Annotated in this window: 55 protein-coding genes and 6 pseudogenes (1 of these 61 running past the window's edge); 39 read left to right on the plus strand and 22 right to left on the minus strand. The window is 46.2% G+C overall.

The window, feature by feature from the left end; translation table 11 throughout:
• Positions 1–119: 119 nt before the first annotated feature.
• Positions 120–452 carry a four-helix bundle copper-binding protein gene (locus KNP60_RS10870; protein WP_084158420.1) on the minus strand — a complete coding sequence of 111 codons (333 nt, stop codon included), beginning with the start codon at positions 450–452 and terminating at the stop codon, positions 120–122.
• 272 nt (positions 453–724) lie between these two features.
• Between KNP60_RS10870 and copZ the strand changes: the two genes are divergently transcribed.
• From copZ to KNP60_RS10885, 3 genes are all read left to right on the plus strand, one after another.
• A complete protein-coding gene (gene copZ, locus KNP60_RS10875) occupies positions 725–928 on the plus strand; it encodes a copper chaperone CopZ (RefSeq protein ID WP_029336157.1) in 204 nt (67 codons plus the stop codon).
• Positions 929–1,065: 137 nt separating this feature from the next.
• Positions 1,066–3,204, plus strand: a complete 2,139-nt coding sequence (locus tag KNP60_RS10880) for a heavy metal translocating P-type ATPase (protein ID WP_029595516.1) — start codon at positions 1,066–1,068, stop codon at positions 3,202–3,204.
• Between the two features lie 348 nt (positions 3,205–3,552).
• On the plus strand, positions 3,553–4,512 hold the full coding sequence (locus KNP60_RS10885) for an IS30 family transposase (protein ID WP_114167461.1): 960 nt from the start codon (positions 3,553–3,555) through the stop codon (positions 4,510–4,512).
• A 96-nt stretch (positions 4,513–4,608) separates the two neighbouring features.
• Here KNP60_RS10885 and KNP60_RS10890 read toward each other — a convergent pair whose 3' ends face one another.
• Positions 4,609–4,950 (minus strand): YolD-like family protein, encoded by a 342-nt coding sequence (locus KNP60_RS10890; protein ID WP_029595514.1) that lies wholly within the window; start codon positions 4,948–4,950, stop codon positions 4,609–4,611.
• A 371-nt stretch (positions 4,951–5,321) separates the two neighbouring features.
• Between KNP60_RS10890 and KNP60_RS10895 the strand changes: the two genes are divergently transcribed.
• Entirely contained in the window at positions 5,322–5,777 is a 456-nt protein-coding gene (locus KNP60_RS10895) for a JAB domain-containing protein (protein WP_035385670.1), read from the plus strand.
• Positions 5,778–6,271: 494 nt separating this feature from the next.
• On the opposite strand, the gene istB is transcribed toward KNP60_RS10895, so the two are convergent.
• The gene (istB, locus tag KNP60_RS10900; protein ID WP_029595512.1) at positions 6,272–6,988 is read right to left on the minus strand and encodes an IS21-like element helper ATPase IstB; all 717 of its coding nucleotides are present in this window, start codon (positions 6,986–6,988) and stop codon (positions 6,272–6,274) included.
• Positions 6,985–8,421: an IS21 family transposase gene (gene istA / locus KNP60_RS10905; RefSeq protein WP_029595511.1), complete on the minus strand. Its 1,437-nt coding sequence runs from the start codon at positions 8,419–8,421 to the stop codon at positions 6,985–6,987. Before istA ends, istB begins: the two co-directional genes overlap by 4 nt.
• 461 nt (positions 8,422–8,882) lie before the next feature.
• Here istA and KNP60_RS10910 point away from each other — a divergent pair, with 461 nt between their 5' ends.
• A complete protein-coding gene (locus KNP60_RS10910) occupies positions 8,883–9,266 on the plus strand; it encodes a hypothetical protein (protein ID WP_214797464.1) in 384 nt (127 codons plus the stop codon).
• Between the two features lie 195 nt (positions 9,267–9,461).
• Positions 9,462–9,590, plus strand: a pseudogene (locus KNP60_RS10915) (ATP-binding protein); the annotation flags it as partial.
• 378 nt (positions 9,591–9,968) lie between these two features.
• Here the strand turns inward: KNP60_RS10915 and KNP60_RS10920 are convergent.
• From KNP60_RS10920 to KNP60_RS10930, 3 genes are all read right to left on the minus strand, one after another.
• The gene (locus KNP60_RS10920; protein ID WP_029336184.1) at positions 9,969–10,361 is read right to left on the minus strand and encodes a FixH family protein; all 393 of its coding nucleotides are present in this window, start codon (positions 10,359–10,361) and stop codon (positions 9,969–9,971) included.
• 770 nt (positions 10,362–11,131) lie between these two features.
• Positions 11,132–12,469, minus strand: a complete 1,338-nt coding sequence (locus tag KNP60_RS10925; protein WP_029336183.1) for a murein hydrolase activator EnvC family protein — start codon at positions 12,467–12,469, stop codon at positions 11,132–11,134.
• Between the two features lie 307 nt (positions 12,470–12,776).
• A complete protein-coding gene (locus KNP60_RS10930) occupies positions 12,777–14,318 on the minus strand; it encodes an N-acetylmuramoyl-L-alanine amidase (protein ID WP_081828362.1) in 1,542 nt (513 codons plus the stop codon).
• A gap of 384 nt (positions 14,319–14,702) precedes the next feature.
• On the opposite strand from KNP60_RS10930, the gene KNP60_RS10935 reads away from it, so the two are divergent.
• The 7 genes and pseudogenes from KNP60_RS10935 (at position 14,703) to KNP60_RS10965 (ending at position 20,736) form a co-directional block, all read left to right on the plus strand.
• Positions 14,703–15,377 carry a thioredoxin domain-containing protein gene (locus KNP60_RS10935; RefSeq protein WP_029595508.1) on the plus strand — a complete coding sequence of 225 codons (675 nt, stop codon included), beginning with the start codon at positions 14,703–14,705 and terminating at the stop codon, positions 15,375–15,377.
• Positions 15,374–15,793, plus strand: coding sequence for a disulfide oxidoreductase (locus KNP60_RS10940; protein WP_029336179.1), 420 nt, complete (start codon positions 15,374–15,376; stop codon positions 15,791–15,793). The genes KNP60_RS10935 and KNP60_RS10940 overlap by 4 nt, the downstream gene beginning before the upstream one ends.
• 420 nt (positions 15,794–16,213) lie before the next feature.
• Complete coding sequence (locus tag KNP60_RS10945) at positions 16,214–16,552, plus strand: ArsR/SmtB family transcription factor (RefSeq protein WP_029336177.1); 339 nt, start codon at positions 16,214–16,216, stop codon at positions 16,550–16,552.
• 23 nt (positions 16,553–16,575) lie between these two features.
• Positions 16,576–17,517: a cation diffusion facilitator family transporter gene (locus tag KNP60_RS10950; RefSeq protein ID WP_029336176.1), complete on the plus strand. Its 942-nt coding sequence runs from the start codon at positions 16,576–16,578 to the stop codon at positions 17,515–17,517.
• Positions 17,518–17,641: 124 nt separating this feature from the next.
• The gene (locus KNP60_RS10955) at positions 17,642–18,457 is read left to right on the plus strand and encodes a ZIP family metal transporter (RefSeq protein WP_029336175.1); all 816 of its coding nucleotides are present in this window, start codon (positions 17,642–17,644) and stop codon (positions 18,455–18,457) included.
• Positions 18,458–18,778: 321 nt separating this feature from the next.
• Positions 18,779–19,672, plus strand: a pseudogene (locus tag KNP60_RS10960) (arsenic resistance protein).
• A 212-nt stretch (positions 19,673–19,884) separates the two neighbouring features.
• Positions 19,885–20,736, plus strand: a complete 852-nt coding sequence (locus tag KNP60_RS10965) for a cation diffusion facilitator family transporter (RefSeq protein WP_029336174.1) — start codon at positions 19,885–19,887, stop codon at positions 20,734–20,736.
• A gap of 497 nt (positions 20,737–21,233) precedes the next feature.
• Here the strand turns inward: KNP60_RS10965 and KNP60_RS10970 are convergent.
• A pseudogene (locus KNP60_RS10970) lies at positions 21,234–22,358 on the minus strand (heavy metal translocating P-type ATPase); the annotation flags it as partial.
• On the opposite strand from KNP60_RS10970, the pseudogene KNP60_RS10975 reads away from it, so the two are divergent.
• From KNP60_RS10975 to KNP60_RS10985, 3 genes and pseudogenes are all read left to right on the plus strand, one after another.
• Positions 22,350–23,145, plus strand: a pseudogene (locus tag KNP60_RS10975) (IS3 family transposase); the annotation flags it as partial. The pseudogenes KNP60_RS10970 and KNP60_RS10975 overlap by 9 nt on opposite strands.
• Before the next feature lie 59 nt (positions 23,146–23,204).
• Positions 23,205–23,591: pseudogene (locus KNP60_RS10980) on the plus strand (DUF6036 family nucleotidyltransferase); the annotation flags it as partial.
• Between the two features lie 32 nt (positions 23,592–23,623).
• Positions 23,624–23,974: a hypothetical protein gene (locus KNP60_RS10985; protein WP_029336171.1), complete on the plus strand. Its 351-nt coding sequence runs from the start codon at positions 23,624–23,626 to the stop codon at positions 23,972–23,974.
• A gap of 188 nt (positions 23,975–24,162) precedes the next feature.
• On the opposite strand, the gene KNP60_RS10990 is transcribed toward KNP60_RS10985, so the two are convergent.
• The gene (locus KNP60_RS10990) at positions 24,163–24,909 is read right to left on the minus strand and encodes a hypothetical protein (protein WP_029595505.1); all 747 of its coding nucleotides are present in this window, start codon (positions 24,907–24,909) and stop codon (positions 24,163–24,165) included.
• A 516-nt stretch (positions 24,910–25,425) separates the two neighbouring features.
• Here KNP60_RS10990 and KNP60_RS15640 point away from each other — a divergent pair.
• The 8 genes from KNP60_RS15640 to KNP60_RS11030 all read left to right on the plus strand — a co-directional run bounded on the left by KNP60_RS15640 (position 25,426) and on the right by KNP60_RS11030 (position 31,781).
• A complete protein-coding gene (locus tag KNP60_RS15640) occupies positions 25,426–25,566 on the plus strand; it encodes a thioredoxin domain-containing protein (RefSeq protein ID WP_353048653.1) in 141 nt (46 codons plus the stop codon).
• Positions 25,567–25,679: 113 nt separating this feature from the next.
• Positions 25,680–26,138 (plus strand): CopY/TcrY family copper transport repressor, encoded by a 459-nt coding sequence (locus KNP60_RS11000; protein ID WP_034781861.1) that lies wholly within the window; start codon positions 25,680–25,682, stop codon positions 26,136–26,138.
• A gap of 45 nt (positions 26,139–26,183) precedes the next feature.
• Positions 26,184–26,399, plus strand: a complete 216-nt coding sequence (locus tag KNP60_RS11005; RefSeq protein ID WP_029336168.1) for a heavy-metal-associated domain-containing protein — start codon at positions 26,184–26,186, stop codon at positions 26,397–26,399.
• An 18-nt stretch (positions 26,400–26,417) separates the two neighbouring features.
• Complete coding sequence (locus tag KNP60_RS11010; RefSeq protein WP_214716442.1) at positions 26,418–28,877, plus strand: heavy metal translocating P-type ATPase; 2,460 nt, start codon at positions 26,418–26,420, stop codon at positions 28,875–28,877.
• Between the two features lie 14 nt (positions 28,878–28,891).
• Entirely contained in the window at positions 28,892–29,167 is a 276-nt protein-coding gene (locus KNP60_RS11015; protein WP_034781864.1) for a glutaredoxin family protein, read from the plus strand.
• A gap of 142 nt (positions 29,168–29,309) precedes the next feature.
• On the plus strand, positions 29,310–29,552 hold the full coding sequence (locus tag KNP60_RS11020; protein WP_051627724.1) for a heavy-metal-associated domain-containing protein: 243 nt from the start codon (positions 29,310–29,312) through the stop codon (positions 29,550–29,552).
• 50 nt (positions 29,553–29,602) lie between these two features.
• The gene (locus KNP60_RS11025; RefSeq protein WP_235420268.1) at positions 29,603–30,280 is read left to right on the plus strand and encodes a hypothetical protein; all 678 of its coding nucleotides are present in this window, start codon (positions 29,603–29,605) and stop codon (positions 30,278–30,280) included.
• 79 nt (positions 30,281–30,359) lie between these two features.
• The gene (locus KNP60_RS11030) at positions 30,360–31,781 is read left to right on the plus strand and encodes an MATE family efflux transporter (protein WP_034781866.1); all 1,422 of its coding nucleotides are present in this window, start codon (positions 30,360–30,362) and stop codon (positions 31,779–31,781) included.
• A gap of 227 nt (positions 31,782–32,008) precedes the next feature.
• Here the strand turns inward: KNP60_RS11030 and KNP60_RS11035 are convergent.
• Both KNP60_RS11035 and KNP60_RS11040 read right to left on the minus strand, forming a co-directional pair.
• Positions 32,009–32,863, minus strand: a pseudogene (locus KNP60_RS11035) (PRD domain-containing protein).
• Between the two features lie 19 nt (positions 32,864–32,882).
• Positions 32,883–33,923 carry a glycoside hydrolase family 1 protein gene (locus KNP60_RS11040; RefSeq protein ID WP_214797466.1) on the minus strand — a complete coding sequence of 347 codons (1,041 nt, stop codon included), beginning with the start codon at positions 33,921–33,923 and terminating at the stop codon, positions 32,883–32,885.
• Between KNP60_RS11040 and KNP60_RS11045 the strand changes: the two genes are divergently transcribed.
• A complete protein-coding gene (locus KNP60_RS11045; RefSeq protein ID WP_029596456.1) occupies positions 33,897–34,508 on the plus strand; it encodes an IS3 family transposase in 612 nt (203 codons plus the stop codon). The genes KNP60_RS11040 and KNP60_RS11045 overlap by 27 nt on opposite strands.
• 63 nt (positions 34,509–34,571) lie before the next feature.
• On the opposite strand, the gene KNP60_RS11050 is transcribed toward KNP60_RS11045, so the two are convergent.
• The 5 genes from KNP60_RS11050 to KNP60_RS11070 all read right to left on the minus strand — a co-directional run bounded on the left by KNP60_RS11050 (position 34,572) and on the right by KNP60_RS11070 (position 40,062).
• Positions 34,572–35,291 (minus strand): peptidoglycan DD-metalloendopeptidase family protein, encoded by a 720-nt coding sequence (locus KNP60_RS11050; protein WP_029336161.1) that lies wholly within the window; start codon positions 35,289–35,291, stop codon positions 34,572–34,574.
• A gap of 196 nt (positions 35,292–35,487) precedes the next feature.
• Complete coding sequence (locus KNP60_RS11055; protein ID WP_214797467.1) at positions 35,488–36,462, minus strand: IS30 family transposase; 975 nt, start codon at positions 36,460–36,462, stop codon at positions 35,488–35,490.
• 117 nt (positions 36,463–36,579) lie between these two features.
• Positions 36,580–38,994, minus strand: coding sequence for a heavy metal translocating P-type ATPase (locus KNP60_RS11060; protein ID WP_214797468.1), 2,415 nt, complete (start codon positions 38,992–38,994; stop codon positions 36,580–36,582).
• Complete coding sequence (locus KNP60_RS11065) at positions 38,987–39,352, minus strand: ArsR/SmtB family transcription factor (protein ID WP_029595499.1); 366 nt, start codon at positions 39,350–39,352, stop codon at positions 38,987–38,989. Before KNP60_RS11065 ends, KNP60_RS11060 begins: the two co-directional genes overlap by 8 nt.
• 95 nt (positions 39,353–39,447) lie before the next feature.
• Positions 39,448–40,062 carry a CadD family cadmium resistance transporter gene (locus KNP60_RS11070; RefSeq protein WP_029595498.1) on the minus strand — a complete coding sequence of 205 codons (615 nt, stop codon included), beginning with the start codon at positions 40,060–40,062 and terminating at the stop codon, positions 39,448–39,450.
• Between the two features lie 777 nt (positions 40,063–40,839).
• Between KNP60_RS11070 and KNP60_RS11075 the strand changes: the two genes are divergently transcribed.
• The 12 genes from KNP60_RS11075 to KNP60_RS11125 all read left to right on the plus strand — a co-directional run bounded on the left by KNP60_RS11075 (position 40,840) and on the right by KNP60_RS11125 (position 48,635).
• On the plus strand, positions 40,840–41,610 hold the full coding sequence (locus KNP60_RS11075) for an ISL3 family transposase (protein ID WP_084592806.1): 771 nt from the start codon (positions 40,840–40,842) through the stop codon (positions 41,608–41,610).
• Between the two features lie 158 nt (positions 41,611–41,768).
• Positions 41,769–42,203 (plus strand): hypothetical protein, encoded by a 435-nt coding sequence (locus KNP60_RS11080; RefSeq protein WP_051627722.1) that lies wholly within the window; start codon positions 41,769–41,771, stop codon positions 42,201–42,203.
• Positions 42,204–42,295: 92 nt separating this feature from the next.
• The gene (locus KNP60_RS11085; protein WP_131472747.1) at positions 42,296–42,979 is read left to right on the plus strand and encodes a hypothetical protein; all 684 of its coding nucleotides are present in this window, start codon (positions 42,296–42,298) and stop codon (positions 42,977–42,979) included.
• A 71-nt stretch (positions 42,980–43,050) separates the two neighbouring features.
• Positions 43,051–43,827 (plus strand): hypothetical protein, encoded by a 777-nt coding sequence (locus tag KNP60_RS11090; RefSeq protein WP_131472745.1) that lies wholly within the window; start codon positions 43,051–43,053, stop codon positions 43,825–43,827.
• 284 nt (positions 43,828–44,111) lie between these two features.
• Positions 44,112–44,759, plus strand: a complete 648-nt coding sequence (locus KNP60_RS11095) for a DUF2750 domain-containing protein (protein WP_214797469.1) — start codon at positions 44,112–44,114, stop codon at positions 44,757–44,759.
• A 144-nt stretch (positions 44,760–44,903) separates the two neighbouring features.
• Positions 44,904–45,665: a hypothetical protein gene (locus tag KNP60_RS11100; RefSeq protein WP_214797470.1), complete on the plus strand. Its 762-nt coding sequence runs from the start codon at positions 44,904–44,906 to the stop codon at positions 45,663–45,665.
• A gap of 25 nt (positions 45,666–45,690) precedes the next feature.
• Complete coding sequence (locus tag KNP60_RS15580) at positions 45,691–45,825, plus strand: hypothetical protein (RefSeq protein ID WP_285800881.1); 135 nt, start codon at positions 45,691–45,693, stop codon at positions 45,823–45,825.
• A gap of 6 nt (positions 45,826–45,831) precedes the next feature.
• Entirely contained in the window at positions 45,832–46,200 is a 369-nt protein-coding gene (locus KNP60_RS11105; protein WP_353048654.1) for a GNAT family N-acetyltransferase, read from the plus strand.
• Positions 46,201–46,243: 43 nt separating this feature from the next.
• The gene (locus KNP60_RS11110) at positions 46,244–46,726 is read left to right on the plus strand and encodes an SRPBCC family protein (RefSeq protein WP_034777574.1); all 483 of its coding nucleotides are present in this window, start codon (positions 46,244–46,246) and stop codon (positions 46,724–46,726) included.
• A 6-nt stretch (positions 46,727–46,732) separates the two neighbouring features.
• On the plus strand, positions 46,733–47,209 hold the full coding sequence (locus KNP60_RS11115; protein ID WP_214716207.1) for a GNAT family N-acetyltransferase: 477 nt from the start codon (positions 46,733–46,735) through the stop codon (positions 47,207–47,209).
• 19 nt (positions 47,210–47,228) lie between these two features.
• Positions 47,229–48,209: a Gfo/Idh/MocA family protein gene (locus KNP60_RS11120; RefSeq protein ID WP_214797472.1), complete on the plus strand. Its 981-nt coding sequence runs from the start codon at positions 47,229–47,231 to the stop codon at positions 48,207–48,209.
• Positions 48,210–48,269: 60 nt separating this feature from the next.
• Entirely contained in the window at positions 48,270–48,635 is a 366-nt protein-coding gene (locus KNP60_RS11125) for a hypothetical protein (protein ID WP_214797473.1), read from the plus strand.
• Here the strand turns inward: KNP60_RS11125 and KNP60_RS11130 are convergent.
• The 4 genes from KNP60_RS11130 to KNP60_RS11145 form a co-directional block, all read right to left on the minus strand.
• Positions 48,629–49,174, minus strand: coding sequence for a P-loop NTPase family protein (locus tag KNP60_RS11130; protein WP_214797474.1), 546 nt, complete (start codon positions 49,172–49,174; stop codon positions 48,629–48,631). The genes KNP60_RS11125 and KNP60_RS11130 overlap by 7 nt on opposite strands.
• Positions 49,175–49,240: 66 nt before the next feature.
• Positions 49,241–50,059 carry an SDR family NAD(P)-dependent oxidoreductase gene (locus tag KNP60_RS11135; RefSeq protein WP_214797475.1) on the minus strand — a complete coding sequence of 273 codons (819 nt, stop codon included), beginning with the start codon at positions 50,057–50,059 and terminating at the stop codon, positions 49,241–49,243.
• 67 nt (positions 50,060–50,126) lie between these two features.
• Positions 50,127–50,675: an AAA family ATPase gene (locus KNP60_RS11140; RefSeq protein WP_483299264.1), complete on the minus strand. Its 549-nt coding sequence runs from the start codon at positions 50,673–50,675 to the stop codon at positions 50,127–50,129.
• A 79-nt stretch (positions 50,676–50,754) separates the two neighbouring features.
• Positions 50,755–51,387 carry a class I SAM-dependent methyltransferase gene (locus KNP60_RS11145; RefSeq protein ID WP_251128658.1) on the minus strand — a complete coding sequence of 211 codons (633 nt, stop codon included), beginning with the start codon at positions 51,385–51,387 and terminating at the stop codon, positions 50,755–50,757.
• Between the two features lie 316 nt (positions 51,388–51,703).
• Here KNP60_RS11145 and KNP60_RS11150 point away from each other — a divergent pair, with 316 nt between their 5' ends.
• Positions 51,704–52,270: a histidine phosphatase family protein gene (locus tag KNP60_RS11150; RefSeq protein ID WP_214797477.1), complete on the plus strand. Its 567-nt coding sequence runs from the start codon at positions 51,704–51,706 to the stop codon at positions 52,268–52,270.
• Between the two features lie 160 nt (positions 52,271–52,430).
• Here KNP60_RS11150 and KNP60_RS11155 read toward each other — a convergent pair whose 3' ends face one another.
• Positions 52,431–55,811 carry a dynamin family protein gene (locus KNP60_RS11155; protein WP_214797478.1) on the minus strand — a complete coding sequence of 1,127 codons (3,381 nt, stop codon included), beginning with the start codon at positions 55,809–55,811 and terminating at the stop codon, positions 52,431–52,433.
• Positions 55,812–55,828: 17 nt separating this feature from the next.
• Entirely contained in the window at positions 55,829–56,449 is a 621-nt protein-coding gene (locus KNP60_RS11160) for an NAD(P)-dependent oxidoreductase (RefSeq protein ID WP_211779474.1), read from the minus strand.
• Positions 56,450–56,621: 172 nt separating this feature from the next.
• On the opposite strand from KNP60_RS11160, the gene KNP60_RS11165 reads away from it, so the two are divergent.
• Positions 56,622–57,671 carry the 5' portion of an FUSC family protein gene (locus tag KNP60_RS11165; RefSeq protein ID WP_114166163.1) on the plus strand. The gene runs 42 nt beyond the window's last position, so only the first 1,050 of its 1,092 coding nucleotides appear in the window; the start codon lies at positions 56,622–56,624; the stop codon falls past the right edge of the window.

A 57,671-nucleotide genomic window follows, 5' to 3' on the forward strand; every position in this document is an offset into this window, starting at 1 on the left:
GAATGCCGACTTCTCGCCATAAAAAAACACTCCCCAATAGAATAAACAGATTTGTTATTTCATCTGTCTACCTATTGGGGAGCATATCAAATATTTCCGACGGGCCTTTTTGAGTAAGGTTATGCGGCGTTACGGCAAGCTTCTGCACATCTACGGCAAGCTTCCGCACAGCGTCTGCAATGTTCATGATGATCGGCGTGCTTCTCACATTCCTCTGCGCAAGCTTCGCAAATGGTTGCGCAAACGGCTGCCAGTTCGGAAACGAACGGTGAATTGTGAGTAATGGCATGTTCCAAAAATGCACACATGTCCGCGCATTCCCGGTCTAATCGAATGCACTGTGCTAGCATCTTCACATCATCTTCCTGCAGACAAGCGTCAAAACAATGGTTACATTCCGCTGCACAATCATGTAATGCCCGAATCAATTCCTGATGTTGTTCATGAGCCATGTTAAAACCTCCATTTCTTATTTTTGTTTCATTTACTTGATTTCCCTCTCCTTTCCAAACTAAACAGAAATACCGAAACTCCATAGAAACTGCACATTTTATAGACAAGTAATCAAATATTAAAATCAATGGTGCGGTTTTTTTGGGGGGTCATTGTGAACTTCTAAATTAGAGTCATGGAAACAGCGATAAAGTAAAATGATACTAAACACTTGATATACCCTATCGGGGTATGTTAAGTTTAAGGAAATATTACTTTAGGAGGAATAATAATGATTGAAACATTAAAAGTACAAGGTATGTCCTGCGGCCACTGTGCAAACTCGGTTGAAACGGGCGTCGGTGAACTCGAAGGGATTTCATCTGTGACAGTTGATCTTAAAAAAGGCGAAGTGGCAGTAGACTATGATACTGCCAAGACATCATTAAACGAAATTCAGAAAGCGATTGAAGAACAAGGGTATGACGTCGTATAAGGGTGCTTTCACAGCACACTTTACTTTTAAATGAAATATACCCTCGCGTGGTATATTCGGCAAGAACTTTGTGAATGTTAAGAATGTAAATAGGGTTAAATAGGATAAGAACCACTAGTTTGGAGGAGGCGCACTGAATGGCTAAAAATGATAAAGACCATCACCACCATCAAGACGAACAGGTAGATCACAGTAAAATGGATCATTCCAAACATGTTGGGCATTCGTACCATGAAGACCAAGTGAAAGAAGGCATTCAAGACGACAGCAATCCTGCCAAAATTCATGATGATCATGCCCATCACAATCATGGTGGCCACGATCATAGTGACCATGGACATCACCATCATGGGAATTTCAAAGAAATTTTCCTGAAGTCGCTGCCCTTGGGCATTGTCATTCTATTATTGTCGCCGATGATGGACGTTCGGCTTCCTTTCCAATTTACTTTTCCATACTCGGATATTGTGGTCGCTGTATTAGCAACTATCTTATTGGTTTATGGCGGAAAACCCTTCTATCAAGGTGCAATCGCTGAATTTAAGGAAAAAGCACCGGGCATGATGGCCCTTATTTCATTAGGGATATCCGTTTCCTATTTGTACAGCATTTACGCCGTGCTGGCACGCTACGTAACCGGCGATCACATCATGGATTTCTTCTTTGAATTCGCGTCCTTGCTGTTGATCATGCTCCTTGGACACTGGATCGAAATGAAGGCTATCGGAGAAGCAGGAGACGCGCAAAAATCGCTCGCCGAATTGGTGCCGAAAGATGCACATGTGGTATTGGAAGATGATTCGATCGAGACGCGTCCCGTAAATGAGCTGAAAGTCGGAGACCTTGTACGGGTTCAGGCCGGAGAAAACGTCCCTGCCGATGGCATCATCAAAAGAGGCACCTCGCGGATCAATGAAGCTTTGCTGACGGGGGAATCTAAACCCATTGAAAAAGGAGCCGGAGACAAAGTGATCGGCGGTTCCACGAACGGTGCAGGCATCATATATCTTGAAGTACAGGAAACCGGCGACCAATCGTTCATTTCCCAAGTACAAACCCTGATAAGCCAGGCGCAGGATCAACCTTCAAGAGCTGAAAATCTGGCTCAAAAAGTAGCCGGCTGGCTGTTTTATATCGCCATTGCGGCGGCTTTCCTCGCTTTTGTCGTTTGGCTGTACATTGCTGACATTCAAACCGCTGTTCTTTTTACGGTTACGACATTAGTCATTGCATGTCCACACGCTCTCGGCCTTGCCATTCCGCTGGTTATTGCACGAAGCACCAGTTTAGGTGCAAGCCGCGGGCTGTTGGTGAAAGACCGCGAAGCATTGGAGCTGGCAACTAAGGCTGATGTAATGATACTGGATAAAACGGGTACATTGACTACTGGCGAATTTAAAGTTTTGAACATGGAAACACTGGATGGTCAACATACCGAAGCCGAAATCGCGGCGTTAATGGCAGGGATTGAAGGCGGGTCCAGCCACCCAATCGCCCAGTCAATCGTCCAATACGCTGAGAAACAAGGGATTCAGCCTGTCCACTTTGATTCGATTGATGTTGTGTCGGGTGCGGGTATAGAAGGAAACGCCAATGGCCGCAAATACGAATTGATCAGCCAAAAGGCACTTGGAAGAGATGTAGCGGTGGATGTTCCCAAAGGGGCAACATTAAGTATACTAGTTGAGGACGGGAATCCGATCGGTACGGTCGCATTAGGCGATGAATTGAAAGAAACGAGCAGAACGCTGATACAGGCATTGAAGCATTACAATATAAAACCGATTATGGCTACAGGTGACAATGAAACGGCGGCCCAAGGAGTAGCAGAGGAACTGGGCATTGAATACAGAGCCAATCAATCACCGCAAGATAAATATGGTTTAGTGGAATCACTGAAAAATAATGGACAAACGGTTATCATGGTCGGCGATGGCGTCAACGATGCACCATCCCTTGCAATAGCAGACGTTGGGATAGCAGTCGGTGCCGGAACTCAAGTCGCCATCGATTCCGCTGATGTGATTTTGACTCAGTCGGATCCAGGCGATATTGAATCCTTTATCGAATTGGCCAATAAAACAACCAGTAAAATGAAACAGAACCTCGTGTGGGGAGCCGGTTATAACTTTATTGCCATTCCCATAGCGGCGGGTGTTCTAGCCTCCATTGGGATTACGTTGGCTCCTGCCGCAGGAGCAGTTCTGATGTCCGTGTCCACGGTTATCGTGGCTATCAATGCGATGACATTGAAACTAAGAAATAGAGCTGTTTAACACCGTGTTTAATTGTCGTACACGAAAAGTGCTGCCTCCCAAAAGTTGAATTTTCTTTAACCTTGGGGGCACAGTTTTGTATTAGGTTAAAGTCAAACGGAGGTTTGAAGACTTTGGATAATTAAATATATTTTTATAGTTAACATATGAGATATTATCGGAAGAGAGGAAGCCCAAAAGCTTCTTCTCTTTTCTACTTAAATTCAATTAACACAAAAAAGTTTTCAAAAATTGATCATTCATTCATTAATCGCCGATTGTAAAATTAAGCTAGACAATTGAAAAAGCCATTCGTGGTACACTCACAATGTATTTTCCGACCAAAGAAAAACATAGGAGTGATCACGAATGACCTACACCCATCTTACCACGGATGAACTGGTGATGATAGAATCCTACCACCGCCAAAATATACCTGTAGCGATCATTGCTAAGTTGATGAACCGTTCCAGGCAGCCAATCTACAACGTCATCAATTTCCTGAAATCAGGACATACAGCGCTCGACTTCTACACGCAATACAAGAAAAATAAGAAACGCTGCGGCCGGCGGAAGATTGTCCTGCCGAAGAAACAAGTGGCCTATGTTCAAGACAAGGTGGCGCAGGGCTGGACGCCGGATGTCATTGTCGGCCGGGCAGAAACGGCCATCGATTGTTCCGCGCGCACCATCTATCGCATGTTCAAAAATCAGGTCTTTGACGCCGCCACGCTGCCGATGAAAGGAAAACGGAAACCCAATGGACACCAGGAACGCCGGGGAAAACAGGCGTTCAAACGCCATATTTCCGAACGGGAAGCCGACAACCCGTCGTTCAAAAAAGAGTTCGGGCATATCGAAGGCGACACCATTGTGGGTGCCCGCCACAAAAGTGCGGTGATCACGCTGGTCGAACGGCTGACGAAAGTCATCATCGCCCTGAAGCCTGCAGGACGCAAGGCTTGCGATATTGAAACTGCGTTGAACCAGTGGTTCCAAGGGGTCCCGAGAAATCTGTTCAAATCCATCACGTTTGATTGCGGCAAGGAATTCTCCAATTGGAAACCGTTGTGCAACCGGCACGACGTCTCGATTTACTTTGCGGATCCCGGCACGCCTTCTCAGCGCGCCTTGAATGAAAACTCCAACGGGCTCCTGCGGAAAGACGGCTTGGCAAAGGAAATGGACTTCAACCAGGTGGATCAAACATTCATTTCGTCGGTGGCCGACAAGCGGAATAACATCCCAAGAAAGTCACTGAATTACCGCACACCGTTGGAGGCATTTTTGAGTCACCTGAATGGAGTCGATCTGTCTAGCTTAAATTGACAAACGGAATGATTTAAAGATATCAGTGTACTGCAACTTTTAACTGATACATCTATAAAAGCAGCAAAGGATTTTTCGTCAGCAACCGCCAGGGCGTTAGTCTATCGATTGTTCGACGTGAATGATTGCCTCGAACGGCACATGGATGATCCCTTCCCTTTGATTGGCCAGCTCGACGGTCCGCTCCATGTAGTTCGTCCGGTGCACGAATCCTCTGAATCGTTTCATCTCCCGCTTCTCCACATATTTTACCTCTACCAAATCTCCGCTGAAGATCGCGTCGTTCAGCACATTCTCATAGACCGATAGGACCTGTTCATCGATATCTGGCATCTCAATTTTTTGAATCTCTTTATAGTATTTCGTCAGTAGCGCCTTGTGCTCGGGCATGAGGAATGGGATCCATTTCAATTCGCCCCGATCGCGATACATCGTCATAATAATTACCCCTCTCAATAAAACGAACGTTTGTTCTTATTTTATACCCGATTTGTCCCGTTTGAACAGCCTTTTTCGTGATTGGTAATCCGTGCGTCCTGTTTCCGTACTCTAGCTCGCTGGTCTTCGGTGCAAGGGACGTCAAAAAAATGACGCGCCCTCCGGCCCGTCTTCCTTCGCTTTAGGCTCAAAGCGAGGCTTTTCGCTCGTTGGCTACGGAAGCCTGTCCCTCCGTTTGCTCTACGCATTTTTTTGAGGCTCTCCCTGCGGTCGCCCTTGCACCGTCTCCCGACGCTCGCTTCGTTCCCGTCAACAGGACGCACAACGGTGTTCGTTCTGAGCTCGGCTTATCCGAAAGGGGACAAACCATCATGGAACTTACATCCATCATCGAGGTCATTCGTATCAAACAAGAGATTCGCGAGGAGATGGTCGCTCTCGAGCACGCCATCATCCAATCACCGGACAGTGCCCGACAAATCGGTTCCTCGTTCATCGGGGACGACGACCGTGAAGTGTTCCTCGTCATCATGCTCAACACAAAGAACCGGGTCATCGGCGTCCACCGGGCACACGTCGGGAGCGTCAACTCGAGTGTCGTCCACCCACGGGAGGTCTTCAAATGCGCCATCTTGAACAACGCCTCGTGCCTCATCGTCTGTCATCAGCACCCGAGCGGGGACCCGACGCCGAGCCGGGAGGACATCCTCGTCTCCGAACGGTTACATGAGGCGGGGGACCTCATCGGCATCCCGGTGCTCGACCATCTCATCCTCGGAGCGGACGAGTCGTACGTCAGCATGAAACAGCGAGGTTACATGGGTTGAACGGAATGGAGTGGGGCCGGGGGACCGGTCCCGGTCCGTCCGGTAAGGACAAGGAAGAAAAACGTACGTTTTTCTTTGACTGGATGGGCGACTCGCGTTGCTCTCGCCTGGATCCATAGAGCGGGATCCGGAAAAGGGTCGTTTTCGCATGACGAAAACGCGATGGTTCGTGTGTGAAGGTTGGACGTTGTTTTGGTCTGTCTCGTAAGAAGACTATTTGATGAAATGACAGAAGTGAAAACACGGTTTGTTTATTGAAAATGAGCATGTTTTCTAAACAAGCCCTAGGGCTTACGTGAAATTAGGCGAGATGTTGTCTGCTTGGATGCGAGGTATCATGAGGCTATCAACAGGAGAGGAAGATTCAGATGGACAGTTACCAACTAGATCAACAGACGATGGACGAGATGACGGAGGTATTGCTTCGACTGTATTTTGCAATACAAATGTGCACAATAATGCAACGAAAAGTACAGAACTTTGCCAGCTGGGTTTTAGTGTTTCGACAACGCATGCGTGACACGATAACTGTCACCTGTAAAGTTTAGTATGTGAGCGTGATGGATGACGCGATCGACGAGTGCCGCAGTCAAGCGCGCGTCGCCAAAGATGCGATTCCATTGGCTGAACTCAAGGTTGGATGTGATGATCAGGCTCTTTCGCTCGTACCAGTCGGTGATGAGATGAAACAGAAGTTCCGCAGATTCTTTTGTGAGAGGGAGATATCCCATCTCATCTAAAATAATCATATCTGCCGACTCGAGACGAGAATGGAAGTTGCCTAGTTTTCCATCCCGCCAGGCCTTGTTAAGTTGCTCGACGAGTTCAGAGACCCGGAAGAACCTCACCTCATAACCTTTGTGACAAGCTTCTCTCCCGAGCCCGATGGCCAAATGGGTCTTTCCTGTACCCGGGGACCCTGTCAGAACGACGTTCTGTGAGTGCTCGACGAAATTCAGTGAGGTCAGTTCGTCCTTATCTAAATGCTTTGGGAAGTAGATGTGATTGCCCCAATGATAGTCGTCTAGTGACTTATTGTTGATGAATTTTGCCTTTTTGATTAACCGTTGCGCTTTCGCTTCCTCGCGGAGGCGCATTTCCATCGAGAAAAGCTCCGTGAGAAACTTTTCAGGGGATTCCGTTGGAATCGATTCATAGATTTCAGCGACATAGGCAAGGCGGAGCGATTTGCACATTTCTTTTAGGCTCATACTGCACCACCTTCTCCCCAAGGCCGATTCAGGCTATCGTACTTGCTCCAATCCACATCATAAGGATGGTCCTCAACCACGGCTGGATCGTCGTCCTCGCTCAGTAGCTCGTATAGGCGTTCATTGATCTCGAGGATTGGATAGAGTGCGAGCTTGGCTCGGATCCAGGCCAGTCTTTCCTGCCGAACGAGTAAGTTGGGTACGCCCAGGTACTCTTTGATTCTACCCGGCAGATATTCGGAATAACGGGAGTGCCCGAAGCTTCTCGGCTTCTTGTGCCAAGTGCTGATGATGTTTTCCCATGGGAGCGCACGCTTTGTCATCATGTAGGGACGTTTTTCTTCGTAGAGGATTTCTCCGTGAAGTGAGAGAATCTTCATCGAATCCCACCTTAAGATGGCGCGTACTTGCCCATGACGAGCCCCTGAAGGGATCAAGACTTTCGTCTTATCGATCGTTATTTCGCCGTACTTGTTCACCTTGAACAGTTCTTCTTTGAAGACGGGGAAGTCTTCTTGCGGCAATCGCAATAGATGTCTCTGCTCTTCTTCGAACAACTCACGGATCAGCACATGCTTTTCGTAATGCACTCTCTCCATGTCATCCCGTAGGGAAGCTGCGAGTTGCCGGTTCGTCGAATCGTAATCATGCATGACAGGGGCTGGGACAAGAAAATTGTACCGAACGTATCCTACCTTGTTCTCGACACTTCCTTTCTCGTTACCTCTGTAAGGATTACAGCTTTGAACTTGGAAGCCGTAATGTGCCATGAACTGCAGGAAAGCATCTGTATAGATCGCCTCTTCTTTTGTCGTTCGTGGTTGGATGACTGCGGCGGGGAGATTATCGATTCTGAGCTGTTGCGGTACACCACCGATTTCTTCAAAAAGCATTTTGAGTCCCGTCAAAAAGCACTCTTGGTTTTCTGCGGGCAGGGCGACAGCTGCTGTGCGGTTACTGAAGGGCAGGCTCATGACGAGGCATTTTACATCGACCGCATGACTATCTTTGACGACTTCCATCGTCCCGAAATCTACCTGTGCCTCACCCGGAGGGTGTTGCAATCGTTCTTGCCTTGTGTCGTTTTCCTCCTCGCTCGTCATATGCCAGCTCTTGATGAAATTGCAGACCGTCCGGTAAGAACCCTCGAATCCGTTCGCCACCAGCGTTTCATAAAGCTTTTTATTCGTTCGTCTTAACTTTTTCTGAAGCATTTGATCCTCGGTCAACCAATCCTCGACCATCTCGCCCCATTTCGTTCCGTACATCATGCCTCTCTTGGGGCGAATGGTTTCACTCGGCAGTTGAGCTGAATCCGCGTATTTTTTTACCGTCCTCCAGTTGAGGTCTAGATTTTTAGCGATTCGATTGATCGAATGTGATTTGTGGTTTCTCAGATATTTGATACAATTGATATCGGACATTGCTAGCATTCCTTCCATCTCCTAACGTTCTTGTGTCGCAACTTAAACGTTAGGGTGAGATTATGGTTGCTGGCAAGTCCTTTTTCTTTTCTAAAATAGGAGTGCAGAGTTGTGTACGTTTCCGTTGCACACTTCTGCACTCCTATTTTGCATTACACACTTCGACGCCTTCCTGACCGGCTCCAAGAAGATTTTGACGACTTAAAACTTGTGAGCATGGATCTTCTTTGTGATGTGAAGGAAGGAGAACGCTTGACCCACCTCACCGTCTTTTTCAATACCAATATGATTCGACGGAATCGTCGTACATAAGAACAAAAATATTTGTATACATGTATACATGTAGATTTGTATACGCGTATACATGTATACATTTTTTAAAGTCGTCATTTCTGTAGTTTCATGAACAAGGACTGAACTGGCTCTGGACGGGGAATCGTTCTATAGCGAAGCGGAAGGGGGGAGACGTGATGGATGAGGGGCTGCTTGATGACTATGCGTTCGCTGGATTGGATCCGTTCGTCCGGACGGTGTTCTCGGAACTGATGGAACATCCCGAATGGATGCGTGTCGTCGACAGGGAACATTGCGTCGAGAAGGTCGTCCGGTTCGATGACGGACGGAACTCGCCTTACTTCCGGGTGCTGATCTATCTGGATCCAGAAGAGCGTCCGATCAAGAAAGTGTATCTATACGGGACATGGGTGGTGGCGGATGGAGAAGTCAGCTTCGTCGTCTCAGAGCTATCCAAGGGTGTATTCGAATATGAAGTGATGCATGTCCATTGGCTCATCAAGTATCGGTTCGAGGATTGGGGCGTGTCTGAAGACGGGGCATGGGAGAAGGAATGGTGATCCGGGCTCATGCGTGAGCGTCTAACGCCAGGAGGCGAAGTCGCTCATCGCACCGCTGCCCCCCTGACGGCCCGATAACAAGAGCTGCTGGCTCACCGCCGCATCTCTATGTTCCTGGCCCTTTCTAACGGGAGGCACGGAGCGTAAGGGCAACGTCAAAAGCAAGAGCGTGGGCGCGTCTAACGCCACGCGGAGTGGCATTCGAATCTAGGACAGGCCCAAATCGCGGACGCAATTCTCGACAGGATCGTACACGACTCCTATAAAATCCTGGTCGATGGCGAAACCTCAATGAGGGAACACCACGGGCTAGGGATAAGCTAAGATCTTGGCCATCGATGAGTCGATGGCCTTTTTCTTCATATTGACTCGCTCAGTCGTCCGCACTAGTGGCTCTCTGTATCCGCAATACTCAGCAGGACAAAAAACGCATCCTTCGAGTTTTTGAGGATGCGTTTGAGCAATGTGACTCTATTTGACTCGCGTTTATATTCCTACATATAAGCATACAACTGATGGTAGTTTCCAAGGTGGAGCGACGGAATGGACGTATCAGACATTGGAGCGGAAAGGATATATCATAAAATTGGTATTTTTCGAGCATATATCACAAGGTTGATGTTGTCGCGCGATTCAATAAAAACGAGTTTTTTCATCATGGATTAGCTCGTCTATATTATTAATTGTAATAATTAAAATTTATTATTTTACTAATATTTCGTTTTTGGGCATAGAATGATAGCTTCTTGCTGTCGTATGTGAATATATAAAGTATTTACCGGGCTCTTCAAAAATATAAGAAATTACATACAGTCCGTCTTGTTGATAATTGGCTTCAATTTTTTCGTGTTGGCTTTCCTCTTGGCCTTCTTTCCATATCTCGAATTCAACTTTATCCGCATCGTCTACTTTCTCGTTTCCTTGAGAAACAGTTGCTATAAGTTCAATAACTTCGTTTGCTTTTACTATTTCAGGATCTGTTTTAAATTGTACATCAATTAATTCTGGAATCACTTCAGGTCCATTATTGCTTACTGTACTTCCACAACCAGATAATACTAACAAAACAATCAACAGTGAAAAAAACCTTGCCATCTTTTTTCTCTCCTTTAAACGATTTAATATTAACATACACGAAAATGTGATGTATTGATTATTACATTAAAAGTGACCTGATCATGCAATCTTATTAGCTATCGAGCATAGACCCCATGTCACTTTTAAGGTTCAAGACTTTATAGAGCGTCGTATGCTCGATTGGTTTACTTTTCTATATAAAAAATAAAGAAATGTACATTTTATATATTAAGTTCAATTTTATATATTAAGTTCAAAAGATATTAATTGAACTTAATCCAAAAAGTTGGATCATGAAATAGATCATCTGGTGACTTCGACAACCTAGGTTTGAATTTGGACCTTCATATCCGTAAATTTATCATCGACCGTTAGACACGGCCTTAGTAACCTAAGGTTCGTCTCGACGTATATTGCCAGTTGAAGGTCATCAAAGGAGAGAAGAGTCTGTACTTCAAGATTGAATCGATTAAAGATTGTCTACCCATCCATATCGTTTTTAATATCTACATAGTGAATGTGTATGTCGCACCTGAGATTGTATTCCCCAGGCACTCGTAGGGGGGTGGGGGCACGAACGAAAGCTCATCCTAACTTTCTGAAGTTTTTCTTGCGAGTCAGTTAGCGTTTGGTCACCGAGACTTTAAAAGCTTTCGGACATAAAAATCGCCCCATAAAAATTAGATTATCAGGTCCAACTTTTACGGGGCATCTAATATTCTGTGGTCTAAATATTAAGTGATTTACTGAAGTAATTATATAGTGTTAAACAATTTCGCCTCTGAAATTCAGAAAAATTGGGATGGGTTGACTGTATTCCCTGCACTTGTAGCTGAGTACGAATAGTTTCCTCGATGGACTTCAAAGTGTAAATGAGAACCGGTCGAATTTCCGGTACTCCCCATCGCACCGATGTTCTGTCCTCGGGTCACACGTTGTCCGGCGGAAACGGACAATGAGCTCATGTGAGCATAAAGGGTAGTCCAAACTTGACCGCCTATGACATGCGTAATGATGACATGATTTCCATAAGGTCCACCCCAGCCTGCTCGAGTTACAGTTCCTGTTTGAGCAGCCATAATAGGAGTTCCTACTGGTCCAGCTGTATCTAGTGCATTATGGAAGCTGTAGCCATTGGCCCCGCCTGCTGGACCCCATCCTTGGGTTACGATACCTGAGGTTGGACGTTGAAAAACTCCGCCACTTGTTGGAGAAGCGAGTGAATCCGTAGTCTTTGAAGTGTTTACCACTTTCTCAGAGTTTGGTGATTTTTCGAGAGAGGCTTTATTCTCGCTGATTTCATTTTTTTCGGCACTTTTTGCTTCTGCAGCTTTACGCGCAGCCTCTTTGGTACGAATTTTAGCTTGTTCTTCAAGCCTTTGGGCTTCAATCTCTGCTTGAATTGATTTTTCTTGTTCTTGAAGCGTCGATTCCATTTGTTGCAAGCTTACCAATTTAGATGTGAACTGGATTTTTTCGGCCTCTAATTTTTTTATTTGAGCAGCCCGCACTTTAATTTTGCCGTTCAATTTTTTCTGACTATTCTCTAGCTCTTCTTTTTGACTAATAAGCTTATCTTTTTCAGTGTCCAATTCAGCTTTAGCAATTTGAAGCTTATTTTTTGTTGATTGATATTCTTTGAAAAGTTCTTGATCATTTTCTTGAATCGTCCCTGCGGTGATCATGCGTGAAACCAGATCACCAAAGTCTTTTGAACCAAAAATAAATTCAGCCCAGTTTATAGAAGAACCACCGTTTTTTTGCATCGTGACCATGCGTTCTTCCATCAATGTCTTTTGAGAGCTCATTTTTTTCTGGAATTCTTTAATTTGAGTTTGAATCTGAGCAATTTTCTTTTGGGTTGTCCGAATTTCAGCCTTCTTCTGGGTGACCTCATTGATAATATCCTGTAACTCGGATTCCAAGTCATTCAGTTTCTGTTCTTCGAGTGTGATATCTTGTTCACGCTGCTGAATTGACGTATTAGCTTTACGTTGCTCTGTAGAATTTTGCGCTTGCTTCTGCTGGATATTTTTTTGTTTTTCAGTCAAGTTTAAAGCGTAAGAAGGGGATGCGCTTTGAACTAACATAACACCAAGTAAAGTTGAAGCTATAATTTTTTTCATGGTAAACAATGTTGTTGCCTCCGTAACTTATCTCTATTATAAAAAATGCGTTGCTGGATAAAAGTATTCGTATCATGATTAAAACTCGAACCGGAATCATTGTATCAATATTACTTCACCATCTATATTTCTATTTCTTTTCATTTCTATGTCAGTTGTTCTTTTGAGTTTATTGTCATTCGAGTATATCAAGAGAAATACTTATAATGCCATTTTGATGAGGAAATGAATGATGACCACTGAATTTAGGACATTTTGTCTCAAATTCAGTGGTCAAATCGTTTGTTAGTATTTGTTTGGTGTTTATTTAGTAGTAACTCTTCATAAATTTATCAATTCCTTTGGCGGTTGCTTTGATCATGTTACTTCCCGACATATAGGAGCGATCTACTGAGTTAGCAATAAAGCCATATTCGATGAGAGTAGAAGGTACCGTGTTTCTTCCTACCACATAGACATCTTGTCGCTTAACGCCTCGATTTTTAAAATCTGGAACGTTCATGGCGATTTCTTGATTAATTACTTCACCTAATCTGCGGCTAGCGTTCGCATATGGATTTGTGGTGTACGCGCTAGAAGTAGGGACGAGTGCTTCATGACCTGTAGCGAAAGAAGGTGAAGAATTAATGTGGACGCTTATGAAAGCGTCAGCATCAAGCCTTTCTGATAGATTGGTCCGCTCAACAAGTGACAAGTATCTATCATTTGAGCGCGTTAGTTTCACTTCATAAAGCTCATAGTTTTTCTTTAGTTCGTCGGCCACACGATTAGCAATGTTTAGGGTGAGTACTTTTTCTTGAACTGTACCGTTTGAAGTCACTGCACCAGCATCTCCCCCACCGTGTCCAGCGTCAATTAAAATCACGTGTTTGTTAGCTGGAATCACCGGTGATTTTATAGGAGTTTTTCCGGTAAATGGTTGCACAAAACCAGATGATACGTAACCGACTTGATTGTTATATCGCACCTTGTACCAACTGGCGCTTTTCGATATGACAGAAATCGAAGTGCCTGAGGGAATTGTTGTCAAAATAGATCCGTAACGACTCGCTTGGTTACGTAAATTAAGATTTTCGATAGTAATATATGTTGGATAAGTGGATAAAGAATCCCCCGGTGCCACTTGCACTATATAATGTCGAGCAGGTGTGAATCCTGTAATACCGTTATACATAACTTTTAACCAAGAACCCGTTGTGCCCGATTTTCCTAGTACAGTCACTTCAGTAGATGCTGGAATCGTAATAAGGACCTTTGAGTTCACTAAAGACATGCTTGAGCGAATCTCGGTCGTTTGCTTACTTCGTGACTTCATAGCCGAGGGCGATATGGTTACATACTGACTTGCCACATAGCCTTGAGTCCCATTGTATGATACTTTATACCAAGGGCCTGAGGCAGCATGGTACATTAGTGGGCTGGACTTTGGGATAGTCATTAAAACGGGTGATTTGACAGATGGGCCCTTACGCAGATTTAGTGAAGTTTTAGTTTTATATATTGTGTTTATTGAACTGACTGAATTTTTAGGTATAGGTTTTGGCGTCACGTACTTCGTTGAGACATAACCGATTTTTGAATTAAATGAAACTTTAAACCAGGATTTATCTTCTCCATATACACCTATCTTCTTAATGGTTTTTCCTTTTGGAATCGTCAAAAGGACTTTGCTTTTTGAAGAGAACGAGGAACGCAAATTCAAATTTTCAGTTGTTATGAATAGAGATTCCTCTGCATGTACGACGTTTAGGACGTTAACACTAGTTAAAAGCTTAAAGGGATAGAAAAAAGAAGTTAATAAAGCCAAGGAAATTACTAAGCTTATTCGAAATTTATGTTTAGACTTCATAATAGACTCCTCATATGTAGTTTTTTTGGTTGTAAAGACCCATGAATGGTTTTTTACTATCTGTATGGTACTTATCCTTTAAATATTAGTCATTCTATGCAACGATTATTGGCTTTCGTCTATCTACAGTTAAAAGTTTTCTTGCCCTGTTTTAAAATGCACTATTATTAAGGGGAATAGACGTATTTTAAGAAATAAATTGGCCCTCCTTTCATCTGCATAAAAGTTTAGTTGCATGAATGTGTTAGAATGTAACTTGTTTGACTCATAGATTTCGTTTTTAGAAGTCCATGGATTCAATGTTGAAAAACTAAGGATACTCTAGTATTTTTAGCTATAATTCTGATAAAAGAAATAACGAATTTATAAAAGAGGTGAATTGTTTTGAAAACTAATCAACTATTGACTATTTTTACATCCGTATTAGTAATTGCAGTCTTAGCTTTTTTATTTTTAAATGATCAAAGTTCCGAAAAATCAAAGACTAAAATTGTTCAAGATGAAAAGATATCAGTTAATAATCAACCTACAATAGGTAAAAAGGAAGCGCCGATATCAATTGTAGAATTCGGAGACTATAAATGCCCTTCGTGTAAAGAGTGGGGTGAAACAATCTATCCTCAACTTGTAAAAGATTACATTGAAAGTGGGAAAGCTTCCTTTAGTTACATTAATGTTTTGTTTCACGGAGATGAGTCCACTTTAGCTGCCCTTGCATCAGAATCTGTTTACAAAAATCACCCAGAATCATTTTGGCAATTTCACAAAGCTATTTATGAAGCTCAACCTGACGTGCAAATACACGATAATCCATGGGTTACGGTGGAGAAAATGGAAGAGATTGCGACGAAGACTGTCCCTTCTCTAGATTTAAATAAATTTAGAGAAGACCTATCAAGTCGTTCTTCTAGATTAGAATCAGTTAAAATGGATGCGGCGCTCGTAGAAAAATACAATGTTACACTGACCCCGACGATTGCAGTTAATGGGGTCATCCTTGAAAATCCATTCGACTATACCTCTATAAAAAAACAAATTGAAAAGGAGCTAACCCAATGAGCGCTTCAGTAATAAACCGATATGGACTGTACCTCGCCTGGGTTGTTTCAATTACTGCAGTACTTGGAAGTCTATATTTTAGCGAAATTCGTGGTTTTATACCTTGTGAACTCTGTTGGATTCAACGTATCTTTATGTACCCAATAGCTTTGATTCTTGCAATTGCAGTTTTCAGAGAAGATAGCTCAATCAAATTTTATGTTCTCCCTTTATCAATAATCGGATTCTGTATCTCTTTTTACCACTATCTTGTACAAAAGGTGCCCGGCTTTTCGGAAGTCAGACCATGTGAACAAGGAGTTTCCTGTAATGCACAGTACATTGACTGGATGGGTTTTATCACAATTCCGTTTTTAGCGTTGACCGCCTTTTTTCTGATTACAGTCATTCTTGGACGAATCAGTACCAAACAGTAGTTTTTGATTTGGATTTGAAAAATGAAGAACTAATTGTATCAAATTGGTATGCTTACTAAAAAACAGCTTTGATTTAGAAAAACATGAAAAGCTTTTTGAAGTTGGAAAATAGATTAGACAATACCCAGTAAATAATTCAATTGACGTTTTCTTAAAACGTTAGTGTACTATATTGATTTTTTGAAAAAGCGTGACTACCTATCGAGTATGAGATCTAACTAGCTCTCTAATAGGTAGTTTTTGTATGGCTAAAAATAAGAAATAATCGCAAAACCAGAGAAAGTATCTCAAATCTTCAAGTATGTAGAGCTGATAGAATAAATGTTTTTTAAATTAAGTGTTGACGGCACAGCAAAAGTCTAATAAGTTATATATGAACATATGAACATGTATAGTTATCATGAGCGGAGGTACTGACTTATGGATGAACCGATTGAAGATACTACAGAAAATGAAATAGAAATAGGGGCGCAGATTGACGATGAGACTCTATTTATTGTATCTCAGACGTTCAAGGCACTTAGTGACCCGACAAGAATTAAAATATTAACCCTGCTATGCACAAAGGAACATTCGGTCAACGGAATAGCTGATCTTCTTAACTTAAGTCAATCAAACGTGTCTCATCAGCTACGTTTTTTAAAAAATCTTCGACTTGTCAAGTTTAGAAGAGAAGGAACTACTCTATTTTATTCAGAAGATGATCACCATGTCATGAACTTACTAAGACAGGCGATTGAGCATGCGAAACACCACTAAATATAGTAAGGAGAGTTAATCTTATGGCACATAATCATGCACATGATCATTCTCATACCTCTAACAAAAAGATTTTGATCATTTCATTCTTTATTATTTCGGCATACATGGTTGTAGAGGCGATTGGAGGGTACCTTACAAATAGCTTAGCACTTTTAGCGGACGCAGGTCACATGCTTAGTGATGCGGCTTCGCTCGCTATTGCATTACTTGCCTTTAAATTAGGTGAACAAATAGCGAACAATCGTAAAACGTTCGGATATAGACGCTTCGAGATTCTAGCAGCTGTTTTAAACGGGGTCACACTCATACTGATTTCCATATATATCTTTTATGAGGCCATCAATCGATTTATTCAACCACCTGAGGTCGCATCCGTAGGAATGTTAATTGTTAGCAGTATTGGCCTTGCTATAAACCTTCTTGTTGGATGGATTATGTTAAGAGGTGCAGACGTAGAACATAATTTGAATATGCGAGGTGCTTATCTACATGTTGTAAGCGATACGTTGGGTTCAGTCGGTGCAATACTGGCAGCGCTTCTTATCATGGCATTTGGATGGAACTGGGCAGATCCGCTCGCAGGAATCATTGTAGCGGGACTTGTTTTACGAAGTGGTTATTTCGTGACGAAATCCGGATTGAACGTATTAATGGAAGGTGCACCACAAAACGTTGATGTCGAAAAGGTTCTTCAAGTCATTCACAACAAGGAGGGGGTACGGAGTATACACGACTTTCATCTTTGGAGTATCACAAGTGGAATGAATGCACTCTCATGTCATGTTGTCGTTGATGGTAATTTACAAATCTATGACAGTGAGAATCTACTTCAAGAAATTGAACACGATTTAGCACATCTGAACGTTCAACACTCTACGATTCAATTCGAAACTCTTTCTCATCCTCACAGCGATGAATTGCTTTGCAAACTGAAGGTAGGGGAAGTAGTACATCAACATTAAAAAAATCACCTGTTGAGTAGGATTGACAATCAAGAGGAGGAGACAGCAATGCTGATTTTGGATAATAGTTACTTAATTTTGAGCATGTATAGAAACTCGATTTTTGGCAACGGAGTTTTGATAGATGATTGAATATATTTCTTCGTTAGAACCCCTTACTCAAGCATTGCTGGGTACTTTATTCACTTGGGGGATGACGGCGCTTGGTGCCGCGTTAGTGTTTATGACAAAATCAATGAATCAAAAGCTAATGGATGGGATGCTCGGTTTTGCTGGAGGAGTAATGATTGCCGCTAGTTTTTGGTCATTACTCTCACCTGCAATTGAGATGGCGGAACAAGATTCTCTTCCGGCGTGGTTACCAGCTGCAATCGGTTTCTTACTTGGAGGATTCTTTTTATCAGGTGTTGATAAAGTGATTCCACATCTGCATCCCACTTCACCGATGGATGAGGCTGAGGGTATAAACCCTAAGAAGAGAAAGCGGAGCACGTTACTGGTGTTAGCAATAACATTGCATAATATTCCAGAGGGACTTGCCATAGGCGTTGCATTTGGAGCAGTTGCAGCAGGATTCCCTTCATCATCAATCACGGGAGCTATCGCGCTGGCAATCGGAATCGGCATACAAAATTTCCCTGAGGGTGCTGCTGTGTCAATGCCATTGAGACGAGATGGATTATCTCGTCGTAAAAGTTTTTTCTATGGCCAGTTATCTGGTATGGTTGAACCGTTCGCGGCGTTGGTAGGAGTAGTAGCAGTACTCATAATGGAGCCTTTACTTCCGTTTGCGCTAAGCTTTGCTGCAGGAGCAATGATTTTTGTTGTAGTGGAGGAGGTAGTCCCAGGATCTCAAGAAAATGGAAACAAGGACTTGGCTTCTGTTTGTTTAATGTTTGGCTTTACAATCATGATGATTTTAGATGTGGCTTTAGGCTAAAATAATTATTTTTTTAATGGTTATCACTTTATTTTTTGACTGATATATATTCAAGATACTAACTATATTCGGAAGTGTAAATAATGAGCCTTAATTATATTTACTTTCAGTCGGTATTTTTACTGTTGGATAAATAAAAATACTAGAAGAAAAAATATAAAACCTCTTGCCCTGGCAATTAAAATCGTGGAGTTATCTATTTCATTCTGAAATTTCCTGAAAATTTTGGGGGTGATTTTGATAGAGAAGGAAAGCAAATTCGGAATTCAAGTGCTAGAGAAGGTGGAAGCCCACCAAGTCAGTATATACATCATTTTTTTGATGTTGGCAGTAATCTTTGGTCTATTGAATACAGAAGCTGTATATCTCGATATTTTTATTTCTCCCCTTTTAGGAGTTTTGATGTATGGGATGTTCGTTCAAATTCCGTTTCTGAAATCGAATGGATCTGCTACAAACATGAGGTTTGTGGTAGCTCTTTTATTAGGAAATTTTGTTGCCGTTCCTTTAATAGTTTAGGTTTTGGTTATCATATTTCTTCAAGATTCATCACTAATGCTGGGGGTGTATTTGGTGTTGTTAACACCGTGCATCGACTATGTGATTGTTTTTACAAAGATGGGAAAGGGAAACGAATCAATATTGTTAAAAGTAACACCGATTCTTTTAATTTTACAGACGATACTCTTACCCATATATTTATTCGTATTATTAGGAGAAAAGGCTATTAGTATCGTTAGGATGGGTCCATTTCTAGATGCATTTCTATTTTTGATTTTTATACCGCTTCTATTAGCGATAATGACACAATTGTGTTCTAAAAAGAGTTCTTTAGGTAATCGTATCATGAAAATGCCGCCATGGATTCCCGTTCCATTTATGTCTTTTGTACTTTTTGTGGTAGTTGCCTCTCAAATTAGGGAAGTGTATAGTGACCTCGGGACATTAATAGATGTAATACCAATTTATATTTTATTTCTACTTATCATACCATGGGTGTCAAAGTCCCTTGGTAAGTTGTTCAAACTAGATATTGCTTCAAGAAGAGCAATTACATTTAGTATGGGAACAAGGAATTCACTTGTAGTTCTTCCATTAGCATCTATATTACCAGAGCCCCTATCAACACAAGTAGCTGTAGTGATCATTTTACAGACCGTTACCGAATTGTTCGGAGAAGTCTTATATATAAAATTAGTGCCTAAATGGTTCTAACAAATTAGATACATGTATTTAATTTCGCTTTCAAAAATTACGTCCTTCGATTGTTTATTAAAATATTAAGAACTGCGCTTAAGTTCTCAAGTATGCGTTGTTTACAATCAATAGGCAAAGAAATTTATTATATTGCAGAACGCTAGAGACCAGTATTATTCTAACAACTAACCTTTTTAAGGATGGACTACCAAGTGAGGAGAGATCGAACAATGGCGAGTACTGATAAGGCATCAAAAAATATCAAACTAGCATTTATAATTAATCTTGTTTTCTCGATTGGTGAATTTATCGGGGGATTTTTGATTAATAGTGTTGCAATCATGTCGGACGCCATTCACGATTTAGGTGATGCTCTTGCATTGGGCCTGTCCTGGTTCTTACAAAAATTTTCGAACAAAAAACCCGATCATAACTTCACTTTTGGATATAATCGTTTTTCCCTTTTAGGAGCATTAATAAATGCGACAATATTAATAATTGGATCTGTATATATTTTTACTCAAGCAATTCCTCTACTGTTTGAACCGGAGCATTCTAATGCACAAGGAATGATTTGGTTTGCAATTTTTGGTGTGCTTTTAAATGGTTTTGCGGCATTCCGTCTACACAAAGGAAAATCAGTAAATGAGGGAGTACTATCTTGGCACCTTTTAGAAGATGTTTTAGGTTGGATTGCCGTTCTTGTAGTAGGGATAGTTTTACTCTTCAAGGATATACATATACTTGACCCCATCCTATCAATTGCTATTGCGTTGTTTATATTAGTGAATGTGTTTCGTAATTTAGTTAAAACAATGAAAATACTTTTAGGTGCTGTCCCTGATGGTATTGACATCGATGAGGTGAAGCAAAAGATTGAAGGTATTGAAGAAGTGATTTCTGTTCAAAACCTATATGTCTGGTCAATTGATGGCGAAGATAACGCCATGAATTTACACTTAATAGTAGAAGAGATGAATCTAAAGGATTCAACTATTGTTAAACAAAAAGTCAAAGAAGTGACTTCAAAACTAGATATTAAACATTCTACAATAGAGTTAGAATCAAAAAAACACAACTAAAGAAATAAGTCATCCTTGCACCAAATCCACACTGAGGTTCGACATATGAGTAAAAATTCTATACTTCATACCGTCTGATACCAATAAATACTTTTCTACGTGCAAGGAAACTGAATATCGAATGAGGGTATATTTAGAAACCCCCTCATTCGTTTTTTTTTTGAACACTATCGAAATTTCGTCTCTTAAAATAGGATGTATTCGAATGAATGAATGATTCCAAAACGAACGTTCAAATATTTAGATTTAATTGTCATAGTTTAGTAGACCTATCGACCGGATTTTCTTTCCATACTTCGGAGAATATTCCGGTCAATGAATAAGGTTCGGCCTCGATTAAAACTGTCTGATGATAAAAAAGCTGATAATGAAACCTAAAAAGATGACTCGGGAACAATACCGAAGTCATCTTAAAGCCGTCTTAAAAAACAGAGATCATTTATTTTTATCATACCCAGTACAAATTCGAGGATATAAAAATGAATATTTTTGTTTTTTTATTCTTTGACATTCATCAGTCTTAAACTGTTCAGTGCTACCAGAAGAGTTGCCCCCATATCGGACATAATAGCTATCCATAGGGTGAGCCAGCCCGGGATGACCAAGAGTAATGCAATCGCTTTGATACTGATAGCGAACGCGATGTTCACTTTGATAATATTTAGGGATTTTCGGCTCAATTTTATCGTAAACGGTAGTTTGCTCAAATCGTCGCCCATCAGGGCGACATCTGCTGTTTCCAAAGCGGTATCCGTTCCAGCACCACCCATGGCAATTCCAACAGTAGAGGCAGCGAGTGCCGGAGCGTCATTTACGCCGTCCCCGACCATCGCGACATTGTCGTACTCAGCTCGCAAGCGTTTAATGACATTTAATTTATCCTCTGGCATCAATTCTGCCTGGATTTCGTTGACGCCAACTTGCTGGCCGATAGCTTTGCCTGTCCCTTTGTTGTCACCCGTCAGCATAATTGTCTTTTTAATACCCATATCATGTAGTTTCCGGATGATTTCTTTGCTGGATTCCCGGACTTCGTCGGCTACGGCGATAACCGCCAATATGCTTTGTTTCGTTCCGATAATCATCGAAGTCTTACCTTGCTGTTGCAGAGCCGTTACGGTTTGGTCCAGATTATTATCAATACTTTCAACACCTAGCTCGTTAAAGAGAAGCGGGCTTCCGATAAAGTAGGTGGTGCCGTCTATCGTTCCTTTAATGCCTTTTCCTGTGATGGAAGAGAAGTCCTCAACTCTGATAGAGGTGTAAGGTATGTTTTCCTCGTCCGCTTTTTTCATGATGGCAGAGGCCAACGGATGCTGAGAACGATATTCCAATGCCGTCACGATAGAAAGCAGTTCTCTCTCGTTTACCTGCTTGTTCGTGATTTTAAAGTCTGTGACGACAGGTACACCTTTGGTCAGGGTACCGGTTTTGTCAAATGCAATAGCTTTCAGCGCGCCCATTTCTTCCAGGTATACGCCGCCTTTAATCAAGACCCCTTTTTTGGCAGCATTACCGATGGCGGAAACAATCGAAATCGGCGTCGAAGTGACTAAGGCACACGGGCAACCCACTATTAGAACCGCCAATCCTTGATAGACCCAGGTTTCCCAGCTGGCATCTCACGTGCGGCCTATTACAAATGGTTGAATCGCACCATACCGGTGCGTCAAGAAGAGAACGAGAAGCTTCTGGAGGACATCCGTCTACTCTATGACCAGGCGAACGGCACATACGGGTACCGTCGGATCACGATGACGATCAACCGGTTGCGCCGACAACAAGGACTGTCCCCGTTCAATGAAAAGCGAGTCTATCGCTTGATGCATATCCATGGGATCCAATCGGTCATCCGCCGGAAGCGGAAGAAGCATAAGAAGTCAACGCCGCAGCACGTGGCCGAGAATCTGATGAACCGAGAGTTCAGCGCGTCCCGACCGGACGAGAAATGGTGCACCGACGTCACCGAGTTTAAATATGGTGCCGGGAAAAAGGCATACCTGAGCGCAATCATCGACCTGTACGACGGCTCGATCGTCGCCTATCGCATCGGAAAGTCCAACAACAACGTTCTCGTCTTCCAGACGATGATGCCAGCCATCACGGGGCTCGCACAGGAGCGCGTCCGATGATCCATAGCGCCAATATACCTCGAGAGGGTTCAAACGCATGGTGGAAGACGCGGGACTGACCCACAGCATGTCCCGGGTCGGACGTTGCATCGACAACGCCCCGATCGAGAGCTTTTGGGGTACCCTGAAAGTCGAGATGTACTACCTGCGTGAGTTTCAGGCCTATAGCGAACTCACATCGGCCATCGAGACCTACATATCGTTCTACAACCATGACCGTTTCCAGAAACGGCTAAACGGCTTGAGCCCTGTCGAATACAGGTCTCAAGCCGCCTAGTTCGGTTTTCATTATTTGCCCTGTCTACTTGACGGGGGGCAGTTCAGTATCGTCCGACGCGAGATATTGATATTCGCGTGACGGAGGGCGTCGTGACACCTGAATTGAAAGAGGCGCTTCATGAATATGAAATTGAAATTGTCGAAGGGGTGATTCAGTACCCACCCCGTGAAGACTTTAGGGAAAATGAATTCCGGCATAAGATTGAAGGGCTGTTCGAGGCGATTGATGTGTATATCCCCGACATTGAACTTTTAGCATGTACCAAGATTTTCTCCTCTCGCCAAAAGGATCTAGAGGATCTCGAAAAAACGAATCTATTGGCACTTTGCGATAAAGATAAACTTCTCGACCTTGTAGAGGAATACAAAGCAAACATGACGTGGGACAATCCATTTTGTAACGTGCATGACTTGAGTCGAATTTTTCAGGAAAAGGGTATATAATAAATCAAAAGAAGAGTAGAGGAGGGTGACCGATGTCAGACAGTAATCATGTACTTCTGCAAAGCGAGCTAGCGGATGAACTGAATCGTATGCAGGCAGGCGGGACAAGCTATCGCTTAGAGACGGCTCAATTGGCCCTGGCATTAAGTCGTCATGTATCGGTCCCTGAATCGCTACGTGACCGAGAAATGGCTCGCCAGTATGTTCGATCTTCACTGCATGATTTACAGGACGACCGGGCAGAGGATGTGGCAAAAATGCTTAGTATGGCAGCACGGCGTGCCTACAACACTCCTGAAAATACGTTCTCGGTAGATATGAAAGTGAAATTAGAAGAAAAGCGTAATCGATTCAAGGTGCGTGGATTGCAGGTGAAATCTTAATTGGACCAAGCGGAGTCATTCTTTATACTCTCATGAGGTTATGATTCTACGTGTGAATGAAGCATCTTTGGTCAAGTCATTGAACATGTATCAGACGATTTCTTCAAACCGTTAAATACTTTGTTTGTAATAAACATAAGGGTACTAGATTCAGTCACTGGTTGACTCAACCTAGTACCCTTTTCGTATCATTGTTTATTTTGTTGGGTGCTCCGCTCACGCAGGACCGCGAGCTCGACCTGTTCCTGTAACCGGTTCTCGAATGTCTCTTTCTCTCGACGGAGGAGCTGGACTTCTAAGTGCAGCTTCTGGTTCTCTTCTTCAAGCTGGTCAAGACGGCGTGTACGAGCTTTTAAGTCGTCGACAGCGTCCATAAGACTTTGATTTTGCCGATAGAGCTGGCTACGTTCATCTTCTAGCTTTTTCATGTCTCCTTCTAGATGAAAAACTGTTTTTTTCTGCTCTTTTAGTTCTTCTTTGTTAGACACACGTTCTGTTTCCAATGCGTCTTCAACGATTCTCTTTTCAGCGATTAGTTGGTTGATTTGATCTTGTAATTGAGTGAGTGCAATTTCATGTGACGACACCTTTCGCTCATACTCCTCTTGGAGTCGTTCAGCTTCTGTAATTACGCTTTGTTCAAGGTCATGAATGGTATTTTTATATCGCGCGTTGATTCGCTCATGTTCTTTTTGTTGCGTTTCTAGTCGAGTGGCTCGTTCATTGAACAGGGCAAGCACTTGATTCAGTGCTGCTTCGAGTGATTCGTTCTCCTTGACGACTAAGGGGTCCGGTGACTGTTTATCGGCCAATGATATTAATTGCTCGAATAATTGGTTGGTTGATATTTGACGTTGCTCCATTAAACGCTGAATATGTTCTTTCACTTCTTGTGACACGCGGAATGACGTCACCTTGGTCTCGTTTGATTCCAATTCTAATCCCTCATTTGGTTATTATTTTGTATACAGCATATGTAGTTCCTATATTTAAATCATTTAAATACAAGTTGTTATAAAAAAAATCACTCATAAACTGGCACTTTGTGGTGTAGGAAGGTATACATTTCGACGTCGAAATGTATACCTTCCTACACTTTTTACTTATGAGAATGTCTCAATAGTAAGCTAGTAGTCGAATCATCTATTTAATCCTAGCGACTAAGCAACAAAACGCTTAAGACAATTCCTACTTTGTTTTATTACATCATATAAGAGATGACAGTAGTTAACAATTTAAAGCTGTATGAGTTCAAAATAAATACGACCCAACTAAATACGAATCGAATTAGTGTTTTGAGAGAAACAATAAGCTTAAAGAAACATACAAAATGGACACGAATATATAGATTGACAAATAACGTTTACAGTTGTAAATTTAAATCGATTACAAACGTAAACGAAAAGAGAGGAGAAAAAATGCTTTCGAAATTTCAATTATCTGATTTGCAAATGGTTAATCACTCTACGCAGCCTGTAGTCTTAAAGTTCACCACCGATTGGTGCCCGAGATGCCGTCAGCTCGCACTACTATTTGAAAGCGTTGCTGAAGGATATCCAGATGCGTTTTCTAGACAAGAATATAGCCAATGAAGACTGAATAGCGAACCCAAAAACATAATGGTTGACAGACGACGTTTACGATTGTAAACTTAAATCAAACAAAATGTTTACGATTGTAAACTTAAAATTTGGAGGTTAGACAAATGGCTGAACATGTCGAAAAACAAATCACGGATTCAGAATGGGAAGTCATGCGTATCGTTTGGGCCCAAAATCACGTGACCAGTAAAGAAATCATCGAGGTATTGGAAAAGAAGATGAGCTGGAAGCCTGCGACGACGAAGACATTCATTGGAAGGCTCGTGAAAAAAGGGATGCTCTCAACCGAGGCCGAGGGGAAGAAATTCATCTACTCCGCGAACGTCGTTGAAGGTGACGTCATCAGAGAGACGTTACACGATCTACTCGATCATATCTGTGACAGGGATGTCGGGAACACAATCGGAACGATGATCACACAGGCGACACTGAGTGTACAGGATATCGAGAATCTCAAAAAAATCCTTGAGATGAAGGAAAGTGAAGCGGTGGAGGACATTCCATGCACCTGTACCCCGGGTCAATGCAGATGTCAGGACCATTCTTGTGGATCCAGACATTGAGTTTGAAATGATGTCATGAATGTAGTGAATAGGAGGAGACTCAAGATGAAAAAAACGATTTTAACGATTAAAGGTATGTCATGCGCTCATTGTGTCAACAAAGTCGAGTCAGCACTTGAAGGTCTGAATGGGGTTGAAAGTGCGAAAGTCAACTTAAAGAAAGGCATCGCAAAAGTGAAGTACGATGAAACACGACTAGATGTGAATGAATTTAAAGAAGTTGTGGGCGAGGTCGGTTACGAAGTCGAATCAGCCCAATAATAATGGAGGTAAGACGATATGGAGAGTAAGACATTTGCCGTGGAAGGGATGACCTGTGCGTCCTGCGTTCAGACAGTTGAAAAAGCAACAAAAAAATTGCCTGGCGTAGTGACCTCCAACGTCAACCTAGCGACTGGGAAATTGAGCATTCATTACGATGAGACGAAAATCTCGCCGCTGGATATTCAGACGACCGTCGAGAAGGCTGGCTACAAGGCCTCAACCGAGACCGAGCAAAGATCATTTGTCATCACAGGGATGACTTGTGCCTCGTGTGTGCAGACGATTGAGAAGGCCACGAGGAAAATGGTGGGTGTGACTGAGTCGAATGTGAACCTGGCGACAGAAAAATTAGTCATTCGATATGATCCTCAGCTGGTGACTGTATCAGATGTCGTCCGAGTGGTGGCAAACGTCGGATATGAGGCAAGAGAAGATCAAGAATCAACGGATGGCCAAGATACAGAGAAAGAAAAGAAACTGAAAAAAATTCAATCGATGTGGAACCGATTTGTAGGATCGGCGATTTTCACGATTCCATTACTCTATGTGGCGATGGGGCATATAATCGGCCTACCCCTACCGATGGCATTGGATCCAACGATGAACCCAGAATTGTTCGCTGTCTTGCAGCTCATGATGACCATCCCAGTGATGTTGTTCGGATGGAAATTCTTCTCCGTAGGATTTAAGACATTGTTCCGAGGGCATCCGAATATGGATTCACTTGTCGCCCTAGGGACGAGCGCAGCCTTCTTCTATAGCGTCGGTGCCACCATGGCTATCCTCTCAGGTTATGAGGGATACGTGAATAGCCTCTACTATGAGACAGCCGCAGTCATTCTCACGCTGATCACATTAGGTAAATATCTTGAAGTCCGGTCGATGGGTAAAACATCCGAAGCGATTGAAAAATTGATGGGACTGGCACCTAAGACGGCAAAGGTCGTCCGCAACGGACAAGAGTTAGAAGTATCAATCGACGAAGTCATCGTCGGCGACACGATTATCGTAAAGCCTGGTGAGAAGATTCCGGTGGATGGCGTGGTTCTATCAGGTAATACGTCTGTAGACGAATCCATGCTGACCGGTGAAAGTATCCCTGTTGAAAAAAATGTGGGTGCTCAAGTCATCGGTGCCAGCATCAACAAGAACGGGATCATCCAATACCGAGCCACGAAAGTCGGTAAGGATACAGCGCTATCTCAAATCATCAAATTGGTCGAGGATGCACAGGGCTCTCGAGCTCCTATCGCAAAACTGGCCGATATCATCTCCGGATACTTTGTACCGATTGTCATCGTCGTCGCGATCCTTTCAGGAATTGCATGGTATTTAGGCGGTCAGACCGGCCTCTTCGCCTTGACGATCACGATTTCAGTACTGGTCATCGCCTGCCCTTGTGCACTAGGTTTGGCCACACCAACAGCAATCATGGTGGGTACGGGCAAAGGTGCTGAGAATGGTGTGTTGATCAAGAGTGGCGGCGCCTTGGAGACGACCCATAAAGTCCAGACGATCGTGTTCGACAAGACAGGGACGATCACTGAAGGAAAACCGAAAGTGACAGATATCGTGACAGTGAATGGACATCAAGAAGATGAGTTGTTACGCTTGACCGCTTCCGCTGAAAAAGGGTCTGAACATCCATTGGGCGAAGCAATCGTAAGAGCGGCAGAGGACAGAATGATGCGTGTCATGGATATCGATCGTTTTGAAGCCATCCCAGGGCACGGGATCGAAGTACTGATCGACGGAAAAGTCTTGCTTGCCGGAAACAGAAAATTGATGAAAGACCGCGGCATCTCACTGGATGTCCTTGAAGGCGCTTCAGACAAACTCGCACACCAAGGCAAGACGCCGATGTATATCGCGATTGACCAACAAATCGCAGGGATCATCGCTGTCGCAGACACCGTCAAAGAAAACAGTCGTAAAGCCATTCAGAAACTTCAACGAATGGGTATCGAAGTAGCCATGATCACCGGAGACAACAAAGGTACGGCCATGGCGATTGCGAGACAGGTCGGGATCGATCGGGTACTGAGTGAAGTGTTACCTGAAGATAAAGCGAACGAAGTGAAGAAGTTACAGGCCGAAGGGAAGAAGGTCGCAATGGTCGGTGATGGAATCAATGACGCACCAGCCTTGGCCCAAGCAGACATCGGAATCGCGATCGGTTCGGGTACTGACGTTGCGATCGAATCTGCAGACATCGTCTTGATGCGAAGCGATTTGATGGATGTACCTACAGCTGTCGAATTGAGCAAGTCAACCATCCGCAACATCAAACAGAACCTGTTTTGGGCATTTGCCTATAATGTCATGGGTATCCCGTTTGCGATGGGGATTGTTTATCTACTCGGCGGGCCCTTGTTGAACCCGATACTTGCCGGAGCGGCCATGAGTTTAAGCTCAGTCTCGGTCCTGGTGAACGCACTCCGTTTAAAACGATTCAAGCCTTCGATGATCAAATAAAAGGAGGGAGTGGGATGGATACAGCCCTACAGCTCGAGCTTTACACGCGTCCGACGTGTTCAGATTGTCAGGATGCCAAAAAATATTTAAAAACAACCACAGTCCCTTATGTGAACAAAGATGTGGGTGCGAACCTTGACCTTGAACAAGAAATGGTAGCGATATCAGGGAATCGAATCGTACCACTGTTTGTCTTCTACAAAAAAGGGATGCTCAGAAAAAGAAGAGTAGTGAAGTACTTTGTTGGCTTCGAGAACAACAAAGAAGAGATTCTAACATTGCTACGATAAGCAACGATAGCTCACTCTCAGAACCTGTTGAAAGCGTGTCGCGCAATGAGGGACACGAACATAAGGTGGCGAGGGTGTAAAAAAATCGATACTTTTACACCCTACCCATGTATGGTAATTAAATAATCAGGAGGAACATATAATGAAAAAATCAACATTTCAGGTAGCGGGCATGTCTTGTGGATCTTGTATCAATAAGATTGAAGGACACGTTGGAAAGTTAGCGGGTATTGAATCAGTGAAGGTCAATCTTTCGGCGGGAGAGGTGGACGTGACGTTCGATGAAAGCCAACTCACACTTTCTGAGATTGAAACCGCAATTCAAGAGACTGGCTACGAGGTAACGGAGGCGACCGTTAAAATCGGTTGTTCTTGCTGCAAGTAATGGAGGTCGAGTGACGGTGCGATCAAGGACTACACAAAGGAGTGTTAAACGTGAAAGACCATGGACATCATCATATGAAGAACTTGACGGGAAATGAAGTGTCTGTAGAAGCTAAATATGAATTCGGGAAAATCAGTATCGAGTTAAAGGATCAACATCAGCAAGCCCCGGAACTCGAAGTCAGCCATGAAAAGGAATTCCATTTGATTCTCGTGAACGAAGACCTAACTGAGTACCGACACCTCCATCCGTTTAAAAAGGGTGAGGGTCGATTCGAGCAACCCGTCCAACTTGAGGCAGGGGCGTATAAACTCTTCGTGGATATTCAGCCTAAGGGACTGGCATATCAAGTGAAGCCGGTTCACTTACAGATTGATCATCAGTCCTCTTCCTCTATCGAATCGTCACTTAAAGTGGATGAGCGTCTGACGAAGACGATCGAAGGTCATACCGTCGAGCTGTCGATTGACTCTTTAAAAGCGCATGTCCCGACTGTCTTCAGCTATGACACCAAAGAAAGTAACCCGGAGCCATACCTTGGAGCACTTGGTCATGTCGTCATCTTGGATGAAGCCGGAGAACAGTTTATCCATGTGCATCCTTCTTCTCATGATACGACGGAATTTGAGACGGTCTTCCATAAACCTGGCCTATACAAGGTCTGGGCCGAATTCCAGTTCCATGGGACTGTGCACACCTATCCTTTCGTCATTCGTGTCTCAGATTGACCATGAGCGACCCATGGTTCCTCGTTGGGTCGCTTTCCTGTAATCGTTGTAAGCATAATTTTCGAAGGAGAGGACTCAGATGATAGAAAGTGAGCGGCTGGACACTCATGGTGATCGAAAAACCAAGATGAAATTCATCCTTCTACTCGCGTTACCAGCGGTTGCCGAGAATTTTTTCCAAACGTTGCTCGGATTTGTCGATACGCTGTTCGTCTCAAGAATCGGCCTAGCAGAAGTGTCAGCGGTAGGAGTGACGAATGCCGTCCTCGCCATCTACTTAGCTGTCTTTATGGCAATTGGTGTGGCAGTAAACGTTTATGTCGCCAATAACTTAGGCGCAGAACGAATCGAGCGCGCGAGACATATCGCGCAGCAGGCCATCGTCCTATCTGTCGTGGTCGGGGTGACCTTTGGGGTCGTGACGCTATTTTTCGCTGAGCCTCTCCTGCGGTTGATGGGGGTGGAGAATGACGTTTTAGAAGCTGGTAGCACCTACTTCAAAATTGTCGGGATCCCATCGATCGTGATGGCATTGATGTTTGTGCTCAGTAGTATCTTACGAGGTGCGGGAGATACAAAATCACCGATGAAGGTGAGCATCGTCATCAATGTCGTCAATATTGTGCTCGACTATATGTTGATTTTCGGTTTTTGGATCATCCCCGAACTTGGTCTCGTCGGAGCGGCACTCGCGACCGTCATCGCCCGGCTCGTCGGGACGCTCTTATTGATGAACTATATTCGTAAGACGGAAGTCATCGCCTTCAGGAAAGATTTCTGGAGACCGGATCTCGAACACCAGTTGGAGCTCGTGAACCTTGGAAGCCCGGCGGCTATCGAGCGATTGGTCATGAGAGCCGGACAGATCGTGTATTTCGGATTCATCGTGGTACTCGGGACGAACACCTTCGCCGCGCATCAAATTGCAGGGAATCTAGAGGTGTTCTCTTATATGTTGGCATATGGTTTCGCGACAGCAGCAACCATTCTCGTCGGTCGCAACATCGGAGCGGGAGACCACGAGACCGCCAAAGAATATGCCAGATTGAGCACGTTCATGGCGATGGGCTTCATGTCCTTATTCGGGGTTGTCTTATTCTTCTTCGGAGGATGGGCAGGTTCACTTTTCACCGACGATCCCCAAGTCATCAAAGACATCGATGTCGCGTTAAAAATAGCAGCGGTCTTCCAGCCTTTCCTAGCAGTTGTCCTTGTATTGACCGGTGGATTCCAAGGAGCGAACAATACGAAGTTTCCAATGTATCTGACCACGATCGGTATGTGGGTGATCCGGACTGGGGCAGTATATGTATTGGCGATTCAGATGCAGATGGGCATTGCAGGAGTGTGGATCGCCATCGGTCTAGACATCGTCTTTAAGGCGATCGTCCTTTGGATTCAATTCAGCCGAGGGCGTTGGATTGTAGTGGAATCCGAACCGCAGAAGCCCTGTCATCCCAAAACTAAGCATGAAGACGTGCGATGTATAAATAATTATTAACACTTGACTGAAATTGTAGGAAAGAGCAAAGTTGTTCTTTCCTTTTATCTTTTCTGAAAAAGTTATTAAAGGAGCCCGTCACGCCGATCTAAAGAAATCGAATCAGTGGTGAAAAACACACATATGTCATGCGGCCTATAGCTGCTCGATTATAAAAAATGGATATTTTTTTGTTCAGTATAGAAAAAACCTGGTCTTCGTCAAAAAGAACCAGGTAATTAAGAAAGTTATTGTTTATTCAAATCCATATTAGTTGTCAGTCGATGAATATGAACGGCTAGATAAGCTAGTTCCTCATTAGGAATTGTCACACCGTGCAACTGTTTAAGGTAGTCCCGTACTTTGAATGAACCATTCATGGCCTTTGGGTAGATGTTCGCAATCTGTTCAAATAGTTGATCGGATTCTTCATTCAATATTTTTCCAGCATAAAAGCGTTCAGCGAAATATTTCACATGTGTGATGAATCATGAATAATGAATATCTTCTTCATCGGTTTCAATATTGTAAGCATATCGAATAAGGTTCACAATACTCCCAATCATCTTGGCGTAGCGCATGCCATCACGTGTTTCTTCTCTTTCTCCTTGCGCGTTGATAATATGAAAAGCAATATTGGCTGCCTCTTTAATAGGCAGTTCGATTTTAAATCGTTCATTCATGAGATTAACCGCATAACTTCCAATCTTGAATTCCTGTGGATAATAGTTTCGAATTTCCCAAAATACTCGGTTGCTGATAGTAATACCTTTATAATAACGTTTTACCGCAAAGTGAAGGTGGTCTGTCAGTGTTAAAAAGATACCGGCATTGAGCTTTGTAGCTAGCTTTTCCTCAGCATATGCAACGATTTCTCGAGTGAACTCGACGAATTCAGGAGGAATTTCAGTCACCAGTCCTATGAACTCTTTAATACGGACATCGTCAGCGGGTATGAACATTTGGGAGGCTTCAGGTGGAGCGACAACATTTCCGATTTTCTGCCCGAAACCAATTCCTTTTCCAATTAAAATGTACTCAAGCTTTGATTTGTCCTCGACAATCACGACACTTGAATTTAATACTTTTTTGATACGAATCATTCCATACCTCCGTCTTAATTCAAGTCAGATCATCTCCATTTGAAGCTATGACTTTTTTATACCAGTAGAACGAATCTTTTTTAATCCGTTCTAGGGTCCCGTTCCCTTCGTCGTCCAAGTCTACATAGATGAACCCATACCGTTTCTTCATTTCTCCCGTACTGGCTGCAATCAGATCGATTGGACCCCATGCCATATAGCCAAGTAACGGAACCCCGTCAATCGCGACTGCTTTTTTCATTTCTTCGATATGACTCCGAAGATAGGCGATACGATAGTCATCATGTACTTTCTTGTCCGGCGTGAGCGTGTCAACGGCCCCAAGACCGTTTTCAACAATCATAAGTGGTAACTGATATCGATCATACAAGTAATTTAAGGAATAGCGTAAACCTTTCGGATCGATACTCCATCCCCATTCACTTTGTTCCACATGCTGGTTTTTATAGCCTGTCTTCACGCCATTCAAACCAGAGAATTCGAGAGGCGACTCCTTGACGATAACGTGAGTTAAGTAATAGCTATATGAAATAAAATCAACAGGACCACGATACAATGTATCGGCGTCTCCTTCTTCAAACGGCAAAGAGATATTCTCGTGCTCTAATTCTTTTTTAATGTAGTTCGGATATTTGCCACGACAAAGTACTTCACAGTAGTACTGCATTTTATGCATGAATTCCTCAGTTCGTTGGACGTCATCTGGGTCTGGGGAGTTTGGATATGCGAAGTGGCCATTATACATCATCCCCACTTTGTTCTCTGAATCAATTTCATGGGCAAGTGTCACGGCTTTGGCATTCGCCAACATCTGATGGAATGCACCGATAAACTGTGATTCTTTCGTTGAAGAAGGGATTCCTCCCCCCATCCATGGTTTTGTCGACATGACATTGATTTCATTAAAAGGAATCCAATATCGGACTTTACCTTTATATCGAGTAAACATGGTTTCGCAGTAGTGAAGGAAGAAGTCGACCACATCACGATGAAGCCAGGAGCCATATTTCTGTAATCCTAGCGGAGTCTCGAAATGAAGAGAATCATGAAGAAGCACCATCTCCAGTGTCGGATCAAACCCAAACGAAAATGGAAGTCTCAGGGTGAGAGTATCGTCATCGCCCCTGACCTTCTCAAGCGAGACTTCACTGCCAGTAGACCGAATAAGAAGTGGGTGACGGACATCACCTACATCCAATACGGGGGCACGACGAAGTACCTCTCCACGATCATCGACCTATTCAACAATGAGATTGTTGCCTATAAGCTATACGATCATCAACAGACGCCCCTCGTCATCGATACGTTAAGGATGGCGTTGGAGAGTCGGAACAATCCCGAAGGGGTTATCATCCATTCAGATCAAGGAAGTGTCTATACATCATATGCCTTTCAAGATTTCGTAAAGAGGAAGTATCTGACGAGCAGCATGTCTCGAAGAGGCAACTGTTGGGATAATGCGGTGATCGAATCGTTTCATTCGAACTTGAAGTCTGAGGTGTTCCAGTACGTCAAGTTCAACTCGTTAAGCGACTATGAAGTGCGTGAGCGGGTGAATAATTACTTAACTTACTACAACGAAGAACGTATCCAAGAAAAATTAGGCTACCTCACACCGATAAAATATGGTGTGGCGGTAGCCTAATCAAGGTATTTTTATTAGTGTCTCATACAGCTAGGTCAGTCTAATCTTTTCTTTTTTTTTAGGTTACAAATAGTTCATTGGGTTGACACTATTCGCTGCAGAATAACTGCTGTATTTATAACTGTTTTTATGAATCTCAAAGTGCAAATGATTTCCGAACGAGTTTCCTGTATTCCCAACTGTTCCAATCTTCATACCTTTAGAGACTGTCTGACCATTTTTTACCGAAAGGCTGTTCATATGAGCATAAACGGTTACGTATTTTTGATTCTGTAGACTATGTGAAATCATAACGTGTTTACCGTATGCACCGCTGTTTTTAGATGTAATGACTTTTCCACTGGCAGAAGCGTAGACGGGTGTGCCTTTTGCTGCAGCTAGATCAACGCCATTATGGAATGTATAACCGTAAGCACCATTAGAGTTTCCGTATCCTTGGGTCAGCCGACCTTCTGTAGGAGAAGCAAAAAGAGAGTTATTATATGATGTTTTTTTGGCAACGTGGCTCTTATATTTTTTTAGGTAAGAACTATAGATATACCGTGTGTTTCCTTTGTAAAGGACTTTTGTCCAAGCTCCTTTTTTTCCTAAATAAGAAAAGGTCTGCCCAGTGTTAGTGATGCCGACAATTTTGTGATTGAGAGAAGGACCAGTCCGAACACGAAGATCGTCTGTCTTCACTTTTACGTTATATGCACTACTTGCTTCGACTTTTGGACTATGCATCGAAAAAGTTGTTGTGAGTAAGACACTAGAAGCGATAAGTATTACCTTGTTTTTCATTAGTTGTACTCCTTTAAAGATAAAGATACAGTGACGAACGATTTGTTAAAAGGAGTATAGCATCACTATATTACAAAAAAGTATATCAAATTCATTTCAAAAATTGACAAGAGATTTAATCAAAAAATGCATAGTTTTTTCACAAACGGATTTTATGATAAAAATTAAACACATTTCTTTTTTATAAGACGGTTTGTCAAATTAAGCGCAACACTTCCTCGGTGAAGGCCTCGTGTGCGGTTTTCCAGTCCAGGCACTTTCTCGGTCGCCCGTTGATCTTGGCCAGCGCATCCGCGAGTTCACCGTCACCGACCTGCGCGAAGTCCGTTCCTTTCGGGAAGAACTCGCGGAGGAGCCCGTTGGCGTTCTCGTTGCTCCCCCGTTGCCACGATGAGTACGGGTCGGCGAAATACATCGGCACGCCGAGCGACGCCTGGATGCGCTCGTGACCGCTGAACTCCTTGCCCCGGTCCGTCGTCGCCGTCTCGAACGTGCCTTCCGGGAAGGCACCGTGCACCGCATGGATCGCCCCCTCCATCGAGGCCGCGGTGCGGTCCGCGATTGGCAGGGCGAGATAGAACCGGCTCTTCCGCTCGATGAACGTCGCGACGCACGCCTTCGATTTCCCACGTCCGGAGACGACGGTGTCGAGCTCCCAATGCCCGAATGTCCGGCGACCCCTGACCTCTGGAGGTCGTTTCGAGATGGGGAGACCGACGTTGATGCGACCGCGCGTCTCGGTCGGCTTTTGACGTTTCCCCTTCTGGCGGAGCACGGTCACGGGCACGTCGATCCGTCCCGCATAGATCCAGCGGTAGATGGTGGGGAAGGCAATTTTTCCTGCGTAGAGGCGGCCGACGATCTGTTCTGGTGACCAGGTCGCACGCAGCTTCTCGACGATCGTCCGGCGCATCGTGTCGTCGAGCTTCGTCTTGACGCCGCAATGGGTTTTCGCCTTCTCGTAGCGTTTCTGCGCACGTCCTGACTCGTAGCCGGGGTTCCGTCTGATCTCCCGCGAGACGGTCGAGGGCTGTCGCCCGATCCGTCTCGCGATGGACCGGATGGACATCCCGAGCTCCAGATAGGTCTCTATTTTCACGCGCACCGTTGTGGTAAGATGGGTGTAGCTCTTAGCGATTCCTCCGTCTGAATGTTTGTGTCGTAACTTCATTCTAAACGAGGCCATCGCTGTGGGCTTTTTTTTGCGTTCACGTTCAGATGTTGCACTTAATTTTATAATTCATCATAAAAAAGGGGTTTCCAGATAATCGGAAACCCCTTTTGCTTTTTATTCTTTCACTCGCATCAGCCGTAAACTGTTTAACGCGACTAGAAGGGTAGCGCCCATATCCGACATGATGGCGATCCACAGGGTCAGCCAACCCGGAATGACCAATAGCAGCGCAATCACTTTGATGCCGATGGCGAACGTAATGTTCGCTTTGATGATATTCAGGGATTTCCGACTCAATTTCACCGTGAATGGCAGCTTGCTCAAATCGTCGCCCATCAAAGCGACATCCGCCGTTTCCAAAGCGGTATCCGTTCCGGCTCCGCCCATGGCAATCCCGACCGTAGAAGCGGCGAGTGCCGGCGCGTCGTTCACGCCGTCTCCAATCATCGCCACCTTGCCGTACTCGGCCCGTAAGCGTTTGATGACATTCAATTTGTCCTCCGGCATCAGCTCGGCCTGGATTTCGGTGACGCCGACCTCTCGGCCGATGGCCTGACCGGTCGCTTTGTTGTCACCCGTCAGCATGATCGTCTTCTTGATGCCCATGTCGTGCAGCTTCTGGATGACTTCCTTGCTGGAGTCCCGGACTTCATCGGCCACGGCGATGACCGCCAGGATGTTTTGTTCCGTTCCGATGATCATGGCCGTCTTGCCCTGATTTTGAAGAGCTGTGACATTTTGTTCCAAGTTCTTATCCGCACTTGCGGCGCCCAGCTCGTTGAAGAGGATCGGGCTGCCGATATAGTACGTGGTTCCTTCGACGGTTCCTTTAATCCCTTTGCCGGTAATGGATGAGAAGTCCTCGACCAAGACCGAAGAATAAGAAATATTTTCTGCATCCGCTTTTTTCATGATGGCCGAAGCAAGGGGATGCTGTGAGCGGTACTCCAGTGCTGTGACGATAGAAAGCAGCTCTTTTTCACTGATTCCCTTGTTCAGCACTTCAAAGTCCGTGACAACCGGAACCCCTTTGGTCAAGGTGCCGGTCTTGTCAAACGCGATGGCTTTCAGCGCGCCCATTTCTTCCAAATACACGCCGCCTTTTACCAAAACGCCTTTTTTCGCTGCGTTCCCGATAGCAGATACAATCGAAATCGGAGTCGAAATGACCAAAGCACACGGGCATCCTACGACTAGCACAGCCAATCCTTGGTAGACCCAGGTTTCCCAGCTGGCATCAAACAGAATGGGAGGAACGATGGCTACAAGCGCAGCAACGACCATGATAATCGGTGTATAATATTTGGCAAATTTATCGACAAACGCCTGCGAAGGAGCCCGTTCGCCTTGTGCTTCCTCAACCAGGTGGATGATTTTCGCAATGGTTGTGTCTTCAACCAACTTCGTGACTTTGACTTCGAGCAAGCCTTCTTCATTCAGCGTGCCCGCGAAGACGTCATCGTTCACCGTTTTGGCGACCGGCACGGATTCCCCGGTGATGGCCGCCTGATTGACCGCCGAATACCCGTTGGTCACCGTGCCGTCCATCGCAATCTTCTGTCCCGGTCTGACAATCATGGTGTCGCCCACCACAATGTCGTCTACCGAAATTAAATGTTCTTGGCCATTCCGCCGGACCAGTGCCTCTTTCGGAGCGATGTCCATCAACGAACGGATGGATTGTCTCGCCCGGTCCATGGAATAGCGTTCCAGTGCTTCACTGATCGCAAAGAGGATGACCACGATGGCCGCTTCCGCCCATTCCCCGATAAAGGCTGCCCCGATGACCGCAACGGTCATGAGGGTCTTCATGTCGAAATCCAGGCGAATCAGGTTCTGGAAGCCGACTTTGAAGAGCGAGTACCCGCCAATGACAATCGCCGCCACAAACAGGAGCGACGTCATCAGGTTGTCTTCGCCATTGACGAACTGGGAAATGTAGCCGAACACGATCAAGAGGGTGGAGTAGAGCAAGGTGCTGTGCTTTTGGTAGAACGGCACTTTCTTCTCTGTTCGAGCTGGCGCTTTTTCGGTTCCGGTATTCGTGATAGCTGGACGTCCTGTAATTTCAGGCGCCACCTTCAAGTTTTCAAACGCACCGGCTTTCTCCAATTCGTCGATGGTCGCTGCCCCGTAAACGGAAATTTTTGAAGCCCCGAAGTTCACTTTGGCATCCTGGACACCGGGGATCTGCTTGACGTTGTTCTCAAACTTCCCGGCGCAGTTCGCGCATGTAAAGCCTTCTACCCGGAAGACATTTTTGTCTTCGACGGTCACTTCAGGAGCCGCCTGGCGTTTCGGTTTTTCCGGTGCGACCTTCAAATTCTCGAAAGCGCCGGCTTTTTCCAGTTCCTCGACCGTCGCCTCGCCGTAGACCGCAATTTTCGAAGCCCCAAAGTTCACTTTGGCATCCTGGACACCGGGAATCTGTTTGACGTTCTTCTCGAATTTCCCGGCGCAATTCGCACACGAAAAGCCCTCAACCCGGTAGACCGTTTTGTCTTCTGTTTCCTTCGTTTTTTCAACCAACGGAAACAACCTCCTTCTGATGGATGAAGGCCACTTGCACCAAGTGTTTCACATGCGCGTCATCCAGTGAGTAGTAGACCAACTTGCCTTCCTTGCTGTATTTCGCCAACCCCATATTATTCAGTAGTCGCAGGTGGTAGGAGGCGGTTGCGGTAGATGAACCGATGATATTCGCAACGTCACACACACACAGTTTGTCCTCCAGCGATAAGGCGTAGGCGATCTTGATACGCGTATCGTCCGACAACGCCTTGAAGATCTTCGCCACTTCCAATGGATTTTGTTCAGACAGTTGCTGCTGGACTCGTTCCACCTTTTCTTCATCTACACAGACCACATCACAAATCTCTTTTGCCATTTTCATTCACTCCTTTTTCTCACTTCTGTTTACTCATTCGTTTTTTCAAGTAAGTGATTTTCTTCTATATAAAACAAAGAGTGCAAAGAATCACTTCAACTCACCAATCCCCAAAGGAATCGGAAAGTCCCATTCTCCGCCATAATCAAGATGCCGAGCCCGATGAAGACAATCGGCACAATCCACCGTTCCCAATTTTCTATCGTTTCAGAAATCGTTTTAACGGCTGCCAACCGGTAACTGAGGTAACACAAGACGGCGACCAGGATGGCAAAGACAACCAGCATCACCACAGTTTCACTTGGATTCAAGGTTGAAAAGTAGGGTATGTAGACGCCAATGTTGTCGCCGCCAGCCGCCAGGGTAATGACTGTAATGGTGACAAACAAGCGATTGGGGTTTCCGGAAGACAAACGGGACAGGAGATTCTCTTCGTCGTCCTCGTCTTCTTCTCGCTTCCAGACCCGGATGCCCAGGTAAATCGGAATGAGCCCTAGCAAGCCCACCCAGTGGGACGGCACAAGCGTCAGGCTGTACGCAGCCAACAGGCTGACGCCCACCAAGATGGCTGTTCCTAGGTATTGTCCGATGACAATGGATTTTAACTGGCCTTTTTTCATCGTTTGTGAAAACAGGATCAGCAAAATAATGACGTAATCAATGCTGGTCGCCACATAAGCGGCAACCGCGGTAAAAATCGTGGTTAACAGCACCCTCATCTCCTTTACGGATATCCTAGTGTGAAGTGATACCCTCTGATAGTTATACATTCAAACAAACGTTTGATTAATGCAAGTGTACAAAGATTTCGCTAGATTGTCAATTATATATTCAAATGATTGTTTTAATGTTTGGGCATGCTTGTTAGAATGAACAGGGAGCGACAAGTGGCAAGGCAAATTGAAATTTAGTATGGCCAATGCCTGCATGTCTTGTTAAGCATTCTATCTTTAGAAGAGCTGAAAATGGTATAGAAGAGGCTCATCACCATAAGGCGTGGTTGACGCATAAAATCCATCAGATTTTGAATTGAACATAGAAAAAAAGCGAAAACCCCGGTATCGTAATTGTTGCCTAGACAAACCACGATTGGAGTTTTCGCTTTGTCCCAACAGTTTATCAAATTACTTCTTCCACTTCCAGACCTTTTTCAGATCCAGATGTCTTCAGACGAAGAACCGAACGTTTTCCCGGTCATCCCGGATCGACACGACATCCCTTGCCCGCTTTGCCAGAGAAAGACAGTCCTGCATTCGAAAAGGCGACGTCGCTTCCGACACGGTCACGCATGGAACGTCGGTATACTCTGGATTGAGCTGGATGTCCCACGTCAAAGATGCTTCTCTTGTGATTTGACGTTCGTGTATGACTACGGTCTCGGGCTCGTCCGCACCTCCACCGAGGTGTTCCGGAAAGGCATCGCAGAACGTTGCCACGGTAGGACGATCTCAGATGTAGCGCGTGAATAGGGATTACCTTACACGACGGTGGAACGATGGTTTTATCGGTACGCCTCAGTAGAGACAGAGAAGCATACGACAGACGTCCTCATCGACGAGTTCGCCACACGAAAAGGACATCACTATGCGACAATCGCCCTCGATGCGGAGAGTGGTCGGCTCCTGTCCATTGTCCCGGGAAGGGACGTCACGGCCATCACGGCTGCACTCCAAGGCATAGCCGGAGACATCCGTTCTGTCGTCAGTGACTTTGCACCGACAATGGCGAAGGCCGTCGCACATGTCTTCCCGGATGCGAAACATGTGCTGGATCGTTTCCATCTCATCCAGTTCTTCACGGACGCCCTTCGCCGTCGGCGTCGTTTTTTGAACGAGGTGAAACGTCACCATCATGTCCGTGTGATTGACCGTGCTCTCGCCTGTCGTCCGGAGACGCTGTCCCCCGAAGACCGGGAGGTCGCCGATTCTTGCCTTCGGGAAGATCCGTTCACCCGGGACCTCTATCAAGGACTTCAACATATTCGATATGTGCTGAAGGCCACGTGCCATGGACAGGCGAAACGTCGACTGACCGATTGGTTGGATCGTTATCAGTCCCATCCTTGCGGGCCTCTGGCGAAGATCGCGAAATCGATCCAGAACCGAGAGGAAGCGATGCGTCGAACAATCGTGTCCAGTCTATCGAACGGAAAGATGGAAGGAACGAACAACAAAATCAAGCTTATCAAACGCCGTGGTTATGGCTACCGAAACCTCGAACGTTTCTTTTTGAGATTACGCTTCGAGCTTGGTCGTTAAAATAGCAACCACGTGTTATGGTGATGAGCCAATGATTATAGCGTGTGATAGTTGCGGAAACAAATCGAGGATTCTTCGTTCCATCGCGCTAGGTTTTAAACGGAAATGAATGAAAAAAAGAGCGTTGATGAATCATCAAGGAAGGGGCAAGCGTTCAAATGAGCCTGAAAAAACAACTACACAAGGCGATCCTCTCAAATGACCGAGCGACCGTTCAACGTCTAGTGAAGCCGCTCGCTCACGAAGTGGTGTTAGATACATTTCTTGAAGTTGCGTTTGATACGGATGATTTAGCGGTCTACGAAATCGTATGCGATCAGATTCAAGTTGAGCAGACTGCGGATTGGGAAGAGGCTGCGTCGCTTCTCATGAGCCAACCGTTCTGTCACCATCCTCATGCCTATGAACGGGCCTACGAACATGCGAAACGTGCTGTCGTGCTTGATTCTAGTCGCATAGATCTAAAGGAATACTTGCTCTTTTTCAATGCGATTCCCGACAAATTAATGACGGATGATGAAGCGAACGAATTAGCGACCGAGATTCTAAAGCTGCGGCCAACAAGTCAGGTCGCTAAGATGCATCTTCTGTAAAACGATGACTAGAGTCGTGCTGAATGATTATTCCAAGTGGAAACGTCCAATGATACAATGTGATGTAAGTCATCCCTAGAGGAGGCGACAACATGCGTTGGATGATTCGGCTTGGTTTGACCGCAGTGCTGACAGTAGGAACGGTCTTTATTGGACTTCGTCTCATCAGCTTGTTGATGGAATGGTGGTATGAGCCTCCGACCTCGGGGTTAAAGTTGCGACCGACACCGGCAGAATCTGAGTATTTGATGGAGTCGTCCGAAGGAAAGATGAGGATACCGAAAGAAGAAGAACAGTCTCGTCTGAAACTGGACTATTTGGATTATACGATTGATTCTGTGACTACCGTCATCGAACGAGGCGATGGCCTCTTCTATTGGGTGTTGATACTAGCCTGTGTATTGCTTAGCGTACTGATTTTTGCCGCTAACATTCGTTTTCAGCACCGCAAGCGAGCTGACGAAACAGCTTCGTTCACGACGCGGACGTTCTCGCGTCATTCAGTCCCGAGCTCGATGACGAGTGTCGAAGAACCGGCTTGGACCGGTGTGACGATTCGAGACGCGCTCATCACGTTCAATCAGGCGTTACCGCCGGCGAAGAAATGGTTGCCGACAGAAACGGTTTTAGAGTGGGCACGGCGCATCGAATTGACGGACATCGATTTCAAGCCATATTTGGAAGAGCGCTATGGAATGACAGATTCGGTGACACCGAAAGAAGTTGACCGCTTCCGCAGAAGGCTCGAGCAGTATCAAGACCGTCTAGCTCGTTGAGTAAACGTATAAACGATTCATCGTGTTCGATTGAACAACAAGATAGCAGTGAATATGGGAGGTGAAACTGGATGGAGCTACAAGTTGAGACGTTATTTAAAATGGATAGGCTTAGCATAATTGATGCCGATTTATCAGGTGGTGAAGTGATTGTTCTGGTGGATCAGGATGGCCAGGTCGTCTATTGGAATGAGCGAATGATACGACTGCCGTTTCATTTGAGTTCGCCATTCATCCGTCTACTTGATTCAGAAACGTTTCTCGTCGTCGATGTGACGCACGAAGGTACACCCGGCAACGCCTGGGTTATCGATGGGCGAGGGTCGATACTTCATTCGTTCCATGCGGGCAACGCCATCGGAGCTGTCGCCGTCAACGACACGGGGATTTGGATCGGCTATGCCGATGAAGGGGTGTTCGGGGAAGGGATATCCACCGAGGCACTCGTCTGTTTCTCGAGGACAGGGGAAGTGTTACAACGCTATCAGTCAGATTTTGTACGTCCGCCGACCATTGTCGACTGCGAATTGTTGCAAGCAAATCAAACCGGGGTATGGTTCTGTCCGTCGATTTGGTATGACTTGATTCATGTTGATTTAACCGGTCGACTCAACAAGTATAAGACGCCGAAGCGACTTCACGACAGTTCGGCGCTGACGATTCAAGGACAGGTCGGCTACTTCGTAAAAGACGGGTTGTTGTACAAGTGGCCGTTCGGTGCACGCAAACGCCCTGACGTTGTAGCTGAGTTTTCGGGAACTGCTAGAGGGTTAGGGGAGGGTGAACGGTTCCACTTCATTCAAATCGGTGATTATGAAGTGAGCGGCGTTCAGCTCGTTAACGAGTGATGACGCATATAGGTAGTCGTTGAATCGACTAAGAAGTTACAACTTACAACCGAATGATTTCTCGTGACGATGGACCTTGTCTATAGGTCCTTTTTTACGTTTTACAAACGTTTGGCGCAACAGAATCGTGATCATTATTGAATCAACTTGTCGGAATCAATTCCCTCTTTTTTGTAAATTCAGTATACTCATGTTATTGATGTTAGAAAGAAGGCGATGAGATGAGGCTTGATACGAATCTTTCAGGAATTTCGGTCGAAACGATTGAACAGGTAGAGTAACAAGTGGGGTCACGCTTCCCGGACGGCTTACGTGACGCATGGGGTCATGAGAACAAGTTCGAACTTGGGGATTGGTTCTTTTATCCGATCAAGGACGAGCGGTTTTTCAATAAGACATGGGATGACGTCATTCGAGCCAACGAATTGAAACAAGAGGAGTTACCGCATGGGTACGTGACGCTTGCGACGAACGGATCCGGTGATGAGCTCGGTTTTTTGAAAGACGACCGGGAGACGATTTACGCCTGGTGGCACGAGATAAATGACCTCGAGGTGGCGGCGCATTCGTTTGAGGCGTTCGTCGAAGTGACGCAGGCGGAAAGCGACGTGCTCGAGACATTTTGCGAACGAGTCGAGAAGAATGGACTCGTCTTCGGATTATCTGCGGAGCAAGACGAGGGGTGGGCGTACGCACCATCGCACGTCGAAGACACAGACGTCCTGTTATTCTTTTCGTCACGAGAGCTTGCGCTCGCGTGCCGGGTTAAAGAATGGGCCGACTATCATGTGATCGAGTTGCCGGTCGAGCTATTCCTTGAACGCTGGTTGCCGAACATGTCGGATGATGAGCTGCTGTGCGGCCTCGATTGGTCGAGCGAGCTGGTAGGGTTGGAATATGACCCAGAAACCATTCTAGAGTATTTTGAATAATTTTATTTCAAATACCGCATGTGATATCTTTTTTAAAAAAATATAGCAACGAATATGATAAATTCTTTTTCTAAAAACGCAATCATATCGACAGAATTACTAGCGCTCATCGTGGAAAGCGACGTGGGAGAGGAGAACACATCTTTGAATGATTATAACGTAGGGAATATCTTTGAGCTGTATTCAGGCAACGAGACCCTCTCGGTGGAGCAACAGGCGATGATGGATCCCATCGACGCCTACGTTGAGGCAAACCAGTTCAAACAGCTTGAACATTACCTTCAACAAACCCGAGGCATCGAGCAGATGTTGATTGATCATGTGATGATGGACCCGACCGATAACAGCCGATGGGACATGCTCATCGGGTATGAGTTGATTGATACCATCGAAGATTTTGCCCGGGTGAATAGCTTCGGTCTCACTGCCTATACGTTTCATCCGAATGACCCGTTCTATTTCGCGCTCGCCTTATATTGGACGGGTTGGAATGACTTTGTCATCACAGACGAACACGTCGCCTTAGCAGAGTCGCTCATCGAACAAGGGCCAGAAGAAGTGAGCGGCTTGCTTTGTATTGCGTTGGCGAAGAGAGACATCGATCATTTCGATTATACATATGTTCAACGAGCGATTGAACGATGCCCGTGGGCCGTCGAACCATATATGCGTCTCGGCGAACATCGCTTGCGAGCCCATCCAGCAGAAGGAAAGATGCTTCTACAGCAAGGGCTTGACCGGGTGAAGTATACGTGGGGATTCGATCAAAAGGGGCGCTGGTTCAACACGGGATCGCAGTATTTTAATCCGACCACGTGGCGACAAGACACAATCGCTGAGCTGCTCGGTCTAAGCATGGACCACGACGAGTATAAAAAATACGAGCGGATCATCAATAAAAGATAGTCACCCTAAAGAACGGAGCATTGGAATGAACACAATCGCATTAGCCAAACCATCAGATTTAACTGCAATCGAACGACTGTATCTCGCTTGTAAAGACGATTTGCTCACCCGACAGATTTTTCAATGGGACGACACGTATCCGAACCGCGCCTATTTTTAGGAATGTATCAAAGACGATTCTGTCTATATCATGAAACACGGTGAGGAGTTGCTCGGAGTCGTTGTACTCGATCAATGGCAGTCGCACGAATGGGAGGCGATCGACTGGCGTCACGACCATCCGCTCGTCATCCATTCCTTGATGGTGCACCCGGAGCGGCAAGGTCAAGGCATCGGAAAAGCCATGTTGCATGCCTCGGAACAGTTGGCGAAAGCGGAAGGTTACACCAGCATCCGGCTCGACAGCTTCTCAGAGAATGAGGCAGCCTGCAGCTTTTACAAACGACACGGCTACGTGGAACGTGGAAGCGTCCATTTCGATTCGAAACCGAAAGGGCATGAACGGTATGTCTGTTTTGAAAAAGAACTTGTCTAACGTAATGAAAAAAAGAATGTCGATCGATGAAGGAGGATTTGATGTGAAACAACTCGAAGTGGCTACATATACGATGACAATCGACGCACCGATTGACCACACGTTCGCTTGTCTCGCAGAAGACGAACATATCATCAAATGGAACGACCATTTGATCGAAAATATTTATGAGGACGGTGACGCCTCACTCGTGACGGGAAAACGGTTCATCTCGGTCCAACAGTTCGAGAAAAAAGAGATTCGGGTCGAATCCGAGTTGACCCATGTCAATCGTCCTCACGAATGCGAGGTGCAGGCGGTGACGAATCAAGGGGTGTCGATTGCGACGTATACGTTGAGCGAGACAACGGACGGGACGGATGTGACGATTCGGATTTCACTCATCCCTTCATCCTGGCTATATGCCCTATATGTGAAGGCGTTCAAATGGGCGATTCGCCTGATTTACGATGAACAGTTTAAACAGTTCCGCATCTACACCGAGGCGAGTGCATCAAAACCGTCACTTGCCCGAGAGGCGGAGTGATTTGCGATGATTGAACCGATTACCTCCTCGACGCGTGACGCGGTCCGTGCATTCTTTATCGATGCCTGGGGCACACCTGAGATGGTGATCTCGACCGGGACGTATGATTGCGCCACGCTTGACGGGTTTGTCTGGTCGGAAACGAACGTCATCATCGGCCTCGTCACGTATGTCATTCGGGAAGACGAGATTGAGATCATCTCGCTCGACAGCCTCCAGGAGAAGCGTGGCATCGGCTCGGCGCTCCTCGATGAAGTGGAGAGAGTGGCCAAGCAACATCAGCTCGAACGGCTGTCGCTCATCACGACGAACGACAATCTGGGAGCGCTCGCATTTTACCAACGCCGAGGCTGGCGCTTCGCACGGATCATCCCGGGTGCGGTCGATGCGGCCAGGCTACATAAACCGTCGATTCCCGTCATTGGGGAGCACCGTATCCCGCTCCATGACGAAATCATGCTTATCAAAGTCATCACAACTTAAAGAAAAGAGGGATTTTCCTATGATTCGATTCGGTATCATCGGCACGAACTTTATCACCCGTTCTTTCATTGAAGCGACCCATGAAGTCGAAGGCGCATCCGTGTCCGCCGTCTATTCCCGGACAGACGAGCGCGCGAAAACGTTCGCTGAAGAATTTGATATTCCACATACGTTCACCTCGCTCGAGGAGATGGCGTCCAGTGAGTTGATTGATGCGGTATATATCGCGAGCCCGAACTCGCTCCACGCCGAGCAGAGCCTGCTCTTCATCCGCCACGGCAAGCACGTCCTCTGTGAGAAACCGTTCGCCTCGAACGTCGAGGAAGTCAGACAGATGCTTGAGACGGCGCGCGAACATGACGTCGTCTTGCTCGAAGCGCTCCGCAACCTGTTCATGCCGAACTTCGATGTGTTGCGTCAAGAACTCCATCGCGTCGGACCGGTCCGGCGTGTCATCTTGAACAAGTCGCAATACTCGTCACGCTATGACTTGTATAAGCGCGGGGACAACCCGAACACGTTCAATCCAGCCTTCTCGAACGGTTCACTGATGGACCTAGGCGTCTATTGCCTCGGTCCGGCCTTGAAGCTGTTCGGTCGACCGGACGGCGTGCAAGCGAACGCGGTCAAGCTCGAGTCAGGTGTCGACGGAAGTGGTTCGGCCATCTTGTCGTATGACGGGATGGACATCATCGTGCTCCACTCGAAGATCCATGGCACGGACGCACCGACCGAGATTATCGGGGAAGCGGGGCGCATCGTGATTGACGATATCGGTTCGATCGACCGCTTGACATTCGTTGGCCGCGACGGGACGACCGTCGAACTCGGCTTAGAACAGGAGAGCCATATGACGTACGAGATTCAAACGTTCGTGAACATGATTGAAGCAGGGGAGCGGGAGACCGAGATCCATTCGTTTGCCGATATGCTCACACTCGCGGACGTCATGACTGATATCCGGCAGCGCATCGACGTGCGGTATCCGGCTGACGCATAACAAAGAGCCTCGAGCATGTGCCCGAGGCTCTTATTCTGAATAGAGGGGAAGGATTTAACAATGAACGTTCAAGAAATTTTAGCGGAATTTGAAAAGATATATTATTGGGACTCTCGTGTGCTCGGGTGTGAGTGTCGGTACTATGGAGATGAAGTGTTAATCAAAATCGAAGAAGAAAATGAGAGTTATCATCATCAAATCGAATTTTTAGGGTGTATTAAAGTCGACATCTCTGCTCCTTTGAACGACCGGGTGGCACCCATCAAAGAATTAACTAGATTACAGCTACCTTACTTTATGCACGATATCGCTGTCTCGAGTTACATGTTGGATGGGACCGAGGTATTCGTATGTAATCTGTTGTTCCCTCCCGCAAGCGCTGAAATTCATTTCACCAAAATCAGATTCGGGAAGGAATATCATTGATGCTGATCCTGTTTTAACACATCCATGATCATTGCGATCCGTTCCTCTGTCGAGTGGTCGCCTTCGATCCTTAGGATGGGACAAGCCAGTTCAGCAAGCCATTGTTCATGCAACGTCTTGCTTCTCACTTCCGTCCCGGCATGGTCGTAAAGGGCGGCCCATCTCAAAAACGCTTGCGATTGCTCGTATAGACTGCCGCCAGCTAGTGCCGCTGCTCCATAGCGCTTGAACTCCCGTTGTTGCAATCTGGCCAAACGAACATCGGGCGGAATCCATAAAAAGATAACCAAATCCAAATAGGGCATGAAGCAGTCGCCCCAACCGACAAGCGACCCTGACAGAATCCACTGTTCAGAGTGGAACAACTCTTCCTTGAGCATTTCGCGTCGTTCAGGGACGGGTCTCGGTTCGGTGAATTTGGTGATCCAGAAATAGTCATCTGTATCGAGATGAGTATGCGGCAGCACGTTCGCTAACGCGTCGCCAAGTGTTGACGTCCCGGAGCCGGAAGCGCCTACTATATGAATGTGGTGTTTCATTCCTTTTCCTCCCTTCTATACAGACATCATAAAAATATTTGAAGCCATGACTACGTATGTTACTGTTCAGAACGGTGAAGGACGAGACCCGTCGATATCTGTGAAGCCATAGTGCTCGGACAGCGCCGCGACAGTGAGGGTTTGACCGCTATAAAGATTTTTGTCCAAATCGTTCGCGAGCGCGACGACGGCACGACCGACGTAGGCTGTCGTCTCTGTCGTCCCGTCCTCTGGTTTGAAGCCGGCGTCGAGGACACGTTCCGTCCGCATCCAGCCGGGGCTCAAGGCGACAACCGAAATCTTCAGGTTCAGGGCTTCGAACTCCTTGGCCATCACATAAGTCATCCGATTGATGGTGTTCATGGCCAAATCATAATACAGATTGCTGGCGACTCCGCTTTCTGTGAACGAAGTGATGTTGATGACGACGGCCTGTTCACTTGCTTGAAGGAGCGGGACGGCGTGTCGAATTGTTGAGAGATAAGCCTTTGGTCCTGCGACCATCATCGCATCCCAATGCTCGTTCGGTCTCTCCCAAAAATGTCGTCCTTGTCCCCGAGGCACCGAATCTTCTGAACCGCCGAAGATGCTATTCACTAATAGATCGATTCGACCATGTTCTGATTTGATTCGAGCGTAAAGGCGTTCAAGTTCTTGTTCATCTGTATGATCGCATGGGACAGCGATGCCAGTCCCTCCACGTGACGTGACGGCAGAGGCCGTATCTTCAATCGTCTCCGGTCGACCGTCCGTTCGTTTCGAACCAGAACTTCTTCCCGTCACATAAACGGTCGCGCCGGCGTTCCCGAGTTCCAAGGCAATGCCTCTCCCGGCGCCACGCGAAGCACCGGCGACGAGCGCGACTTTTCCTTTCAATGGATACATGTTTAGTCCTCCCAGAATACGTATCGAATCATCAGATTCAATGGATGTATGTATTCAACCAAAAAACTTATGGTTTTAAATAGATTTCCTGAATATCGGTAATAATATTTCTTTCAATCTCTTCTTTAGACAGTTCACAGGTCAATATGGATTCATTGTTCACACCTAACCAATCCTCAGCACGATACCATTTCATTAAATCCTGTTCGGTAAACTCGAGGTCGTCACCTTTTGTTCGATGTCGTTTGAAAGTCTCTTCTAAAGATAAGTCAAAATAGTAGACGAGCGCATTTCCATTAAAGGCGTCAATCAGGTTCAATATCATCTTTCCATACCGTTCTTTGATTAGGATTCCTTCGAGGATTACAATCGGACAGCGTTCCATTCCATATAACGCAATCCGTTCAATCAGCTCGATCGATGAGTTATTGTCTTTGTCACGTGTATGTAAGATATCCCTTCGAATTGCGTCTTGAGAGACGAGCATCGTTTCAGGTCCAAAGTTCTTTTGAATCTGTTTGGCGATGGTCGTCTTTCCACTACCAGAATTGCCTCGCAATATAACTAGAATCGGCTTCATCATATTCTCCTTTTTACGCGATTGGGATGTTGAAATATTAGGATTGACTGGTGAGTGAAACAATCAATGGTAGCAAACTGCGAAGCGTCCATTATGTGAATACTTCGCTCTAGGTTCAACCTATACCTTTTGCGGCCACCATCGTGAACTCCCACGGGATATTCTCATCGTTCCAACCTCGATGTTCGTCAAATCGACGGATTTGAAAGCCGACGGTGATCACCGAATTCATGATGTCGCTCAGCGTATGATGTGTCAGCAAAACATGAGGGAAGTCCTGTTGTTCGTTTTCATCAAAAAACGATTTAAACGCGATGCTCTCTTCATGCAATCCGTTATCAAAATAGACGGGCCTAAATGTAGACTCAGGACCAATGCATCTTTTGAGAGGATGATAATCACTTAAAATCATGCTTCCCCCCGGTTTTAGGATGGAATAAAGGATATCGCATAATCGCTCGAGATCATCAAAGTAATGTAGGATACCGCCCTCTAAATAAAAAAGATCGAATCGGCCTTCATATTTGATTACATCGAGGTCATAGACATCACCTAACACATAGTCGATTCTCGTCTGGGCACAGGCAGCTAATTCCAGTGCATATCTTCTGTTCTCTTCGGATACATCGAAGATGGTGACGTTCGCCCCCATCAACGACAGCGGGACGGCTTTTCTTCCGTTCGACCCGCATAGATTGGCCACATTCAGTCCATCCACGTCATGAAAAAATTCTTGGTGCTTTTTCAAGCTGGCTCGTGGGTCTTTTAAAATTTCTTTTGCCTTGCCTGCTGGCGTGCCATCGCGCTTTTGCCAAAATTCATAGGCATGGTATTCCCAAGCGGTTTTTATTGGTTTCCGTCTGTTTATTCAAACGCATCTGTCCTATCTGTTTGTACCTGACGATCGAGTTGTATGTAACACTATGAAAAGCTGTATGGTTCGAAGCAAAATCAACAGTATTTAACAATTTAAGGGGTATACTAAAGTGGCGCTGGATAATTTTACAATAAGTTTCAGTGGAATGATAGTGAATGATGACATCCAAAGAACGGGAGACGATGACATGACGACCTTATATTTCGTAAGACATGCACACTCTACATATACAGCCGATGAGTGGACGAGACCTTTATCTGAAAGAGGGGCGGGTGACGTGCCTCACATCACAAACATATTAAGCAAAGAAGCGATCGAACTCGTCGTTTCGAGTCCATATAAACGAGCTATTCAAACCGTCCAAGGGATTGCTAACCAGCTTGGAACAGAAGTGCTACTCATGGACGATTTGCGGGAACGGATGTTGACGACAAAACCGGCGGAAGATTTCACGTTGGCGATGACGAAAGTGTGGGAAGATCCTACTTTTACATGGGAAGGCGGCGAATCGAACGTTGTCGCTCAAAAGCGGGGAGTCCGTGCGATTCAGGCACTACTCGACCAATACGAAGGAAAGCGAATCGCAATCGGTACGCACGGGAATATCATGGTATTGATGTTGAACTACTTCGATGACAAATACGGCTATACGTTCTGGAAAGAACTCGATATGCCGGACATATATAAAGTGACGTTCGATCAACATGAACTCGTGAACGTCGAAAAGCTATGGGACCGTCAAGGAGTGGTTTGAAATCCGTTCATGACGACATGAAAAAAGGATGGGGCCGGTCTCGGTCCCATCCTTGAAAGTCTACTCTCTATTCAGATACAGGTGGCGAATAAACAAGCCGAGTGCGACCGTCATGATGACGGCCGGAATCAGGCCGACGAGCAACAAAGAACCCATGCGTTCAGTCCTTTCTGAGCGCAGCGAGGCGCTGTGTCATGTCTTGGAACGATTGTCCGTCCGAGAGCACGCTCAATTCACCGGCGACGAGGTCGTTCACTTCACGGTCCCAGTCCTGGCTGAGCGTCGTCTCGAGCGCGGCAAGGTGCGTCGCCGTCCGTTCGACTTGATGACTTCCGACGCGCGCAAGCTGTTCACGCACCGCCGTCTTCAACAGGGCGCTCAAGTCGTCGCGCAACTTCGTCCGGCCATCGCCTTCGAAGAACTGGTTCGCATTCTTATAGTGCTTCAAGACTGGACGGAAAGGGGCCGCCTCGAACGTGATTGGGTCGACGGCGTCGCGGAGCCAATCGATGTCGATGTCATCTTCGAACGACAACGTCGGCAGGAGCGGACGCAGTTTGAGCGTCTCGCGCTCGATCAAGCGTTCCGTCTCCCGTTTCAAGAAGCGCTCGAGCCGATATTGGAACACTTGCAACTCTTGATGGATGTCATACGCATACTTGTCGAGTGTCCGGCTGAGGGCGCGCTCGAGGCTCGCCTTCGATCCATCGACCTCGACCGGATGGAACGTCTCTTTGACGAAGTCCGACAGCCGGAGGAGCGAGCGGGTCTCGAGGTGGGCGAGCAACTCGTCCGTCTCGCGCTTGAACGGGTCTTCGAGCGTCGTGACGTTGAGACAATTGTCAGACGTGCGCACTTGTTCGAGCTTGTCACGGCGGGCCGCCTTGACGCTCGCATCCGCTTCGGCCTCGCGGACGACGTCCTCGAACGCGGTGACGAGGGCATGTGCCTCATCTTTGATGCGGACCGCGTTCGCCTGACGCAAATCGTGGTCGACGAATTGCTCAAGCTTGGCCGAGAATCGTTCGAATCCTGCGTCCGTGCCTTGGATGGCGTTCCGGCTCGAAATCGGTAGCACCGTCGGATGACGGACACCGAGCTTCGTCAACTGGTTCGACACATAATCAGTGACGGCAAGCCGTTCCGTCTCATCGGCCGCCAAATCTGATGCGTTGACGAGGAAGAACATGTGATGGTCACCTGTCCCTTGGACCCGTCCGAGCTGGATGACGAGTTCACGGTCGGCCTCGGTGAAAGCGTGATTGTAGTACGTCACAAATAAAACAGCATCGGCGTCACGCATATAGCCGAACTGCACCTCGCTATGACGGTTGAACTGCGAGTCGGCACCCGGCGTGTCGACGAAGATGATGCCGCGCTCGGCCCAAGGGGAGTCGATGGCGAGCTCGATCTCTTTGACGATACAGCTCTTCTCTTCCTCCGTGACGAACGAGCAGAACGTGTCATAGTCGACCGTCTCCTGGCTACCGAGATAGGACAGGGGAGCGTTCTTGACGGCGTTTACGAACGGGTGGTCGAGATGGAGTGCGTCGAGTGACGCCCCGTAACCGTTCAGCTCGGCCTCGAGTTCGGCACGTGTCTTGAACGTGATCAACGCGCTCTTGTTGGCACGGCCGTTCGGCGGCACGATTTTCGTGATCGACGCCGTCAGTGGGTTCGGTGACGTCGGGAGCACCGTCTCACCGAGCAACGCGTTCAACGTCGACGATTTGCCGGACGAGAACGCCCCGAAGATGGCGAGCGTGTACGTCTCGGATTCGGCCCGGGCCAATTTATGACGGAGCGATTTGACGCGTGACTTGAATAACGGATGGTTCTCCAATATTTCACATACCGCATATTCATACGAAAAATCAAACGACAAAGCGGTGATATCATCCACCAAAAGCGAGGTCGAAGCAACTTCTTGTTGCTGATGTTCGACTTGTTTCTGCGGCAATTGGTCGGCCGTGACGTAGTGACGGGTCTCAAGGTCCGTCATACGCGAATCGGTGAGGTCACGTGTCGTGTAATTGATAAGCTCGTCTCGCTGTTCGGCCAGCTGACGTTGTAGCGCCAACGTATCGAGCATGTCATACAACTCATCTTGCTCGGTCTCGATGGCATGGATTCGGTCTTTACCTTCGGCCTCAAGATACGTTTCGACGGACGTGACCCACGGTTCGGACACTTTCGTCACCCAAGAGGCGAGAGCCGACTCGATGTCGCGGCTGAATTGAAGCACCGTGTCACCGCTGAGCGATGCGCCGGACTTCACTTGGTCACTGATGAGCGCGCTCGGTGCAGTCGGTAACGTATCCGGACGGGACAAAATCGCCTCGGGCAGTTTCAAATCACGGACGATGTCTTCGGCGTACTTGATCAAGTGGGGGCGAAGGTTCGTATCAATCAACCGGTTGAATTCCTTGACGGCGATGTCTTCACGACGGAGGTGTTCCTGTCGTGTCTTCTCTTTTGAGAAGAACAGGCCGACTTTGAACTCCGGTGCACAACTCTCGAGATAGTCCCGCAATAGTTCGCGGAACTCGTAGTTCATGATTGGCGCGCTCGCGACAATCGGTGTCTGGTGTTTGAAGAACTCGCGGCGGAACGCGGTGAGCCATATCGATTTTTTGTCGAGACGTTGCAGGCGGGCTTGAATCTCCGTCGGCTGCTTCTCGATGACCGGCAACTCGTTCAGGAGCGCGTCGTGCGCACCAGTGGACCGGGCGAGCAACGTGTCAACGAGCAAGTCGGCGCGCGCTTCCGCATGTTCCCGCGCGGCGTCGATGACGGTTTGGACGTACGTCCGGAGGCGTTCGACCTCATTTTCCGGGTGATCGAGCTCACGGAGCGAGATGTAGAACATATCGTCCGGATTGATCGCATGACGGGTGAAGGCGGTCTCGAGCGAGCGTTTGAACGTGCTGAATGGAAGCTCTCCTTCATCGTGCTTATCGATTTGGTTGATGATGATCGAGTAGGGACGCCCTTCGGCACTAAACTGTTTCATCAGTTTGATGTTTTGTTCGGATTGGACGTGATTGTAGTCCATCATGAAGAACAGATGGTCGGCGAGGAAGAGCGAGCGTTCCGTCGCTTGACGGTGCCGTTCATCGGTCGAGTCGATTCCGGGCGTGTCCATGAGGACGACGTCGCTTCCGAACGGGAAGCGGGGCAGGGCGTACTCGACTTCTTTAATCTCTTCGATTTTGCAGTAGTCGCTCAAACGGTCGAGCTCATCCGGCGCGAGTCGAATCCAATCTGTATCGTTGACGGCGACGGATGCCCCGATTTCCCCATGTCGAAGCGTCACGATATTCGCACTCGTCGGAATCGGACTCGTCGGTAACACACCGTCCCCGAGCCAATTGTTGAGAAGTGTCGACTTACCGGCCGAGAAATGACCACAGACCGCGATCCAAATCTCGTTTTGTGTCACTTTTCGGAGTGCGGTCTTGGCGAGACGAGCCGACTCGGTCTCAGTTTGTGTGTCAAATACGTCGGTCAATTGCGCGAGGCGCATGCGTTGTTCGTTCATAAATCCCCATCCCCTACTTATGATTCCGTCGTGATGCCGACGCGATGTCTACGATATGATTTGTTTTCCCAGGCTTGAATGACGAGATCTGCTACATCGTCACGCGAGATTGGTCCCGAGTTCTGTGTCCCGAGCACGTCAGCTGTGATGACGATGTTCCCGACGGACGCGTCTTCAATCAATTGGGTCGGGCAGACGATTGTATAATCGAGCGTTGATGCATCGAGCAGTTCATATGCCCGGGCGTGATCCTCGGCCGCGGTCGTCATCGAACGTTTCGACTCACGGGTCTCGAAACGATAGTTGTCAGAATCATGTGCCTGCAAGATGCCGGCCGTCCCGACCGTCAAGATGCGCGTGACCCCGGCTGCTTGCATCGCTGAGATGATGAACGGCGTGAAGCGGGACAAGACGTCCTGCTTATCCGTACCGAGCGCCGACATGACGACGTCGGCCGATTTCACCGTTTCTGCGATGGCATCCGCATCGGTCGCATCACCAATGATGACCGTGAGACGATCCCTCGGTTCGACCTCGCGACGTGACAACAGTCGGACGTCGTGGCCGTCTTTTAACAAACGTTCAAGCAACCGCATCCCCGTGCGGCCGCTCCCTCCAAATAAAGCAATGGTTGACAAGTAAACCCCTCCCAATCAAGATTAAAGAAAATATCCAACGCCATCATACCACGGAAGCGCTATCGAAACAGGAGACAACGGCTTGAAGTTGTGAGGTTTCAGGGCAGGGTAAGTGGGATACAAAAAGTTAAGACGTGTATAAGGGAGGAAGACACTTCGTTGTCGACACCGCATGAGATTTGGAGCTAGAACCATCAAGACCGGGATATCCGTCGCCTTGGTATTGCTCATCGCCGAGGCATTTCAATTTCAACAGATTGTCGTACCGGCACTCGCGGCTTCGCTCGCATTATTGCCGTCCGTTTATCAGACGGGTGTCCGGCTATTAGAAGAACTAAAAGGGAACTTGATCGGGGCTTTGCTCGCCGTCTTCTCATTAATGTTGACGCCGAACCCGACCCCAATCGCCATCGGAGTCGTCATCATCATCGCCATCTCGATCCTTCTCTTTTTGAACCTCGAGTCGACGACCCGGACCGTCATCTTGACGACGATTCTGATTATGGAAGGGGCGAGCCAGTCGGACATGCCCGTCTGGATGTTCGCCGGTGAACGTTATTTGCTCATCATGATGGGGATCACCGTGGCGCTTGTCGTCAATGCGCTCTTGTTCCCGCCGCGCTATGAGCGGAAGCTTGAGGACGAGATCGCGACCGTCTCCCAAATGGCCGTCCGCATCGCGCGACTGTTCTCGGAAACAGAGGGAGGACGCTCGTCATTTGAGTCACTCGATGAGACGAAAAAGAAACATCGAGCCTCAAAGACGACGTACGACTTCTTTGAAGAAGAGATTAAAGCCAACCGCTGGCTCGAGAAGAAGACGCCGATTTATCGCCGGGCCGTCTTGAAGTCGAAGATGATCGATACGAACAGTGCAGCTATCCACGTGCTCGACAAGCTGCATGACGATTTTCTGACGCTCGAACATCTACCGCCCCAGCTCGAGGACGAACTGATGCGTCATATGCGGCACTTGCTCAGACGGCATGAGCGTCTATTCTCGGCTTATGAATTAGAGAACGAGCACATCATCGACCGGGAAGAGGACTTGATTCACGAGAACTTCGACTTCGCGAAGTTGATGATTGAGAAGATGCGGGATGAAGAGGAAGACCTCATCCTTACCGTCGTCCCGCTCGTCGCGACGATGACGGATTGGGTCAAGGCGATGAATGAGCTCGAACGCTACCTCATCACCGAGATGAAGAAGCACGGGGACAAC

The sequence above is a fragment of the Exiguobacterium sp. s5 genome, from assembly GCF_018618075.1.
Taxonomy (GTDB): domain Bacteria; phylum Bacillota; class Bacilli; order Exiguobacteriales; family Exiguobacteriaceae; genus Exiguobacterium; species Exiguobacterium mexicanum_A.

Coding starts and splice junctions, on each gene's coding strand:
- KNP60_RS10870 (WP_084158420.1), bottom strand. CDS start 452: ATGGCTCATGAACAACATCAGGAATTGATTCGGGCATTACATGATTGT.
- copZ (WP_029336157.1), top strand. CDS start 725: ATGATTGAAACATTAAAAGTACAAGGTATGTCCTGCGGCCACTGTGCA.
- KNP60_RS10880 (WP_029595516.1), top strand. CDS start 1,066: ATGGCTAAAAATGATAAAGACCATCACCACCATCAAGACGAACAGGTA.
- KNP60_RS10885 (WP_114167461.1), top strand. CDS start 3,553: ATGACCTACACCCATCTTACCACGGATGAACTGGTGATGATAGAATCC.
- KNP60_RS10890 (WP_029595514.1), bottom strand. CDS start 4,950: ATGACGATGTATCGCGATCGGGGCGAATTGAAATGGATCCCATTCCTC.
- KNP60_RS10895 (WP_035385670.1), top strand. CDS start 5,322: ATGGAACTTACATCCATCATCGAGGTCATTCGTATCAAACAAGAGATT.
- istB (WP_029595512.1), bottom strand. CDS start 6,988: ATGAGCCTAAAAGAAATGTGCAAATCGCTCCGCCTTGCCTATGTCGCT.
- istA (WP_029595511.1), bottom strand. CDS start 8,421: ATGCTAGCAATGTCCGATATCAATTGTATCAAATATCTGAGAAACCAC.
- KNP60_RS10910 (WP_214797464.1), top strand. CDS start 8,883: ATGGATGAGGGGCTGCTTGATGACTATGCGTTCGCTGGATTGGATCCG.
- KNP60_RS10920 (WP_029336184.1), bottom strand. CDS start 10,361: ATGGCAAGGTTTTTTTCACTGTTGATTGTTTTGTTAGTATTATCTGGT.
- KNP60_RS10925 (WP_029336183.1), bottom strand. CDS start 12,469: ATGAAAAAAATTATAGCTTCAACTTTACTTGGTGTTATGTTAGTTCAA.
- KNP60_RS10930 (WP_081828362.1), bottom strand. CDS start 14,318: ATGAAGTCTAAACATAAATTTCGAATAAGCTTAGTAATTTCCTTGGCT.
- KNP60_RS10940 (WP_029336179.1), top strand. CDS start 15,374: ATGAGCGCTTCAGTAATAAACCGATATGGACTGTACCTCGCCTGGGTT.
- KNP60_RS10945 (WP_029336177.1), top strand. CDS start 16,214: ATGGATGAACCGATTGAAGATACTACAGAAAATGAAATAGAAATAGGG.
- KNP60_RS10950 (WP_029336176.1), top strand. CDS start 16,576: ATGGCACATAATCATGCACATGATCATTCTCATACCTCTAACAAAAAG.
- KNP60_RS10955 (WP_029336175.1), top strand. CDS start 17,642: ATGATTGAATATATTTCTTCGTTAGAACCCCTTACTCAAGCATTGCTG.
- KNP60_RS10965 (WP_029336174.1), top strand. CDS start 19,885: ATGGCGAGTACTGATAAGGCATCAAAAAATATCAAACTAGCATTTATA.
- KNP60_RS10985 (WP_029336171.1), top strand. CDS start 23,624: ATGTCAGACAGTAATCATGTACTTCTGCAAAGCGAGCTAGCGGATGAA.
- KNP60_RS15640 (WP_353048653.1), top strand. CDS start 25,426: ATGGTTAATCACTCTACGCAGCCTGTAGTCTTAAAGTTCACCACCGAT.
- KNP60_RS11000 (WP_034781861.1), top strand. CDS start 25,680: ATGGCTGAACATGTCGAAAAACAAATCACGGATTCAGAATGGGAAGTC.
- KNP60_RS11005 (WP_029336168.1), top strand. CDS start 26,184: ATGAAAAAAACGATTTTAACGATTAAAGGTATGTCATGCGCTCATTGT.
- KNP60_RS11010 (WP_214716442.1), top strand. CDS start 26,418: ATGGAGAGTAAGACATTTGCCGTGGAAGGGATGACCTGTGCGTCCTGC.
- KNP60_RS11015 (WP_034781864.1), top strand. CDS start 28,892: ATGGATACAGCCCTACAGCTCGAGCTTTACACGCGTCCGACGTGTTCA.
- KNP60_RS11020 (WP_051627724.1), top strand. CDS start 29,310: ATGAAAAAATCAACATTTCAGGTAGCGGGCATGTCTTGTGGATCTTGT.
- KNP60_RS11030 (WP_034781866.1), top strand. CDS start 30,360: ATGATAGAAAGTGAGCGGCTGGACACTCATGGTGATCGAAAAACCAAG.
- KNP60_RS11045 (WP_029596456.1), top strand. CDS start 33,897: ATGAAGAGAATCATGAAGAAGCACCATCTCCAGTGTCGGATCAAACCC.
- KNP60_RS11040 (WP_214797466.1), bottom strand. CDS start 33,923: ATGGTGCTTCTTCATGATTCTCTTCATTTCGAGACTCCGCTAGGATTA.
- KNP60_RS11050 (WP_029336161.1), bottom strand. CDS start 35,291: ATGAAAAACAAGGTAATACTTATCGCTTCTAGTGTCTTACTCACAACA.
- KNP60_RS11055 (WP_214797467.1), bottom strand. CDS start 36,462: ATGAAGTTACGACACAAACATTCAGACGGAGGAATCGCTAAGAGCTAC.
- KNP60_RS11065 (WP_029595499.1), bottom strand. CDS start 39,352: ATGGCAAAAGAGATTTGTGATGTGGTCTGTGTAGATGAAGAAAAGGTG.
- KNP60_RS11080 (WP_051627722.1), top strand. CDS start 41,769: ATGAGCCTGAAAAAACAACTACACAAGGCGATCCTCTCAAATGACCGA.
- KNP60_RS11085 (WP_131472747.1), top strand. CDS start 42,296: ATGCGTTGGATGATTCGGCTTGGTTTGACCGCAGTGCTGACAGTAGGA.
- KNP60_RS11090 (WP_131472745.1), top strand. CDS start 43,051: ATGGAGCTACAAGTTGAGACGTTATTTAAAATGGATAGGCTTAGCATA.
- KNP60_RS15580 (WP_285800881.1), top strand. CDS start 45,691: ATGAACACAATCGCATTAGCCAAACCATCAGATTTAACTGCAATCGAA.
- KNP60_RS11115 (WP_214716207.1), top strand. CDS start 46,733: ATGATTGAACCGATTACCTCCTCGACGCGTGACGCGGTCCGTGCATTC.
- KNP60_RS11120 (WP_214797472.1), top strand. CDS start 47,229: ATGATTCGATTCGGTATCATCGGCACGAACTTTATCACCCGTTCTTTC.
- KNP60_RS11125 (WP_214797473.1), top strand. CDS start 48,270: ATGAACGTTCAAGAAATTTTAGCGGAATTTGAAAAGATATATTATTGG.
- KNP60_RS11130 (WP_214797474.1), bottom strand. CDS start 49,174: ATGAAACACCACATTCATATAGTAGGCGCTTCCGGCTCCGGGACGTCA.
- KNP60_RS11135 (WP_214797475.1), bottom strand. CDS start 50,059: ATGTATCCATTGAAAGGAAAAGTCGCGCTCGTCGCCGGTGCTTCGCGT.
- KNP60_RS11150 (WP_214797477.1), top strand. CDS start 51,704: ATGACGACCTTATATTTCGTAAGACATGCACACTCTACATATACAGCC.
- KNP60_RS11155 (WP_214797478.1), bottom strand. CDS start 55,811: ATGAACGAACAACGCATGCGCCTCGCGCAATTGACCGACGTATTTGAC.